Origin of the sequence: Asticcacaulis sp. DW145 (assembly GCF_037101385.1) — a bacterium.
GTDB lineage: Bacteria > Pseudomonadota > Alphaproteobacteria > Caulobacterales > Caulobacteraceae > Asticcacaulis > Asticcacaulis currens.
On record NZ_AP029025.1, the window covers coordinates 1,224,334 to 1,282,004 of the forward strand.

The following is a 57,671-nucleotide window of genomic DNA, read 5'->3' on the forward strand; positions in this document are numbered from 1 at the left end:
CCTATGACGGTGTCAATGCACGCATGACCTACGCCACCCAGAGGCTGAAACTGGTGTGGGACAAGAGCGCGTTTTCGACGCGCGCCAATGATCTGGCCGCCGCCGTCGAGGCGCTGGGCTTTTCCGTCGCCCCCTTCGACGTCTCGAAATCCAGCGAAGGGGCGAAGGCCGAAGAGAGCCTGCTGCTGCGTTGTCTGGCCGTGGCCGGGTTTGCCACCACCTTTGTCATGCTGTTTGCCGACGCCCTGTGGTTCAGCCCTGACGCCTCGCTCAACGGGGCGACGCGCGACCTGATGCACTGGGCTATGGCGCTGGTCGCCCTGCCGACCACCCTCTATGCGGGTCGCCCCTTCTTCCGCAGCGCCATCGCTGCCCTCAGGCACGGACGCAGCCATATGGACGTGCCGATCAGCGTCGCCGTGCTGCTGACGGCGGGGATGAGCCTGTTCGAGACGATGCGCCACGGGCCGCACGTCTATTTCGACGCCTCGGTCATGCTGCTGTTCTTCCTGCTGATCGGGCGCTATCTCGACCTCAAGGCGCGCGGCAAGGCGCGGGAAGCCGCCGAAGGGCTGCTGGCCATGCTCGACGGCACGGCCAGTGTGCGCGAGGGCGGTCAGGTGCGATCCTGCAAGATCAGCGACCTGCGCCCCGGTATGACGCTTGTGGTGGCCGCAGGTGAGAAGATTGCCGCCGACGCCACCCTGACGCGCGGCACGACCGAGGTCGATACCAGCCTGCTGACCGGTGAGACCCTACCGCGCGCCGTCAGCCCCGGCGAGACGGTCTATGCCGGCACGATCAATGTCGCCGCCCCTCTGGAGGCCGTCGTCACGGCGGCCTCCGAGAACAGCCTGTTGTCGCGCACCGTGGCCCTGATGGAGACGGCCGAGCAGGGTCAGGCGCGCTTTGTGCACATTGCCGACCGCGTGGCGGCCATCTATGCACCCGTGGTGCATATCGTCGCCGCCCTGACCTTTGCCGGGTGGGCCCTGTGGGGGCATGGCGGGTGGCAGGACGCGCTGCTGAAGGCCATGGCCGTGCTGATCGTCACCTGCCCCTGTGCGCTGGGTCTGGCCGTGCCGGTGGCGCAGGTTCTGGCGTCGGGGCAATTGTTCCGGCGCGGCATCCTGCTGAAATCGGCGCGCGGGCTGGAACGTCTGGCCGCCGCCGATACGGTCATTTTTGACAAGACCGGCACCCTGACGCGGGGTCAGCCAACCTGGATGAACCCGCAGGCGCTCAATGAATACGAGACGCGGCTGGCTGTGGCGCTGGCGGCACAAAGCCGTCACCCCCTGTCGCGCGCTCTGGTGCAGGCGCGGCCCGACCTGCCCGTCGCGCCCGCCACGGTCGAGGATGTGCCCGGCTGCGGCCTGCGCGGCGAGGTGGAGGGGGAGCCGGTATGGCTGGGCAAGGCGACGTGGTTAGGGATAGAGTCCGCCGGCGACAGCGCCCCGGAACTGTGGTTCCGGCGGGGGAGCCATACACCTGTGCGTCTGGTGTTCGAGGACACGCTGCGGCTCGATGCGCGGCTGACCATCGACGCGCTGAAGGCGCGCGGGCTCGACATCTGGCTGCTGTCCGGCGACCGGCGCGTCGCGGCGGAACGGGTGGCGACGGAACTGGGCATCGACACCTGTCACGCTGATCTGTCGCCGCTGGAAAAGCTCGCCACCGTGCAGCGTCTGCAAGCCGAAGGGCGTAAGGTGCTAATGGTCGGCGACGGGCTGAACGACGCGGCGGCCCTGTCGGCCGCCAGCGTCTCTATCTCCCCCGCTTCGGGCATGGACATCACCCAGAACGCCGCCGACCTCGTGTTTCGCGGCGACAGCCTGTGGCCCGTGGCCGAGGCGCTGCGTGTGGCCGAACGCACCGGGCGCATCGTCACGCAGAACTTCGTCCTGTCGTTTGGTTATAATCTGATCGCCGTGCCGCTGGCCGTGGGGGGCGGGGTGACACCGCTGATCGCCGCCATCGCCATGTCGGCTTCGTCGCTGGTCGTGGTGGCCAATGCGTTTCGGCTCAAACTACCGGGACGCATCGCATAGCACAAAGCCGCCCGTTGGGGGCGGCTTCGACCTACGCTTTACGCCTACGCCACGCTTACGCCACTAAGGCTTCGACACTCTCCTTCACCTCTTCCGAGGCCTGGGTCACCTCATTGAAGGTGGCGCTGAGATGGCCGAGTTTCTGGTCGATTTCGTGCACGGCGGTCACCGCCGCCTGCATATTGCCCGATATTTCGGCGCTGACCGCGTTTTGCTGTTCGATGGCCGATGCCACGCCCGACACATTGTCGAGCACCGCGGTCATGCTGGAGGTAATGATGCCCAGCGCGCCCACCACCTCGGTTGTCACCGTCTGCATATTGGCGATTTCCTTCGAGATGGTCTCGGTTGAGCGCGCCGCCTGATTGGCCAGAGACTTGACCTCCGACGCCACGACGGCGAAGCCGCGGCCCGCCTCGCCCGCGCGCGCCGACTCGATGGTGGCATTGAGCGCCAGAAGATTGATCTGGCTGGCGATTTCGCGGATCATCTCGACCACATTGTTCATCGAGGCCGCCGAGTCGTTGAGCGCTCCGGCGGACCTGCCCGCCCCTTCGGCGTGACGGAAGATGCCTTCGACGCTTTCGCGCGCCTGCCCCATATTGCCGGCGATTTCCTTGACGCTGGCGCTCAGTTCTTCCGACGCCGCCGCCACCGCATTGACCACCGAGCCGGTTTCCGTCGAGGCCGTCGAGGCGACCGCCGCCATCTGGGTCGCGTCGGTCATCTGCTTTACCACCGCATTGAGCTGACGATCCACATCGCGGCTCAGTTCCTCATTGCGGATACGCCGCTTGACGGCCTCGGTGGTGTCGGTGGCGAACTTGACCACCTTGATGACCGCGCCGGTGTCGTCAAAGACGGGATTGTAGGAGGCCTGAATATAGACCGCCTTGCCACCCTTCCCCAGACGGCGGTATTCGGCCGCCTGAAACTCGCCGCGTTGCAGCCGCTCCCAGAACTGCCGGTAGTCTGCGGACTGCGCGTATTGCGGTTCGCAGAAGATACGGTGATGCTGACCGACGATCTCCTTGAGGCTATAGCCCAGCGTCGTAAGGAAGTTGTCGTTGGCGGTCAGAATCTCACCCTGTGGCGTGAATTCGATCACCGCCTGCGCGCGGGAAATGGCCTCGACCTTGCCCGCATGATCGAGTGATTTCGCCTTGGCCTCAGTGATATCGGAGGCGATCTTCAGCACCCGAACGACCTTGCCGCTCTTGTCTTTTACGGGATTATAGCTGGCCTGAAGCCAGACGATCTTGCCATGATTGCCGATGCGCTTGAATTCGCCCGCCTGAAAGCGTCCGGCGGCCAGATCGCTCCAGAACTGGCGATAGGCCTCGGAATTCACGTAATCGGGCAGGCAGAAGAGTCTGTGATGCTGGCCAACGACCTCGCGTTCGCTGTAACCCACCGCCGCCAGAAAATTCGCATTGGCCGAAATGATCCTGCCGTCCGGGGTGAACTGGATGATCGCCTGCGACGTGTCCAGAGCGTTGAAGATAGCCTTATCCAGGCTGCTGTTTGAACCAAAGAACACTTTGAACCGCCCTATTCTCTTGCGGACCCGATGGCATCCGCCCAGCCTCAATTTACCGCCGCTTCAAGGCGCTTCCGGCCTTTTAATTGCATCATAGGGGGTAATTTTGGGGCACAAATCTTAACGGCCCGATAACACCATTATAGTTAGCAGGGTCTTATGTGCGCCTTTGCGAGCCCTCTTCAGGCGATCAGCTTGCGACGTAGGGCTTCGGCCACCGCATGGGTGCGTCCGCGCACGCCCATTTTTCTGGCGGCAGACTTGGCATAGCCGTAGATGGTGTCGGTGGTATAGCCCGTCACCTGATGAATGGCGGGGACTTCAAGGCCATCGGCAAAGTGTTTGAGGCAGGCCAGTTCGCCCTCCGACAGGCCCAGATGCTGGTTCATGGCGCTGAGAAGCTGATCCGACAGTTCGGCGTGCACCACGCGCGTCGTCATTTCGAGGATGAATTTTTCGTCGTCGCTAAACGGAGTCGCCCGGCAGAAGGTCACGCCGCCAAAGCGCTGTTCGCCCTTGAAAAAGCCGATGGCGCTGCGCGTCGTAATGCCGAACTGCTGTTCCAGTTGCCGGATGCGCTCGACACCGGGTCCGGTCAGCACCTCCGGCCCCAGATCGTGCCAGCTCCCCCAGTGCTGTTCCGCGGTCATCAGGTAGGACATGGGGTCCTGATGATAGAGGTTTTCGCTGAGGAACTGGCGGATAAACGCTTCCGGCATGTCGGTGGCCAGCATGACGCCGCGCCCGACGCCCAGCCCGAAAAAGGCCATGCCCGACATGGCAAAGCTGTCGAAGGGCACGATCTGGCGCAGGGCGGCCATCATCGGGTGCGTCGCGTGCGCGCGCCCGAAACGGTTAGCGATGACCTCCATAGCCGCCTGCCGGGCCGGGTCCGCAACGCGCTTTGCAATATAGCTGGGCATGTCCCGTCCGATTCGATGAAAAACCCGTACGGTTACACTTATACGGGGAACGCGCGTTTGCAATCGTCTGCGCCCGCCAAATGCCCAAACTATCGCCCTGCGGCGTTATTTATCCGACGTCTGAGCTTATTTCCGGGTCAGTGCAAACAGCGTCGCCGACTCCGTCTGCGCCTTTTGCGCCGCAGGAACGTAGGCCGTGGTTTGCAGGAAGGCGTGGATCAGGCTGGGGTAGTGCAGGCGTTTGACCGTCACCCCCGCCCCGCTCAGCTTATCGGCAAAGGCGCGCTGCGAGTCTTTCAACGGATCAAAGCCCGCCGTGACGATCACCGTGGCGGGCAGGCCTTTCAGATCGGCCTGCATGGGTGAGGCGTCCTCAGCGGGCGGCGTCGTGCCGGCAGGATAAACCTGCGCCGCCAGGTACTCCAGATTGTCGGCATCGAGGCCGTAACCGCTGCCCAGCTCCGTCATCGACGGATAGTTGTTCACGCGATCCACCCCCGGGTAGTAGAGCAGAAGCCCCGCCGGAGGGGTTGCGGCCTTTTTCTGTTTCAGCGCCACCGACAGGGCCAGGGTGCCCCCGGCACTGTCGCCACCGAGGCTCAGGCGTTTGGCATCGCCGCCGAACTCCGCCGCGTGCGCCGCCACCCACGCCCAGGCGTCTGCGGCGTCCTGATGCGCCGCCGGGTACGGGTGTTCGGGGGCCAGACGGTAACCGGGGGCGACCACGATCATCTTCAGGTCGCGCGCCAGCGCCCGCAGGCTGGGGTCAAAGGCGTCGAGGCTGCCGAACATGAAGCCGCCGCCGTGATAATAGACCAGAACCGGCGCAGATTTTACGCCCTGCAAGGCTGCCGGGACGAAGATGCGCAAGGGCAAGTCGCCGCCGCGCGTCGGGATGCTGCGGTCGGTGGCCAGCACCCCTTCGACGGGTGCGGTGCGCGTCGCCCAGTAGCGGTCGAGCGCGGCGCGCGTGGCGGTACGCCCGGCCTCGCTGGCATAGACGGCGCGCATCTGCGCCTTGACCGCCGGGGTGGCCGCCGGACGCGTCACATTTTCCAGCACATATTGCAGACGCGGATCGAGCGTGTGGCCCTCAGACACTTCGCGCGGGCCTTTGAGGTGGGCGACAAACCACGCCTCGTCCTGCTGCATGAAGGCCACGGCCTGCGCCTCCGCCGGCGTCGGTACGATGGGCTCAGCCGCCAGCGGCGTGGTCATAAGGCAGGCTCCGACAGTCAGGACAGGCAGCAGGCGTTTCATGTGGCGTCTCCCGGTTGTGTTTTGCCGGAGAATGACCGCATCCCCCGCCGGGCGCAATGAGAAATTCAACAGATGTAGAATCAGACCTTGGCGACTGCCGCCGTAGGGCGAGATGCCCTAAATGGAAGCCTCATCCCGCTCTGGATTTTTGTATGATCGCGATATTTTTGTCGAAAACCGCTCACACTTTTCGACATATCGCTCTCGCGCGGTCTTCCATGGCCTGAAACGCCCCCAGATGAAAGCTGATCAGGTGCTCATAGGCGTCTTCGGCGTCGTCCGAGCGGCACAGGCCGTTCGACAGGTGGTCGATGCGCCCGGTCGAGGCCATGGTCAGGGTCAAAGCCCCCGACAGGCAGTGATAGCCCCAGTACAGCTCGCGGTCAGCCACGTGCGGCAGGACGCGGCGCAGGGCGTCGATGAATTTGAGGATCAGGCGGTCGAAATGCGTGGTCATCATCGGGGCCAGCACGCCCGACGAATTGACCTGCGCCACCAGCCGGCAATAGTTGCGAAAGCCCGGATCGGCGGCGGCGTGCATGGTCTGCACCGGCACGATAAAGGCGCGCAGGATCGACTCCAGAGTGGGCGCATCTTCGCTGTCCATCACCCGCCGCAAGGCCGCCTCGCGCCGGTCGTTGAGCACCAGCGCCCGCCGCCCGAAGACCGCATCATAAAGGCCTTGCTTGGATTCGAAATAATAGTTGGGCAGGGCCACATCGACGCCCGCCGCCTGCGCCACCTGACGCACCGTCACCCCGTCAAAGCCATGCCGTGAAAAAAGCGCCTCGGCGGCATCCAGCACCAGATCGCGGCGCGACGGCGCATCCGACACCTTGCGGCGGCCCTTGGGGCTTTTGACGATCGGTTCAGGGGCAGAGTCGGGCGGCATGTATCCACGGAATGAGATTCGATGATCCACCCGTCTAACACAGGCGCGCAGACGGCGAAAAGGAAAACGTTTTTCCTCCGTTCGTCTGCGAATACAGGGTGCGCCGATTTGGCCACAGCAAGGTTAATTTCAACGGCAATTTGAATTTACCAGCTTGACATTCAACGGGTGTTGAAAAATGCTCTGGTTACCGGTTCGCTCAAAGAAACCGGATGCACACGGGAAAAACAGCACAGGACGCAATGCCCATGCCGGCAGAGCCCAGCTACCACGACGTGACCTATCTGAGCGGAGCCGATTCGCTGGGCAGCGGACGCCTGCGCCTCTATGCCCGCGACTATAACCCGACGGCGGAGCGCGTGGTGATCTGCCTGCACGGCCTGACGCGCAACAGCGCCGATTTCGAGCCGCTGATGGCTCGCCTTCCCGCCGATCATCGCTTTATCATCCCGGATCAGCGCGGGCGCGGGCGCTCCGACTATGACAGCGAAGCGGCAAACTATGCGCTGGGCGTCTATGTGCAGGACATGCTGGCTCTGATGGCGCACCTGGGGATCGCGCGCGCTACCTTTATCGGCACCTCGATGGGCGGGCTGATCTCGATGCTGCTGGCGGCCACCGCGCCGCAGTGCGTGCGTGGCATCGTGCTCAATGATGTGGGTCCGAAGCTGTCGCCCGAAGGGCTGGAACGCATCCGCGGCTATGTGGGCAAGGGCAAGCCGGCCACCACCTGGCAGGAGGCCGCCGAGGCTGCCCGCCTGATCAATGCCGAGGCCTTTCCCGATTTCGGCCCGGCGGACTGGATGGCCTTTGCGCGCCGCACCTGCGTCGAGGTCGAAGGCCGCCCGGTCGCCGCCTACGATCCGGCCATAGCGGCGGGCATGGCCCCCGGCAGTCAGGCCGTCGCCCCGCCCGAACTCTGGGACCTGTGGGCCAGCCTGAAAGACATCCCCGTCCTCGCCCTGCGCGGCGCTCTGTCCGACCTTCTGTCGGCGGAGACCCTGCAACGTATGGGCGACACCCACCCGCGCACCATAGCCGTTACCGTGCCCGACCGCGGTCATGCGCCCCTGCTGGACGAACCCGTGGCCCTGACGGCCATCGAAGCCTTTTTACGGGAACAGGCCCTGCGCCCCTGATCCGGGTGTCGGCGCCGTGTTCTCCAAGTACGCGTTTCAACTATAATTTTTACAGGGAAACTCCATGAAACAGACCTTTAAACCCTTGCTGATGGCCTCCGTGGCCAGCCTCGGCACCCTTCTGGCCGCCGCCGCGCCGCAGGCCTTTGCCCAAACCGCACCACAACCCGCCGCCTCGTCCGATGAGGTGACCGACGTTGTCGTCACCGCCCGCCGCCGCGCCGAAACCCTGAAGGACGTGCCGATCGCCGTCTCCACCTTCTCGTCGGCCAAGCTTGACCAGACCGGCGCGCAGGACATCACCGCGCTTCAGCAGCAAGCCCCCAACATGACGCTTCAGGTGGCGCGCGGCTCCAACTCGACCCTGATCGCCTTTATCCGCGGCGTCGGTCAGCAGGACCCGCTGTGGGGCTTTGAACCGGGCGTCGGCCTCTATGTCGATGACGTCTATGTGGCGCGTCCGCAAGGCGCCGTGCTCGACATCTATGATGTGCAGCGCGTCGAAGTGCTGCGCGGCCCGCAAGGCACCCTCTATGGCCGCAACACCATCGGCGGCGCGATCAAATACGTCACCAAGCCGCTGGACATGACCTCGCCCACCTTCATGGCGCGCGGCTCGCTGGGCAGCTATAATCAGCGCGATCTCGTCCTGACCGGCTCCGTGCCCCTGTCGGATCAGTTCGCCGTCGGCGCGGCGATTGCCAAATATAACCGCGACGGCTTCGGCAAAAACCTGTTCACCGGAGCTGAGCATTACAACAAGGACGTCACCGCCGTCCGCCTGAGTGCCGAATATAACCCGACGGACAAGCTTTCGCTGCGCCTCGCCTATGACCGCACGCAGGACGATTCCAACGCCCGTCACGGTCACCGCGAAACCCCTGCCCTCAATTCGCTGGGCGGCCCGCTCTATACGGGCGCGCAGGCGGCCTGGAACACCCCTCCGGCGGACCCTTACGACACCTATGCGGGTCTGGGCGACAAGAACAAGGTCGAAACCGACGGCGTGTCGCTGACGGCGGAATACAAGGTCTCGGACAAGCTGACCTTCAAGTCGATCTCGGCCGTGCGTTCGGGCGAAACGGCGACCAAGATCGACTTCGACAACACGCCGGGCGGCTTCATGGACGTGCCGGCCAAGTACGAAGACACGCAGGCCACGCAGGAGTTCCAGTTCACCTATGGCGGCGAGCGCTGGTCGTGGGTGGCGGGCGTCTTCTATCTGAACAGCACGGCAGCGGGCGCGTTCGACACCACCATACTCGGCAATCTGGCCACCACCCTGACCCAGGGCAAGGTGCGTACCAACTCGGTCGCCGCCTTTGCCGACTTTAACTACAAGCTGACGGACAAGTGGTCGCTGTCGTTCGGGGGGCGCTACACCAAGGATAACAAGCGCGGCACCGTCTATCGGGCCAACTATGCCGGCGCCCCCTCGCCCGTCTTCGGCGGCGCGGGTGCGCGCACGCTGCTGCGGTCGGACTATACCAATGACAAGTCGTTCGACAAGTTTACGCCGCGCGTCTCGCTGTCCTATGCCTTCACCCCGGCCCTGACCGGCTATGCAGCCGTCTCCGAAGGCTTCAAATCGGGCGGCTTCGACATGCGCGGCGACGTCATCCTGACGCCTTCGACCGTCAATGGCTACAACCCGGAAACCGTGCTCAGCAAGGAAATCGGCCTGAAAGGCACCACCTTTGACGGCCTGCTGAACTTCACCTTCGCCGTCTTCGATTCGAAGTACGACGACATGCAGATCACCCGTCAGACCCCCGTGGGTGCGACGGTCGCCTCTCAGGTCGAAAACGCCGGTAAGGCTTCGATCCGCGGCGCGGAATTTGAAGGCACGCTGCGCTTCTCGGACAAGCTGACCGGCAATTTCGCCCTCGGCTATACGGACGCCAAGTTCGACGAATTCATCAGCTACAACGTGCTGACCGCGTCTTACGTCAATCTGGCCGGGGTCTATAAGTTCCAGATGACGCCGGAATGGACCAACAATTTCGGCCTCACCTATAAGACCGACGCCTTCGGCGGTTCGCTGGTCGTGTCACCGCAGGCCAGCTACCGCTCCGACATGCAGATGTTCGAAGCGGCCAATGCGGCCCTCGATCAGAAGGCCTACTGGCTCTATGATATGGGCGTCACCTGGACCGCGCCTGGTGCGAAGTACAAGGTCGGCCTCTATGGCCGCAACCTCAGCGATGAGCGCTACCGCACGGGCGGCTATAACTTCCCCAGCAGCGTCTCGCCGCTGTTCGGCAACTCGGTGTCGGCCTTCTACGGCGCGCCGCGCACCGTGACCCTCACTCTGGAATATCGTTACTAAGTAACGAATTAAGGTCTGTATCCTGACCTCTTCTCCGTAGGTTTTCTACGGAGAAGAGGTTCTTATTTCTGAGGCCACTTCATGTCCAGCCCCATCCCCGACGCGGCCCCGATCAAGGGGCGTTATCTGGCGCTGTTTGCCCTGATCGTCGTCTATACGTTCAACTTCCTCGACCGGCAGATCATCTCGATCCTGAAAGACCCCATCGCGCAGGAACTGGGCCTCAGCGATACGCAACTGGGGCTGATGGGCGGGCTGGCCTTTGCGCTGCTCTATACGACCCTCGCCATCCCGGTGGCGTGGCTGGCCGACCGCACCTCGCGTGTGTGGATCATGACCACGGCTCTGGCCGTCTGGTCCGGCTTTACCGCCCTGTGCGGTCTGGCGCACAACTTCACCCATCTGTTTATCGCCCGCATGGGCGTCGGCGTCGGCGAAGCGGGTGGCGTCGCCCCGGCCTACAGCCTGATTGCCGACTATTTCCCGCCGAAACAGCGGGCCAAGGCCCTGGCCATCTATTCGTTTGGGATTCCCGTGGGCTCCGCCGCTGGTGTGCTGTTCGGCGGGCTTCTGGCGGCGAAGGTGGACTGGCGTTTTGCCTTCATCGCCATAGGCTGTGCGGGCATTCTGATCGCGCCGCTGTTCCGCCTGATGGTCAAGGACCCGCCGCGCGGACGCTATGACGCCTCCGCAGGCAAGCCGCTGGGCTTTATCGCCGCGTGCAGGCTGGCCTTCGCCAAACCGACCTTCTGGCTCCTGTCGTTCGGGGCCGCCTGTTCGTCCATGGTCTCCTATGGTTTCATGTACTGGCTGCCGACCTTCCTGTCGCGCTCCCTGCACCTCGACCTCGTGTCGCGCTCATGGTTTTTGGCGGCGTTACTGTTTGTCGGCGGCGTGGCGGGTATGGCGCTGGGCGGTGTGCTGGGCGACAAGCTGGGGCAGAAGTCCAAGCGCGCCTATCCGCTGATCCCCTGCGTGGCCTTTATTATCTCGGTGCCGCTCTACGCGCTGGGCGTGCTGGCCACCACGCCGGAGACGGCCTTTGCCCTGTTTCTGCTACCGCAGGCGCTGGGCCTGATGTGGCTGGGGCCGGTGCTGACGGCGGTTCAGCATCTGGGGCCGGGCCATTCGCGCACCATGATCTCGTCCCTGTTCCTGCTGATCAACAACCTGATCGGCATTGCGGTGGGGACGTGGTTCTTCGGCGCGGCGTCGGATTATCTGAAGCCCCTCTATGGCGACGCCTCGATCAAATATGCGTTTCTGGCGGGCCTGAGCTTCTATGTGCTGGCGGCGATCCTGCTGTTCTTCGCCTCGCTGCGCATCCGCCGCGACTGGGTGGATTAGATCATCATGTTTAGCCCCTCGCCGGGTGCGGGCTTCGCCACCTTGGCCGCCGCCTCAATGGCGGCTTGAGCGGAATGATTTTAGAAATCATCCCGCTCTGACATTTTGTTTTGTCGCGCATTTGATTCCGAAACGGAGTTCGGCGAAGCCAAAACCGTTGCACACTTTTTTCGGAATGCGCTCTGATAGTTTACTGCGCGGTCCATCCCCCGTCGATGGGGATGGCCGTGCCGGTCACATTGTGGGCCAGAGGTGAAGACAGCCACAGGGCCAGCGCCGCGATTTCGTCCGGCGCGCTCATGCGCTGCGACGGCTGTTTTTCGGCCAGAAGCGCCGCGATCCCCGCCTGACGATCGCCCCCGGCGGCCGCAGCGCGCGCCTGAATCTGCGGCTCGATCAGGGCCGTCTCGGTCCAGCCGGGGCACAGGCAGTTGATGGTTACGCCGGTGCGCGCATATTCGAGCGCCGCCACCTTCGACAGGCCGACCAGCCCGAATTTTGAGGCCACATAGGGCCCCTTCTCGACCGAGGCGACAAGGCCGTGCACCGAGGCGATATTGATGACGCGTCCGAATCCGCGCGCCGCCATGCGCGGCAGGGCATAGCGCAGGGTGGCCATCGCCGCCGTCAGATTGACCGATAACACCGCATCCCAGGTGGCATCATCTATCTGGGCAAAAGGCAGGGTCTTCTGCACCCCGGCATTGTTGATCAGTATGTCGATGCCGCCGCCCCAGTTCCACACAGCCTCCATCAGGCCGTCAATGGCCGCCCGGTCGCGCAGATCGCCGTCGAAAAAGCGCACCTGCGCCCCCAGACGGCGGATATGATCGGTGGCGGCATCGACCTGTTGCGGCGTGGCCAGCCCGTGCAGGGCAATATTGGCCCCGGCCCTGGCAAAGGCTTCGGCGATGGCCAGACCTATGCCCTGAACAGAACCGGTGATCAGCGCGGTCCGCCCGCGAAGAGAAGCGTCGGTCATGGTGTGTGTCCCTGTTTTGGCCCTTCTGTGCACGGTGGCGGGGCTTCGGGGGTAACTATCGGCGGGCCGTCACAGGGGGTCAATGAAAAATTCAACAAATGCTGAATTTTTTGCTCGCAAGGGGATGACAAACCGTGCCGGAGTGCGTAGGAATGAGCAAAAATATACGGGAGAGACCGATGCCGTCGAAGATATATGCGGACGCGAAGAGTGCGCTGGAGGGGCTGACGTTTGACGGGATGACGGTGATGGCCGGGGGCTTTGGCCTGTGCGGTATCCCGGAGAACCTGATCGCCGCCCTGCGCGACTCAGGCGTGACCGGCATTACCGCCATTTCCAACAATGCCGGGGTCGATGGCTTCGGGCTGGGGATGCTGCTCAACACCCGTCAGATCAAGAAGATGATCTCGTCCTATGTCGGCGAAAACAAGGAGTTCGAGCGGCAGTATCTGGCGGGCGAGCTGGAGCTGGAGTTCAATCCGCAGGGCACCCTGGCCGAACGCATTCGCGCCGGCGGGGCCGGGATTCCGGGCTTTTACACCGCCACCGGCGTCGGCACGCTGGTGGCCGAGGGCAAGGAACTCAAGGACTTCAACGGCAAGACCTACGTTCTTGAGACGGGTCTGGTCGCCGACCTTTCCATCGTCAAGGCGTGGAAGGCCGATGAGCGCGGCAATCTGATCTTCCGCAGGACGGCGCGCAATTTCAACCCGATGATGGCCACCGCCGGCAAGGTCTGCGTCGCCGAGGTCGAGGAGATCGTGCGGGTGGGCTCGCTTGATCCCGACGCCATCCACACGCCCGGCATCTATGTCGATCGCCTGATCGAGGGCACGTTCGAGAAACGCATCGAACAGCGCACTGTCAGACAGCGCAGTGAGATAAACGCCTGATAACCTAAGCCCCTCCCCTAAAATTAGGGGAGGTGACTTTGCGGTTACACCCGCAAAGTCGGTGGGGTTTTCAACGCCCCCTAACCCCCCTCCGGCTTTCAGCCGGTATCCCCCCTGAGATCAGGGGGGAGGCTGTTTTGAAAGGACAAGTCATGCCCTGGACCCGTGACCAACTCGCTGAGCGCGCCGCCAAGGAATTGCAGGACGGTTTCTACGTCAATCTGGGCATCGGCATCCCGACTCTGGTGGCCAACCACATCCCACAGGGCATGACCGTCACCTTTCAGTCGGAAAACGGTATGCTGGGCATGGGGCCCTTCCCCTATGAGGACGAGGTCGATCCCGACCTGATCAATGCGGGCAAGCAGACCATCACCGAACTGCCGGAAACGAGCTATTTTTCGTCATCGGACTCGTTCGCCATGATCCGCGGCGGCCATATCGACCTGACCATACTGGGGGCGATGGAGGTGGCCGAAAACGGCGACATCGCCAACTGGATGATACCGGGCAAGCTGGTCAAGGGCATGGGCGGGGCGATGGACCTCGTCGCCGGAGTTCAGAGGGTGGTGGTCGTTATGGAACACGCCAACAAGCACGGCGAGTCCAAGGTGCTGAAACGCTGCGACCTGCCCCTGACCGGGGCGGGCGTGGTCGATCTGATCATCTCGACCCTGGGCGTCTTCGAGGTGAAGCCCGACGGCTCAGGCCTCGTGCTGGTCGAACTGGCCCCCGATGTCACCCTCGACGACATCGCCGCCCAGACACAGGCCACCTATGAGGTCGCGCTGCGGGTGTAAGGTTGGAAGATTAGCCACGAACAACACGAAAAGCACGAACGGCGACGTTCATCCTTCGGCGCGAAGCGCCAAGCGTATCTCTGGGCGGCTCAATAATGGCCCTTCGGGCAAGATCAATACCGCAGCCTTTCGTGCTTTTCGTGTTTTTCGTGGCCAAAATCCTTAGACACCCGACTTGCTGGCAAAGCCACCGCCCGGCGAGTGGCTAAACAAATAATGATCCAGCCAAAAAGCGAACTTAAATTTACGGAAGCCGCCCGCTCAGGCATCATAGTATCGGGAGGCCCGAATGGAGTCCGCGCCGGATCACATCATCCACTGGGTGGCTTCGCAGATCCTGCCTCATGAGGCGGATGTGCGGGCGTGGCTGATGCGTGCCCGGTTGGGGCGCGACGACGCCGAGGATATTCTTCAGGAATCCTATTGCCGCATGGCGGAACTGACGGCCATTGAGCACATCACGTCGCCGCGCGCCTACTTCTTCACAGTGGCGCGCAATATCGCCCTGATGCGGTTGCGTCGGGCGCGCATCGTGCGCATCGAAAGCGTGGACGAGATCGACCGGCTGGAGGTCATGAGCGACCTGCCCTCGCCGGAACAGGTCAGCGTGGCGCGCTCGGATCTGGCGCGTCTGAAGCGGGTGATCGCCACCCTGCCCGCGCGCTGCCGTCAGGTGTTCGAAATGCGCAAGATCGAGGGCCTGCCCCAGAAAGAAATCGCCCGCCGTATGGGCCTGAGCGAACATATGGTGGAAAATGACGCGGCCAAGGCGCTGCGTCTGATCATGAAGGCCATGGCCGAAGACGAACCCCGTCTCCAGCCCCGAAAGGAGTTTATGCGTGGTACCGACGCCGGTCGAAACTAGCGAGCAGATTGCGCACGCGGCCAGCCTGTGGGCGGTCAAGCCACGTCCGCTCTCGCCGGAGGACGCGGCGGCGCTGAACGCATGGCTGGCCGGTGACCCGCGTCGGCGCGGCGCATTGCTGCGGGCGGAGGCGGGCTGGCACGGCCTGTCGCGCGCGCAGGCGCTCGGCCCCTCCGCGACGTGGCAGGATTCCGCCCCCGGCCTGTGGCAGACCCTGTCGCGCCGACGCCTTCTGACGGCGGCCACTGCCGGTGGGGGCCTGATCGCCGCCAGTCTTCTGGCCGTTTTTGCTTTGCGTCAGGACGAGGCCGTGACGCGCATGGGCGAAATCCGCCGCCTGCCCATGAGCGACGGCTCGATCGCCACGCTGAATACCGATAGCCGCCTGCGCATCGACATGGCCGAAAGCGAGCGACGCATCGAACTGATCGAGGGCGAGGCGTGGTTCAAGGTGGCGCATAACCGCCAGCGTCCGTTTATCGTCAGCGCCGGGCCCAGCCGCATCAGGGCCGTCGGCACGGCCTTTTCGGTCAAGAAACGTCCCGACGGTGTCGAGGTTCAGGTGACCGAGGGCACGGTGCAGGCCTGGTCGGTCGGGGATGCCCGCGAAGCCGTCCTGCTGCACGCAGGGGAACGCACCGTTCTACGCGAGCATCAGCCGGTCCGGATCAGCCACGCCCCCGACGCCATCGACAGCGATCTGGCGTGGCGCGAAGGGCAGATTGCCCTGAACGGCAAGACCCTGACGCAGGTGGCGGCAGAGTTTAATCGCTATAACCGCATCCAGATCGTCATCGAGGATGAGGCCCTGGGGCGCGAGCGCCTGATCGGGCGGCTGAGCGCCAATGATCCGGAAGCCTTTTCGGGGGCCGTGGTCGAAGCCTTTGGCGCAGACATCCATAAGACCGACAAGGCCATAGTGATCGGCATAAAAAAATAAATGTCCCGCATACGGAAGTCCGTTTGCCAGGCATCGTAACTGAGGAAGGCCCAAATTTTATAATAATCGGGACCTTCAATAATAATAATGCGCACCACGGGGCGCTCCTACAGGGAATAATCTGATGACGAATGCATTTATGCGCGCGTTTAATGGCCCGTTGCTGCTCGCGGGCGGCACGTTGCTTATGGTCTCCGCCGTACCGGCTGTGGCACAGGAGGGGGTTAAATCGTTCAACGTCCCGGCTCAGGCGGCCGAACGCGGCATTCCGCAGTTCGCCCAGCAGGCCAATATCCAGCTTATGGCGCCGGAAAAGGTCGTGAAGGGCAAGCAGACCGCCGCCGTTCAGGGCAATATGCCGGTGCGCGAAGGCCTGTCGCGCCTGTTGGCAGGCACGAATTTGACACCGGTTACCCGCTCCAATGGCATTATTGTTCTGGCTGAGCAGATCCCGGCGGCGCGCGACAACGCCATCCCCATCACCCGCACCGCCTATGCGGCCGACACCACCGCCTCTGACGAGCCCGCCGCTGCGCCCGAAGAAACCGTGGTCGTGGTCAAGGGTATCCGCGGTTCGCTGAGCAAGGCCCGCTCTATCAAGCGCCGCGCCGCCAATGCGGTGGAAAGCATCGTCGCCGAAGATATCGGCAAGATGCCGGACCTCAACCTCGCCGAATCCATCCAGCGCGTGCCGGGCGTGGCTATGTCGCGCGAAGGCGGCGAAGGCCGCAATATCACCTTGCGCGGCTTCGGTCCGGACTTTACGCGCACCACCCTGAACGGCATGGAAGTCCCGGCCAGCAGCGACGGCCTCGACAGCGGCGGCGTCACCCTCAATGCGGGCCGCGCCTTCGATTTCCACCTGTTCGCCTCGGAACTGTTCAACCGTATCGACATCGAAAAGTCGCAAAAGGCCTCGACCGAAGAAGGCGGCATTGCCGGGACGGTCAACCTCTATTCGGCGCGCCCCTTCGATTTCCGTGAGGACTTCACCGTCTCCGCCTCGGCGCAGGCCAATTACAACACCCTCAATCAAAAGGCCGATCCGCGCGTCGCCCTGCTGGTCAGCAAGACGTTTGCGGACGGTAAGTTCGGGGCGCTTCTGTCGGTGGCGGCCTCCAACCGCACCGTGCATCAGGAAGGCTATTCCAGCGTGCGCTGGACCTCGCCCTACGCCAATGGCGATTCGTGGGCCAAGACCAACCCGACCGTGACCGGGACGCCGAAAGCCTGCGGGGCCAGCGATCCGCTCGATTGCCTGTGGGCTCCGCGCCTGCCGCGCGCCGACTATTTCGGCAATGATCAGAAGCGCATCGGCGTCACCGGCTCGCTGCAATACAAGCCCTCGGAAAACGCCCTGATCACGCTGGACGTCCTGCATTCGGAACTGACCAATGACCGCGACAGCTATAATTCGATGGAATGGCTGCTGACGCACGGCACCGCCGGTAACTTTACCGGTCAGACGCCGCTGTCGTTCAAGATCGGCGGCGATGGCAAGACCCTTGTCGCCGCCGCGTTTAACGACGTCACCTCGTGGTACGAAAGCCGCCGTCAGGATTCGCAATCGACCTTTGATCAGGTCGTCCTGTCTGGCCGCTTCAAGGTCAATGAGCGCCTGACGCTCGACGCCATGGCCGGGTCAGCGGTGGACGATGCCGACCGCACGGAACTGCGCTTCTACTACCGCTCGGTGCCGCACTATTACGCCTATGACTACAGCGGCAATGCCTATGTGCCGAGCATCAGCTTCGGCAGCTATGATCCGAACAAGGCCAGCAACTATATCAACGCCCTGACGGCTTCGAACCGCATCAATACGGTGAAGAAGGAAAACTTCACCTCGCGCTTCGACGCCACCTACAATGCCGACAACGTGTCGCTGAAGGCCGGTCTCAGCTATAATGATCGCAAGGTAAGCTATGGCGAGGGCCTCGGTGCGACGCCCAGCTTCAATCCGTCCAGCTATACCCGTCCCTTCCCCGTCTCCAACTTCGGCAAGGGGCTGGACGGTCCGGGCCTGTTGCCCTTCCGCGTCGCCGATTTCGACGCCATTGCCGCGGCGGGCGTCATCCCGGCGGGCTATACCAACAATGCCGGGGCCGGCTGGACCGTCGGCGAAGAAACCCTTGGGGCCTATGGCGAGCTGAACGCCGAATACGACATCGCCGGTATGCGCCTGCGCACCAATGCCGGTCTGCGCTACGTCAAGACCAAGGTCAGCTCGAAGGCGCAGGTCAGCGGTACGCCGGTCGAGGTCAATGTCGATTACGACAACTATCTGCCGTCGATCAATGCGGCGCTGGACGTGCGCAGCGACCTTGTGGTGCGCGCCTCCTATGGCCGCAGCATGACCCGTCCGGGCCTCAGTTCGCTGAACATTGCCGGCCCCGTCTTCGGCTACACCACACGCACGGTCGGCAATGTCGGCAACCCGTCGCTGAAGCCCTACGAGTCGAACGATCTGGACCTGGGCGTCGAATGGTATTTCGGTGACGAAGGGCTTCTGGCCTTCACCGTCTTCCATAAGGACATTGTGCGCTCGCTGAAGACCGATGTGGTCAAGCAGATGATCGACCCGTCCTTCTGGCCGGCCATCTACGCCGACCCGCTGTACGACACCTCCTACAATGCCGACCCGGCCAAGGTGCCCTACACCTTCACCATCCCGGTTAACAGCGACAAGGGCAACAGCGTCAAGGGCTTCGAACTGACCTATAATCAGCCCTTCACCTTCCTGCCGGGGCCGTGGTCAAAGCTGGGCATCGCGTCGAACTACACCCACGTCTCGGCCGAAGACTCCACCGGCCTGTCGCCCAACTCCTATAACCTGACCGTCTATTACGACACCGAGACCTTCGGGGCGCGTCTGTCGGTCAACAAGCGGGACGACTATCTGCTCAGCGAACCGGGAGGCAATGGTCACGTGCAGGAGCGCAAATACGGCCCCACCCATGTGGACTTCGCCTCCTTCTACAACGTCACGCCGCGCTTGACCCTGACCTTCGAAGGCATCAACATCACCGACGAAGTGGAGCGCATCTACGGCACCGGTGACACCGGCGACATGGATCTGACGCGCGAATACACCCACACCGGGGCGCAGTGGATTCTGGGCCTGCGGTACAAATACTAATAAATAAGCGGCCATCGGCACCCGCCGGTGGCCGCCTTTACAGGAGTAAACCATGCGGCTTTTGCCCGCTCTTACCGCCGGTGTGCTGGGTCTGGGGCTCCTGACCCCCGCTCTCGCCGCCGACCTGATCCCGGTGGACGACAGCTACACCATCTCGCAGCGGTTTGAGCGCTATAAGGATCAGTATGCGGGCATAAGCTGGCCGGTGGCCGAGTTCCAGAGCGGACAAAAGGTGCTGTTCGATCGCCGTTACAAGAGCATCGGCGCGCGCGAACTGCATATCGACGTCTTCCTGCCCGTTGCCGGGCGCGCCAGTGGCAAGGGTATCCTGCTGGTGCACGGCGGTGGCTGGCGGTCGGGCAACAAGTCGCATTTCTACGCTCTGGCCACCCGGCTGGCGCAGCGCGGCTATGCCGTCTTCCTGCCGGAGTTTCGCCTGTCGCCCGAAGCCCCCTATCCGGCGGGTCTGATCGACGTCAATGACGCCCTTGTCTGGGTGAAGGGGCAGGCGCAGACCTTTGGCATCGACCCCCAGCGGCTGGCCATAGGCGGCGCCTCATCCGGCGGGCAGATGGCCGCGCTTCTGGCCTATACGGCGGACACCCCGCTCTACAAAAGCCGTGCCGGTGACGACACGCGGGTCAGCGCCCTGATCGACATTGACGGCGTGCTCGACTTCACCACGCCGCTGGCCCTGCAATATGAAAACGCCGCCGGGGACAACTCGGCCGCCGGTCTGTGGCTGGGCGGTGCCATGGAAAAGGTGCCCGACCGCTGGCGCGAAGCCAGTGCCGCCCGGCACGTCAGCGCCGCCGCCCCGCCGACCTTGGTGATCAGCAGCGGCCTGACACGCTTTACCGCCGGTCACGAAGACGTCGAGGCCAGGCTGAAAGCGCAGGGCATTGCCTATCGCTATACCACATTTGACAACGCCCCCCACGACATCTGGCTGTTCGATCCGTGGTTCAGCCGCATTGTCGATCTGATTGACGGTTTTCTGTCGGAACCCTGAGCTCATGTCTGTACGCCCCACCCTGCTCGCCAGCGCCGTCGCCTGTCTGACCCTTGCCGCGCTGAGCCTCCCCGCCGAGGCCGCCACCCGTCTCAAAGTGCGCCCCGACTGCGGCGCGCAAAAAGCCTGTTTCACAAAGGTGCAGGCCGCGCTCGACGCCGCGCAGGCGGACACCAGCGACACCTGGGTCGCAATCGACGTGGCGGCGGGCGACTATTATGAAAAAGTGACGGTCAGCCGCCCCAAGGTGCGTCTCAAAGGCGCGGGTGCGAAACGCACGCGCCTGCACTTTGACGCCGTGGCCGAAACGGCGGGCAAGTATCACCGCCGCAAGTGGGGCACGCCCGGCTCGGCGACCCTGACGATCAATGCCGATCAGGTGACGGTGGAGGGTCTGACCGTCGAAAACACCTTCGACTACCTCAGCAACGACGCACGGCCGGCGGGCGACCCGCAGAAGATTGGCAATTCGCAGGCCGTCGCCGTGCTGCTCGATATTGACAGCGACCGCGTGCTGTTCCGCAAGACGGCGATGCTTGGCTATCAGGACACGCTGTTTGCCAATGGCAGGCGGGCGGTGATCCGCGACAGCCTGATCGCCGGCAATATCGACTTCATCTTCGGCAATGGGCAGCTTCTGATCGAAGACAGCGAATTGCGCACCCGCAATCGCGGCGCGCCCACCCCGCCGGGGGAGTTCCATTCCTTCCTGCTGGCCCCCTCCACGCCCCTGAGCCAGCCCATCGGCCTCGTCGTCTATCGCTCGCGCCTGACGCGCGAAGCCGGTGTGCCCGACGGCGCGGTGGCGCTGGCCCGGCCCTGGCACCCGACCACCACCTTCCCGGACGGGCGCTATGCCGATCCCAACGCCGTGGGGCAGGCCCTGTTTATCGACTGCGTGATGGACGCCCATATCCACCCCGACCACTGGACCAGCATGGGCGGCACGGCGCGCGATGGCAGCAAGACAGCGGTCTTTCATCCGCAGGACTCGCGCTTCTTTGAAAGCGGCTCGACCGGACCGGGGGCGGCGCACCGCGACATCGGCATCCGCTGGAAAGACGCCCCGGACATCGCGACCGTGCGCCGTCAGCTCTCCGACGGCTGGCCTCATACCAAGAGTCATTGAAAATGACTCTTGGTATTCCTTTCGAGAATTTCTCATGTCGCTGATACAAATGAGAAATTCTCGTTTCTTCAACGGCCGGATGCGGTCAGCATCTTCGGCCGTTGGCATCAGGTGAAATAAGCCTTCCTGACGCTTCGGCTCCCCGTTGATGCGTCTCACTGGCCGCCCCTCACCGGGCGGCTTTTTTTTACGCCGCCTTCAGGTGCCGCTTGCGGCGGCGGATAAGGAGCCACGCCCCCAGCAGCACGACGATCACCCCGACACTGTAGCCCGCCGTCGCTGCCGGAGAATGGCCAACCAGCGGCTCCAGCACGTATTTGATCAGGTTGATGATGTAGTAGGACAGGGCAAAGACGGACAGCCCTTCGACCAGTTCGGACAGCTTGACCTGAAGCTCGGCGCGCGCGTTCATGTTTTGCAGCAGCAACTGGTTCTGCGTCTCCAGCGAGATCGACACCCGCGCGCGCAGCAGGTCGCCGATGCGACCGATGCGGCTGGAAATGTCCCCCAGCCGCGCCGAGGCCGCTTCGCAGGTGCGCATGGCCGGCTGAAGCCGCCGCTCGATAAATTCGCGCATGGTGGAAAACCCCTCAACGCGGCGTTCGCGCAAGGAGGTCAGGCGATCCTCGACAAGCCGCGCATAGGCCTCGGTTGCCCCCAGCCGGAACCCCACCTCATTGACACGCTGTTCGACATCCGACGACAGGGCCGTCAGGCGCTCATAGATGACCTCCTGCGAGGTGCGCCCCTCATTGAGCTGCCGCGTAATGTCCACCAGAGTCCGTTCGGCCCCCTTGAGCCAGGTCAGAACGGCGCGCGCCTCACCGAAGCCCAGCAGGGCCAGCTTGCGGTAGTGGCCAATCTCGATCAGGGTCTGCAACAGGCGCGACAGCTCGTCGTTCTGAAGCCCGCGATCGTGAATGAAGATACGCCCCGCCCCGGTGTCGTGGCCGCGAAAATCGGTCCACAGACGCGCGCGTCCGTCAAACACCTCGCAGCTCACGCAGGTGGACAGGGACAGACAGGCACTCAATCGCGCCGGGTCCGGGGCCTCGGTCATCACCGAGATTTCGACGCTGCGGAACACGCGCCCCGGTGCCCCGCTCAGCCAGTCGAACCCCTCGGCGCGGATCACGCCAAAGCCCAGCCGCTCTGAGGCCGCCGTCAGCGCCGCCGCCTCCGTCGTATAGCCGAGCCAAGTCGAAAACTCGCCGTGGCGTTCCCAGATGCGGCCGCCTTTGGCCCCGATCTGCGCCAGACGGCCGTCTTCGGGCGAGGCCTCGCTCAGCCCTTCGACCCACGCCGCCTCGGCCGCGCGTTCGGCATCGTCCACCAGCAGAACCCAGCTACGCAAGGCGACGGGCGCCGACAGAACCGGCAGGGCGCGTTCGTGCATGAGGTCGCTTAAGGTCTGACGTAGGGGGTGGTCGGCAATCGAGGTCATGGCGTGGTCCGTCGGCCAGAGCGGGATGATTTCAAACGGAAGCCTAATCCGGCTCTAAATTTCTGTTTTGTCGCGATATTTTTGTCGAAAACCGCTTACACTTTTCGACACATCGCTACAGGTACCCTCACATAGTGAGAGATTTGGCCGGATGACGCAACGGAAACGCCTATTTGTCAGACATAAGGTCGGACACTTTCGGCAACAGATTATAATAGCCGCCACACAATTGTTTACGATTAAATCTCTATTTCATATTTGACACCCACACGGGCGCGCTGTAGCTACACCCCTGTAGTCACCACGAGGGTTCCCCATGGATACGGTCATCTGCGAAAGTCCCGGCAAGCTGGTGCGCATTCAGCGCGACAAACCGGTGCGACAGGCCGGTGAAGTGCTGGTTCGCGTGCGTCGCGTCGGCATCTGCGGCACGGACATGCACATTTTTCGCGGCACCCAGCCCTATCTCAGCTATCCGCGCGTCATGGGCCACGAACTCTCCGGCGAAGTGGCCGAGGCCCCGGAAGGCTCGGCGCTCAATAGCGGCGATGTGGTGTACATCATGCCCTATCTGTCGTGCGGCACCTGCGCCGCCTGCCGCAAGGGCCGTCCCAACTGCTGCATGAAGATTCAGGTGCTGGGCGTGCACCGCGACGGCGGCATGACCGAATATCTCAGCGTCCCCGAAGCCTTCGTCTTCCCGGCCACGGGTATCGGGCTGGACGAAGCCGCCATGCTGGAATTTCTCGCCATCGGCTGCCACAGCGTGCGTCGCGCGCAGGTGCAGCCCGGTCAGCGCGTGCTGGTGACCGGGGTTGGCCCCATTGGCATGGCCACGGCCCTCTTCGCCAAGCTGAAAGGCGCAGAAGTGACTGTGCTGGACGGACAGGGTACGCGCGTCGAGGTCTGCCTGAAGACGCTCGGCATGGACCATGGGGTCGTGCTGTCACCCACCACGCGCGATGAGCTGTCGGCCCTGACCGATGGCGACTTCTATGACGCGGTGTTCGACGCCACGGGCTCGCCCAAGGCCATCGAGGCCGGGTTCGGCTATGTCGGGCATGGCGGCACCTATGTGCTGATTTCGGTCGTCTCTGCCGACATCACCTTCAACGATCCGGAGTTCCACAAGCGCGAAACCACCCTGCTGGGCAGCCGTAACGCCACGGTGGAAGACTTTGAAGAGGTACTGAGTGCTATCCGCGCCGGCCTGATCCCCACGGCGGCGCTCAATACGCACCGCACGACGCTCAACGACCTGCCCGACGTCCTGCCCGGCTGGACCGCCCCCGAAGCCGGGGTGATCAAGGCCTTGGTGGAGGTGTAACCCCTCACAGACTTTTTGTGATTTGTAACTGAACTTGACACAGTCTCGCCTTGCAATTGCCGCATCGCAGCATATATGATGATTGTGTTCGATGCCTTGCATCGATTGCCCTTCCTGGGCGTTTCCTCCCTGTAAACTGGCCGCGCCGAGTGCGCGGCTTTTTTTTGCCTGCGACCAAAGGTCCGCGGAGCCCTTTTGACGCCTCCGTGCGAAACGGCTATCACGGTGTGATAAACCGATGGAATCGTAATGTCCGAACCGACCTACAGCGCCCCTGCCCTCGAAAAGGGTATTGAGATTCTTGAGTTTCTGGCCGGACGGCCGGGCGCGCTGAGCATCGGAGACATCTGCGCCGGTGTCGGGCGTTCCAAGGCCGAAATCTACCGCATGATCCTGACTCTGGAGGCCAGAGGCTATCTACGGCGCGATGTGGCCGGGCGCTACACCATGACCAGCCGCCTGTTCGATTTCGGCATGCTCTACCCGCCGCGCCAGAGCCTGATCGAAACGGCCCTGCCGCATATGCGCGCCCTGGCCCGCGACAGCGAGCAGTCGTGCCACATGACCGTCCTGTCGCGCGAACACATCGTCGCCATCGCCCGTGCCGAAAGCGAGAGCATGACCGCCTTCGGGGTTAAGGTCGGCTTCCGTGCCCCGGCGGCCACCGCCACGTCCGGGCGGCTGATCTTCGGCTTCCTGCCCCTGCGCGATCAGCTCAACTGGTATCACACCATGCGCGGCCGCCTTGATCGCCCCGTCCTGCGCGCCTTCCTCGATGAGGCGCGCGAAGCGAAGCGTCAGGGCTATCTGGTGCGCGACAGCGCCTATACGCTGGGCATTGTCGATCTGGCCGTGCCGATCTTCGCCGCCCGCTCACACCACGCCGTCGCCGCCCTGATCGTGCCCTTCATGACGCACGTAGTCTGCCATATGGACAAGCCGCAGGTGCTGGAGCGCCTGCGCCAGACGGCACAGGCCATTTCCAGCGAGCTTTATTAGAGCGGAATGATTTCTTAGTAATCCTTCCGCTCAAGCCGCCATTGAGGCGGCGGCCAAGGTGGCAAAGCCACCGCCCAGCGAGGGGCTAAACAAAATCTAGATATTATGTTTCTATCAAAAATCATAATGATCTAGAGCGCTCTGTATCGAAAGTGGTGGAAGCGCGCCTCGCCTTGCCCGGCCGCATAGAAGCCCGGCTTGAGCATCAGGAAGCCCCCGCGCACATTGTGGTGATAGCCCGACACCTCCATGCCGCGGTCAAAGCGCCGCCAGGTCTGACCGTCCGCCGAGGTGTCGAAGGTCACGATATGCCGGTCGTTACGCAAGCGCATCCGCATCCGACGGCCATAGTCATGGGCCGGACGTCCCCGCTCGATGCCGTACTGATGCGTGACGAAGTTTTGGGCGTCAAACCCCAGACCGCAATAGAGCTTGGTGTCATAGAACAGCAGCAGTCCGGCGCGCACGCCCGCATCGACCTCGATCTCCATTTCGATCTCATAGGCCGGATCACCGACTATGGTGATCAGCGGCGCACCGGAGCTTGGGGCCTCGCCCGACGCCGTGAGGTGCAGCACGCCGTTTTCGCGGCGGATACGGCTTTTCTCGTCCGGCGACGGGTTAAAGAAGTTCCACTGAATGCCGTACTTGTCGGTCGTGAAATCGTCAGACAAGGCCTGTCCGTGCACCGGCTGAAAGCCATGCGGTTTGCCGCCTTTGGGCTTCTTTATGGGCTCCGACAGGTCACCGCCGCCGAAATCAAACCAGCCGTCCTTTGACCACGTTACCGGGGCCAGAAGCGTCTGCCGCCCCAGCGTCCAGAAGCCGTTTTCATAGCCGTGATACACGCCCCACCAGTCGCCAGAAGGCCCTTCGACCAGCGTGGCGTGGCCGCGCGACCACCACTTTTCTCCCGCGGACGTCGTGCGTACCAGCGGATTGCGCGGATGGTGCTCCCACGGCCCGTTTATAGACTTCGACCGCGCCGCAATGACCATATGCCCCGTCGGCGGGCCTGCCGTGCCGCCGACCGCCAGGATCATGTAGTAGTATTGACCGTGGCGCGTGATCTTCGGGCCCTCGGGCGAAAAGCCTTCGACCACCCAGTCGGACGGATAGCGCCACGGATCATAGACGTGCTCGACCTCACCCGCCTTCGACAGACCGTTGTCCGACAGGCGCACCCGGTCACCGCCCGACAGGAACAGCCAGCGCGATCCGTCTTCGCCCACCGCATGGCCGGGGTCGATATGGCGCGGCAGGTCGAGGTCGATGGGCTCGGACCACGGACCTTCGATACGGTCGGCCCAGATCACCCATGAGGTGGTCTTTGAACCCGGTGCCGAGGTCTTCTTGGTCGGGATGTAGAGGTAGTAGCGGCCCTTGTGCTGACACAGTTCCGGGGCCCAGACCGAGCCGATATTGCGGGTCAGGGCCGGACCGATGGGCCGCCAGTTGACGAGGTCCTTCGACTGCCAGATCACCAGACCCGGATAGGCGTCGAAGGTCGAAAACGTCATGTAATAGTTGTCGCCGTCCTTCAGGATCGACGGATCGGGATGGTCCCCGGCCATGATCGGGTTGAGGAAGGTGCCGTTCCCCAGATCCGGCTGGCGCTGACCCTCTATCCCCTTGCGCCACGTGGCGGGGCCGTTTTTAGCGGGGGCGGCCCCGGCGGGCGCGCCGAACAGAAACGCCCCCAGCCCCAGACCTGTGAGCGCGTGACGCCGGTTCGTGGTCATGGCACCTGTCCTTCCCCGTATTTGTTAATTGCGCGCATCTTCATTCATTTGCGCGCAATCCGTCAACCGGAAAGACCCCGCGTTCAGGCGGTCCGGACAAGCCCTCCCGCCCGCAGGCCAAAGGTCGCCGACTGGCCCTTTTTCAGCGCCAGCGGCAGGCGATCATCGCCCAGCACCAGCGTCGCCTTTTCGCCAAAGGCGCTGCGGATCGTCACCCGCTCCAGCGTCATGTCGGCCCAGTGGAGGTCCACCGTAAAGCCGCCGCGCGCCTTCAGGCCCGTGACGTGTCCCTTCGGCCAGGCGGTCGGCAGGGCGGGCAACAGGATGATCTGATCGTCATAGGACTGCATCAGCATCTCGGTCATGCCCGACGTGCCCCCGAAATTGCCGTCGATCTGGAACGGCGGGTGGGCGTCGAACATGTTGGGATAGGTGCGCTCCGGCCCCAGCAGCAGCTTGAGAATACTGTGCGTGCGCTCCCCCTCGCCCAGCCGCGCCCACAGGTTGATGCGCCAGCCGATGGCCCAGCCGGTGGACATGTCGCCGCGCAGCTCCAGCGACTTTTTGGCCGCCGCCGCCAGTTCCGGCGTCTTGCGTGTGGTGATCTGGTGCGACGGGAACAGGCCGTAGAGGTGAGAGACGTGGCGATGGTGCAGGTCCGGTGCCTCCATATCCCAGTCGTCCTTCCACTCCTGAAGCTGACCCGCCTTGCCGATCTGGTTGGGCACCAGCCTGTCGCGCATGGCCAGGACCTCAGCGCGGAAGCCCGGATCGGTTTTGAGGATGTCCGCCGACCGTGCCGTATTGGCGAACAGGTCGCGCAGGATCTGCATGTCCATGGTCGGCCCGGCGCAGATCGAGGTGCCGAACCTGTGTTCGTTTTCCGGCGAAATCGACGGCGCCGTGACCATGTAACCGGACGCGGGGTCCTTCACCAGCGTGTCGAGGAAGAACTGCGATGCCCCTTTGAGCAGCGGATAGATGTCTTTCAGATAGGCCGTGTCGCGGCCATAGTCGTAGCGATCCCACAGGTGCAGGCACAGCCACGCGCCGCCCATCGGCCAGGTGCCGTAGAAGGCGGCGTCAATAGGTGCCGTGGCCCGCCACAGATCGGTATTGTGGTGCGCCACCCAGCCGCGCGCCCCGTACATGATTCTGGCCGTTTCGGCCCCGGTCACCGAAATCTCCTTCACCAGTCGCACCAAAGGCTCGGTCAGTTCCGGCAGGGCCGTGGGCTCGGACGGCCAGTAGTTCATCTCGGTATTGATATTGATGGTGTACTTGCCGCCCCACGGGGCGTTCAGCTTCTCGTTCCACAGGCCTTGCAGATTGGCGGGCTGCGTGCCCGGTCGCGAACACGATATCAGCAGATAGCGGCCGTACTGGTAATAAAGCGCCGCCAGCGCCGGATCGTTCTGGAATTGTGAGCGGGCAATGCGTTGCCCTGTCGGCTGATCGGCGGCTTCGGTACGGCCGAAATCGACACTGACACGCTCAAACAGCGCGCTGTGCGCCTTCAGATGCGCCGCATAGAGGTCGTCGAACGAACGCGTCGCGGCCCTGGCCATCTGGTCTTGGGTGATGGCGGTCGGGTCGCCCGACACGTCGCGGAAGGCTTTGAAGCTGGTAGCCGCCGCCATGAAGACCATTGCGCTGTCGGCCCCCTTCACGACCAGCTCATCCGTACCGGTGCTCTGCTGACCGCCGCTGGCCACCACGCGCACGCGGCTTTCGAAGCGCAACGCCCCGTCCTTGCCATTGTGGCCGCCATTGCGCCCGGACAGCACGATCTCCTGCGGACTTTCGATGGCCACGGTCGCCACCTGCGGCGTTTCAAACCCCAGTTGAAAGCTGATCTTCCCCGGTGTGTCGGCGCTCAGGCGCATCACCAGCACCTGATCGACCGGACTGATGAAGGTTTCGCGGGTATAGGTCACGCCGTCCTGACGATAGGTGACGGTAGAAAGCGCCTTCGTCAGATCCAGCTCACGGCGATACCCGCTGGCATTCGACGACGGCCCGAAGGTCAGGGTCAGTTCGCCGATCGTCTGATAGGAAACCTGACTGACCGGATTGCCCATGAAGTGCGCGTCAATACGCTTTTGCGCCTCGACATATTTACCCTCGAAGATCAGCTTGCGTATTTCCGGCAGAGCCGCCGGGCCGTCGGGATTGGCCGGCTGATACGGCGCCCCGGCATACAGCGTATCTTCGTTCAGTTGCAGCCGGTCGCGCGCCACACCGCCAAACACCATGGCCCCCAGCCGCCCGTTGCCCAGCGGCAGGGCCTCGGTCCATTCATTGGCCGGTTCGCGGTACCATAGGCGCAGATCATGGCCCGCCGGCTTCGTGGATTGCGCTTCGGCAATGGGTGGCAGCAGGGCCAGCAGGGACAGACCTGCGGACATACGGAGCGTTTCACGACGGCTGATGGTCATTTTGGGGTTCCCTCTCTGTATTGTGTTTTACGGGACAATAGCCGTTTCACGGGCGAGCGAAAGCGCGGCGTTTCAAAAAAGCGTCAGCGCGATGTTTTTCCCGCACCGGCTGTGGGTATCGGGCCGCCCGATATAAAGGTAGCTATCGGATATCCACCGTCTCATCCAACGGGTCAGGCCCTTGTCCCGACAGGTGCGCAATCGTTTTTATTTCCCCAACGGACGTTTTGCCCCTTTTCATACCGGCAAAGGTCGGCATAGGTTGCGCCACCGGTGTCACAGACACCCCAAAACAATCAAAAGCCTCTTGGCGCGCATTTCTGAAAACGGTGCAACGGTTTTCGGACAATGCGCGACAAAACAAAAGCTAGCAATGCCGTACAGAGAAAAGGAAACGTCAGCATGAACCAAAGGCCGGACCTCGTCTATTCCACAAAGGGAATCGGACGCTATCGGTGGGTGATCTGCGCCCTGTTGTTCATCGCTATCGGTATCAACTATATCGACCGGCAGATGATCGGCATTCTGAAGCCGACGCTTCAGGATGAGCTGAAGTGGACCGAGATCGACTATGCCCACATCGTGTTCTGGTTTCAGTGCTTCTATGCGGTGGGCTTTCTGACCTTCGGGCGCATTATCGACGCGGTGGGCGTGCGCATCGGCTACGCGGTAGCCTTCACCATCTGGACCGTCGCCTCCATCGGCCACGGCCTGATCCATTCGGTGACGCAGTTTGCCATTGCCCGCTCCGTTCTGGGCTTCGGTGAGTCGGGCTCCTTCCCCGCTTCGCTCAAGGCCGTGTCGGAATGGTTCCCGCAAAAGGAGCGCGCTCAGGCCGTCGGCATCTTCAATGCCGGGACGGCGCTGGGGCCGATCGTCACCCCTCTGGTCGTGCCGGCCATTACGCTGGCCTTCGGGTGGCGCGCCGCCTTCATCTCCATCGGCATTATCACCGCCCTGTGGCTGATCGCGTGGATGATCATCTATCGCCGCCCGCAGGAACACCCGCGCGTCTCGCCCGCCGAGCTGGCGCATATCCAGTCGGACGACACGACCGCCACCGAAACCACCACGCCCGCGGCCAAAATTTCGTGGTTCAAGCTGCTGACCTTCCCTCAGACCTGGGCCTATGCGCTGGGCAAGTTCCTGACCGATCCCATCTGGTGGCTCTATCTGTTCTGGCTGCCCGACTTTCTGCACAAACGTCATGGCCTTGACCTTAAAACCTTCGGGCCGCCGCTGATCGCCATCTATATTCTGGCCGACGTCGGCTCGATCTTCGGCGGCTGGGCCTCGTCAAAGCAGTTGCAGGCCGGGCGCACCCCCAATGCGGCGCGCAAATCGACCATGCTGATGTGCGCGCTTCTGGTCACCCCCATCGTCGCGGCGCAGTTCGTCGGCAATCTGTGGGGGGCCGTGGCCATTATCGGGCTGGCCGCCGCCTCGCATCAGGCGTGGTCGGCCAATCTTATGACCCTGCCGTCGGACCTCTTCCCGAAGCAGGCCGTGGCCTCGGTCATCGGTATCGGCGGTATGGCCGGAGCCATCGGCGGTATGCTGATGACGACCTATAACGGCTATATTCTGGAGCTGTTCAAATCCTACCAGCCCATCTTCATTGTCGCAGGCTCGGCCTATCTGATCGCCATTTTGGTCATCCATACGCTTGCCCCCCGGCTCGAAAAAGTGCCGGAAGAGAAGATTTTGAAGAACTAAAAAAAACAAGGCCCGCTCCTGTAGGGAGCGGGCCTTTCTTCTTACTGATGCCTGATCTTCTTACTGATGCCTGAGCGCCTTGCCCGGTTCGGTCGAGGCGCTGCTGAGCGCCAGCCCCCCCACCGTCCCCAGTGCGATGGCCAGAGCCGCCGCCGTGGCGATAAGGAAGAACAGCGGGCTGATGCCGATGGCGTCGTCAAACTGCGACAGCCACTGCCCCAGAGCCAGCCAAGCCAGAGGCCAGGCGATGACGCTGGCGATCAGCACCGGGCGCAGGAATTGCAGCGTCAGAAGCCGCACCACCTGACCGCGCGACGCCCCCAGCACCTTGCGCAGGCCGATTTCACGGGCCCGGCGTGAGGTATTGAACGCTGCCATACCGTAGAGCCCGATACAGCCGATCAGCGCCGCCACCCCGGCCCCAACCCCGAACAGGTTGGAGCGGTCGCGTTCGGGCTTATAATACTTGTCGAGGTTCTCATAGGCCGACGTGACTTCGAACGGCACGTCCGGGGCCACCTGACGCCACACCTTGCGCAGACGCTCACGCATCACGCTTTCGCTGACGCCGGCATAGCGGACAAAGCCTACGGCCGCGTAGGCGACGTGGGCATCGAACATATACAGCTTGGCCGGAATGGGCTCCGACGGATGATAGAAGCGCGCGTCTTCGACCACACCGACGATACGCACCGTATGATCAGAGAAGCGCGCGGTCTGCCCCACAGCGGCCTGTGGTGTCTTGAAGCCCAGACGCTGTACCGTCAGGCGGCTGACGACGACATTGGTCACCCGGCCCGGCTCGGCCTTGTCACCCACCCACGTCTGATCCTCGGCAAAGCGCGGATCAAAATAGCGCCCGGCCAGCAGTTTGATGCCGATCAGATCGAAATAGCCCGGACCGACCACCGACCAGTTGACCGTCGGCGATTCGGTCAGCTTGTCGCGCTGTCCCGGCAAAACGATATTGGAGTTGTTGACCGTGTTCTGATCGCCCGGAATGGCATTGGCGATACTGACCGCCGTGACATTGGGCAGGGCCCGCACGGCCGCCTGAAAGCCCTCGCGCTGTGCGGCATTGATATTGACGTCGCGGATCGAATTGACCAGCAGCAGGCCGTCGCGCTTGAAGCCGAGATCGGCCGACTGGATATGCTCGATCTGTTTGATGAAGCCGAGCATCAGGGTGAAGGCCATCACCACCGCCGCGAATTGCAGAATGACGAGGCCTTCGCGCAGGCGCATCCCCAGACGGCCGCCCGCCGGGGTGCGGCTCGACGCCAGCACCTGTGCCGGTTTGAAGGCCGACAGGGCAAAGGCCGGATAGAGGGCCGCGACCAGACCGGCCAACAGCACCACCCCCAGAAGCCCGGCCAGCCATATCCCGTCTTTCGTGTAATCGAGCGCCAGAGACAGGCCCCCGGCGGCATTGATCAGCGGCAGGGTCAGTTCAACAAGAGACAGGCCTACGATAAAGGCCAGCAGCAGGGTCAGCAGGGCCTCCCCCAGAAATTGCAGCCGCAAGGCCGAAGGACGCGCCCCCAGTGTCTTGCGCACCGCCACTTCACGCGCCCGCAGGCCCGCCCGTGCCGTGGCCAGATTGACGTAGTTGATCAGGGCCAGCACCAGCGCCACCACGCCGACCAGACCCAGTGTGACGATGGCCGCCTTCTGCTTGGGGTCGATCAGGTGAACATCGGCCAGCGGCACCAGCACCAGCTTCATCAGGCTGCTGCCCTTGACACCGGGGCCGAAATTATTGCCCACCTGACGGTCGGTAAAGGCGTCCAACTGGGCCTGTAAGGCGTGCGCCTGCGCCGGCGTATCGAATTTAAGGAAGGCCCAAAGCTGCACCGAGCCCCAGTGATGCCAGGTGTCGGTCTCCATCGCCGTGCGCTGCGGCGTGAGGCGCCGCAACAGCCCCGATTTGAGATCGCTGTTTTCCGGCAGATCGCGAATAACGGCGCTGACCACATAGGGTTTGCGCCCCTCGGCATCGCTGAGCGTCAGGGTCTTGCCCACCGCATCCACCGTGCCAAAATACTTACGCGCCTTTTCCTCGCTGATGACCACGCTACCGGGATCATTCAGCGCCGTAGCCGCGTCTCCGGCGCGCATGGGCATGCCGAAAAAGGTCAGGAACTCCGGATCGACCAGCTCGATCTGCTCGGAATAGACCTCCGACCCCTTGTGCACCGTGACCGGGTTCGACCAGTCGCGCACCGTGACCAGTTGCGGATAGCTGGCCTTCAGTTCTTCGGTCAGGCCACCCATGCCCCCGATACGCACCTCATCGGTCATGCCGGGGAAGAAATAGCGGGTGCCGACGGTATAGATTTTGGCGCGTTCGGGGCTCCAGGTCTCATAGCCGGTTTCAAAGCGCACCAGCAGGCTGAGCGCGATAAAGACGGCGATGCCGAGACTGAGGCCCAGAAGGTTGAGGCCGCCATAGAGGGGATGTCGGGTGAAGGAGCGCCAGAAGGCGATCAGGACAGAGCGTAACATATCAGGCCTCACAACATCTGGGCGACAGAGGCCACCAGTTGCCCGTCGAGAATATCGACGCGGCGGCTGGCCTGATCGGCGTGGCTGGGCGAGTGGGTGACCATGATGATGGTCGCCCCAGAGGCGTTCAAACCTTTAAGGATGTCCATGACCTGCGCGCCGTTTTCGGTATCGAGATTGCCCGTCGGTTCGTCGGCCAGGATCAGGTCGGGATTGCCGACAATGGCGCGCGCAATGGCGGCGCGCTGCTGCTGACCGCCCGACAACTGATGCGGGAAGTGGCGCGCCCGGTGGGCGATGCCCACGCGGTCCATGGCCGTTTCAATCGCCTGACGGCGCGACCCCTTCTGCCCCTGACGATAGAGCAGGCCCAGCTCGATATTCTCATAGATGGTCAGGTCATCGACCAGATTGAAGCTCTGAAAAATGAAGCCGAGATGGCGGGCGCGATGCTGCGCCAGCTTCGCTTCACTCAGTTTGGCCAGATCGACCCCGTTGAACAGATAGGCTCCGGAGGTCGGGCGGTCGATGGTGCCCAGCGTGTTGAGCAGGGTCGATTTTCCGCAGCCCGACGGCCCCATAATGGCGACGAATTCACCCTGACGGATGGTCAGGTTGATATTGTGCAGGGCCGTGGTTTCGATCTCATCGGACCGGTACAGGCGGGAGACGTTTTGAAGCTCAATCATGAATTCGGGTCCGACTTGATGTGGAGATATTGCGCATTGCGCAGGTTGGAGACTCCGGCAGTAACGATGCGTTCGCCGGGTTTGAGGCCGCTGAGGATTTCGACCTGTTCGGGGTTGCGGCGGCCCACCGTGACGGCGCGGCGGCTGGCCTGATCGCCCTTGGCGTTGAGCACAAACACCCACGCCCCGCCCGATTCCGTCAGCCAGCTCCCCGACGGGGCCAGAATGGCCGGCGTCGTCTGACCCAGTCTCAGGCGGATATCGACGGTTTCGCCGCGTTTGAGATCGGCGGGCGGCGGCGTGACAAACTGCAATTCGGCCACCACGCGGCCATTGGTCACCTGCGGGAAGACTTTCGAAACGGCGACGCTGACCGTCTGACCGTGCAGGCTGGCCTCGGCTTTCTGGCCTTCGGACAGGCGTTGCAGGTAGAATTCATCGACCTCGGCGCGCAGCTTGTAGCTGCCTTCGGAATCGACCTGCGCCACCGCGTCGCCCTCCTTGACCGCCTGCCCCGGCTTGAGGCTGAAGGCGGTCAGGCGGCCCGCCGCCGGGGCGGTCAGGGTCAGGGCGTCGAGGCCGCGACGCACCTCCCCCAGATTGCGACGCAGATCCTGCGCATTGTCCTGCACCTGACGGCGCTGACCGGCATAGAATTGCGCGTCCGGCGTCTGGGCGGTCTTGAGCGCCGCCACGCGCTGACGCTGATAGGCGACCTCATCGGCATAGGGTTTGACCGCCGCCGCATTGATGAAGCCCTTGTCGAGCAGGGTCTGGCGCTTCTGATACTCCTGCTCGGCGCGGCTGAGGGCATAGGCGGCATCGGCCAGCGCCTGTTCGCGGCTTTCCTGCGCGGTTTTCAGCGCCATCAACTGGTTGGAATTGTCGGTGAGACGCGCCGAAATATCGGCTTCGCGCGCCGACACATCCAGCGTCAGGGCGGGGTTGACCAGATAGACCAGCGCCTGTCCCTTGGTGACGCGATCGCCGTCGCTCACCGCCACGGCCTGCACGCGACCGGCGGTCGCCGCCGTGATATAGACCGTGTCGAGCGGCACGGCTTCGGCGCGCAGCGGCACGTAGTCCTGATAGGGGGCGCGCACCACCTCCCCGGATTCGAGGGTACGGGCCTCGACCGTTACCGTACCCGACTTGGGCAGGGTCAGGTAAAAGGCGAGGCCCGCCGTGGCGATGACGACGGCGGCAGCGGTGATCTGAAACGGACGGCGGCGATACCAGGGTTTGGCGCGCTTGCGGTCCATGGTGGTGGAGGATGAGAGGACGTTATCGGGCATGTTAAAACGCTAACACAGCCTTTTCAATTCATATAAATAATTCATTTTGCTTGCTTTTTGTCGATTTTTGCCCTCAAATCAGGATTGAAATCGCCCCGCAGGTGTCCGAATCCGAACATGCCCTCCGAAGCCGAAACACCCCCTCTGACGCGCGCCGTCTTTCTCGACGACGACCCCGACATTCTGGCGGCGGCCGAGCTGGTCCTGACGCGGCAGGGCTTCACCCTGCGGACGGCGCAGTCGCCGGATGAGGCGCGCGCTTTGCTGGAGTCTGAGACGCCGGACGTGCTGCTGCTCGATCTCAATTACCGGCGCGGCGATACGTCAGGCGAAGCGGGTCTGGCCTTCCTGCAAGAGCAGCTCAATAAGACCCCGCACCTGCCGGTCGTCGTCGTCACCGGCCATTCGGGCATGAGCATCGCCATTCAGGCCATGCGGCTGGGGGCGCAGGATTTCGTGGTCAAGCCGTGGAACAATGAACGGCTGGTGGCCGCCCTGCGCGCCGCCATTGAGACGCCGCCGCGCGTCCCCGCCGACCTGCCGCCGCAGGACCTCAATCTGGAGCGCTCGGAGCGTGAGCTGATCAAGGCGGCGCTCAGCCGGCATCAGTTCAATATCTCGCACGCCGCCAAAGACCTTGGCCTGACACGCGCGGCGCTGTACCGGCGCATGGAAAAGCACGGTCTGTGACGCATGGGGGCTCATCGCATCTGGCTCAGCATCATCGCGCAGGTGGGCGTCTTCGCCCTGGGGGTCGGGCTGTGGCTGGCCCTCAGTCAGGGCTATTACGCCACGGCGCTGGTCTGCGGGCTGGCCGCCGTCGGACTGGCCGTGGCGGGCGTCAACAGCCCGGCCTTCCATCTGGCGCGTGAACGCCTGCGCGCCCGGCTAAGCCCCGCGCCGATCTTTACGGCGGAGCTGGGGCGGCGACGGCTTCAGATGCTGCTCGATCAGGCCCCCTCGCCGCTTTTGCTGCAAACCGATGATGGTCAGATCATTGCCGTCAACCGCGCGGCACGGCAACTGTTCGGCGTCGCCTACGCCCTGCCTCTGGCCGTGCGCCGCACGCTTGTCGGTGATGGTGGCGACCTGTTTGCGCCGGGGCAGCAGATCGTCTGGGAAGGCCGCACCTTTGCCGTTCAGCACAACGAGCTGATCGAGGATGAGCGGACCTCGCAACTGGCCATCCTGACCGATATTTCCGCCGATGTGCGCGCCGCCGAAGCCACGGCGCTGCGTGACCTGCTGCGGGTGCTCAATCACGAACTGATGAACGCCCTGACGCCCGTGGCTTCGATGAGCAAGAGCGCGCTCGACCTGCTCACCGACGATACACCGCAATCGCGCGCACTGGCCATCAAGGCCCTGGAGCGGGTGGTAGCGCGCACCGAAGGCCTGCACGACTTCATCAATGCCTATCGCGCCCTGACCCGTCTGCCGCCGCCCAGCCTGCAACCGGTGCGCCTGTCGGAATGGCTGGAGGTGCTGCACGAGAGTTTCACCGCTCAGTGGAGCGACAAGGGGGTCAGGCTTTTGTGGGAGGTGCCGCCCGAGGAGGTGAGGGTCCGCATGGACGAGGATCAGATGTGGCTGTGCGCCGGGAACCTGCTCAACAATGCGGCACAGGCGGCGCTCGAAAAGGGCGGCGACCCCAGGGTCCGCCTGCGCGCCGCTGCGGGGGAAAGTGACCTGACCATACTGATCGAGGATTCCGGCCCCGGCATCCCGGCCGAACATGGCCGTCAGGTCTTCATGCCCTTCTTCACCACCAAGGCCACCGGTACGGGCGTGGGCCTCAGTCTGGCCCGGCAGATCGTACAGGGCCACGGCTCGGACCTCAGCCTGTTGCCGCTCAGTCCCGGCGATCCGGACGCCTTGGGCGGCGCCCGTTTCGCCTTTAGTCTTTCTAAAATCTAGAGCGATGTGCGGAAGAGTGTGAGCGGTTTTCCGCAAAAACATCGCGACAAAACAAAAATTTAGAGCGAAATGGCGCTTCCACCTAAAGTCATTTCGCTCTAGAATTTCTTCGACAGGGTGATGAAGGTGGACTCGCCGTACTTGTCGCCCAGATCGCCCTTGTCGGTCGTGGTGAAGGTCAGGCTGGCCATAAATTTTGGCGTCACCGCATAGCTCACCCCGGCCAGATAGCTGGTGTAATCGACGCTGTGCCGGTTGTGACGGAAGCCATTGGCCACCTGAAACGACAGTTTGGGCGTGACCTTATAGTCGAGACCCAGGTCCGTGTAGGTCGCCGTCTTTGCCTTGCCGTAATTGTCGTCGGCATAGGCGAAGTTCAGCTTGCCGCTCAGCCTTTTCGTCAGCTTGCGCGTGGCGGTAAATTCGTACTCCATCCACTCATTATCAATGCCGGCTTTGGTGCCGTTATACTGCTTGTAGATAGCGCGGGCCACGATGTCATTGCCTGCGAGATTGGTCTTGTAACCGAGGATGGCCTGGGTCTGGTTATCGACGCCCGTGGTGCGGTCGCGCATCGACTTGTACAGGACACCGGCAAAGAACTTACCGTAAGCGGCCTGCCCACCCACAATGTATTGCGGGCGGCCCTCGGTCTGGCTGACGCCGCGATAGATGCCGTCGCTCAGCAGTTTGACCTCAGCGGAATATTTGATCGTTTCAGGCCTGGCGGCCGGGGCGGCCTGCGCGGCCTGAGACAGAGTTAGGGGAAGGGCCACAAGCAGGGCCGCCGACAAACGGATAGTGTTCGCAGACATGAGGGTCTCCGTTTGCGAAACCGCAAGGCAGTCTCGCATGAATTTGAGAAGAAAGGGTTTAGGGGAAAAATACCCGTGCCGGAGGCTCGAACCGATACACCGGCACGGGTCAGTCAGGATGGAACCACGTCGGGGGGACACGGCCGGGGGATGGCCGGAAGGTTCCATCCTTAAAAGGTTAGTCCGCGCTCTTTTCGCCCAGTTGCAGACCCGCCGGAGCCCCGTGGATGGCCATGACCGGTTCGGCCTCGACCACAGGCTTGCCACTCAGCGCCGCGCGGAAGGTGTGCATGTCGATCGACTTTTCCCAGCGGCTGACTACGACGGTGGCGACCGCATTGCCGATGAAGTTGGTGATCGAGCGGCATTCCGACATGAAGCGGTCCACGCCCAGAATGATGGCCATACCGGCGATGGGCACGCTCGGCACCACCGACAGGGTGGCGGCCAGGGTGATGAAGCCCGCGCCCGTCACCCCGGCTGCGCCCTTGGACGACAGCATGGCGACCGACAGAAGCAGCAGTTGCTGCTCAAGCGACAGGTGGGTGTTGGTGGCCTGAGCGATAAACAGGGCGGCCAGCGTCATGTAGATATTGGTGCCATCGAGGTTGAACGAATAGCCGGTCGGCACGACAAGGCCCACGACCGAACGCTTGCAGCCTGCGGCCTCCATCTTTTCCATCAGGCTCGGCAGGGCCGACTCCGACGACGAGGTGCCGAGCACCAGCAGCAGCTCCGCCTTCAGATAGCTGATCAGCTTGAAGATCGAGAAGCCGTTGGCCGCACAGACGGCGCCCAGAATGACGATCACGAACAGGGCCGAGGTGGCGTAGAAGGTGCCGACCAGTGCCGCCAGATTGATGATGGAGGCGATGCCGTACTTGCCGATGGTGAAGGCAAAGGCGCCAAAGGCCCCGATGGGCGCGGCCTTCATCAGGATCGACACCATTTTGAAGATACCGGCGCTGACCAGTTCGAGCAGGCTGACGAGCGGTTTGGCGCGCTCACCGACAAAGATCAGCGAGATGCCGAACAGGATGGCGATAAACAGCACCTGAAGGATGTTGCCTTCGACAAAGGCCGAGGTGAAGGTCGTCGGAATGATGTCCATCACGAAGCCGATCAGGGTCGTTTCGTGCGCCTTGGCGGCGTATTCCGTCACCTTCTCATTGTGCAGGGTGGCCGGGTCGATATTCATGCCGTGACCGGGCTGAACCACATTGGCGACGATCAGGCCGACGATCAGGGCCAGGGTCGAGAAGGTCAGGAAGTAGGCAAACGCCTTGCCCGTGACCGAGCCGACGCCTTTCAGCGAGCCCATACCGGCAATACCGGTGACGATGGTAAGGAAGATGACCGGGGAAATGATCATCTTGACCAGCTTGATAAAGCCGTCACCCAGCGGTTTCAGCGCCTCGCCGGTCTGCGGGTAAAAGTGCCCGATAGCCGCGCCCAAAGCGATGGCGACCAGCACCTGAAAATAGAGATGAGTGTAGAAAGGACGCTTGCGCGGCGCGGCCGCGGTCAGCGTGTCCGTTGGGGTATGCATCTGCATGGGTGTTCCTCGACCCTTTGGTGGTTTTTGTTAACGCACCATAATCCGGCACCACCCCTGTGCCCACACTTCGGCCTGTTTTCATTAATCCATTGAAATTTAGAAATTTATAGCAAAGACAGGCCCCTATTTTGTGTGGAATTTCACACATGTAACCCGGACATTGTGCGAAAATTCGCAAAGGCTTATAAGGGAGATATGCCCCCTGTACCGCGCCAGATTCGACGGCCTCTGCTGATCCTCGCCGGCCTCGCTTGCGTGGCCGGTCTGGGGCTGGTCCTGTGGGGCGTCTGTAGCCTGAGCTATACCAGCGCCCTGCGCAGCGTCTCCGAAGACGTCGAAACGCGGGCCCGCTTGCGCGCCGCCGTCCTGCAAAGCGAGATGGAGCGGCAGGCGACGGTGGCGCTGGTCCTCAGCGACGACAGCGACGTGACCGCCGCGCTGCTCGGCAACCGGCCCGCGCTCTATAGCGGTGTCTCGAAAAAGCTGGATCGACTGCGCACCCAGACGCGCAGTTCGGTCATCTATATCATTCAGGCCTCCGGCCAGACGGTGGCGGCCAGCAACTGGGCCCTGCCCGTCTCCTTCGTCGGCAGCAATTACAGCTTCCGGCCCTATTTCCGCGAAGCCATGACGAACGGCACGGCGACACAGTTCGCGCTGGGCACGGTCAGCCGCAAGCCCGGCCTGTTTTTTGCCCGCGCCGTCACCGCCTCCGGGCGCCGGCTGGGCGTGGTGGTGGTGAAGATGGAGTTCGACCCCATCGAGGCCACCTGGGGTGGGCTGGGTGAAGACACCTACGTCACCGGCCCCACGGGTGAGGTCTTCCTGACGGCGCACCCGGAGCGACGCTTCAAGCCCCTCCCCGCCCTGTCGGCGCGTCAGATCGACACGGTGATTGATCTGCCGGGCGTCGGCTGGAAGCTGCACGTCATCAGCAGCGATCAGGCGGCGCGCGATACGGCCATCGCCGCCACCCTGACCGCCGCTCTGGCCTTTGGCCTGCTGGGGACGCTGAGCGCCTGGCAATGGCGCAGACTGCGGCAAAGGCGGCTGTCGGCGGCGCGCGAAGCCGAATACCGCGAACGGCTGGAGCGCGATGTCGCCACCCGCACCGAGGCCCTGAGCGCCACCAATGACCGCCTGTCGAAGGAGATCCGCGAACGCCGCACCGCCCAGCGACGCCTCAGTCGCCTTCAGGCCGATCTGGTGCAGGCCAACAAGCTGGCCAGTCTGGGGCAGATCACCGCCGGTGTGGCCCACGAAATCAATCAGCCGGTCGCCACCATCCGCGTACTGGCCGAAACCGCCGCCAGCCAGACACCGTCAGCGCGCGGGGCGAAGGCGATCATTGCTGAAAACCTCAGCGCCATTATCCGCATGTGCGACCGCCTCGGTCACATCACCGGCGAATTGCGCACCTTTTCGCGCAAGGCCTCCAGCGAGGTTGAGCCCGTGCCGCTGAAAGAGGCGGTGGCCTCGTCCATCCTGCTCAATGAAAGCCGCCTGCGCGACCATCGCGTCAGCCTCCGTTGCGACCCCATCGACCCGCAATTGCGGGTCATGGCCAGCCGCGTGCGGCTGGAGCAGGTGCTGGTCAATCTGCTGCAAAACGCCTTCGAGGCGCTGGAAGGGGTGCCCGACGCGCAGGTGCGCCTCAGCCTCAGCGCCGACGGCGATCAGGTGCGCCTGCACGTCGCCGATAACGGGCCGGGCCTGCCGCCGCAGGTACAGGCGCAGCTTTTCACCCCCTTCGTCACCACCAAGCCCAAGGGGCTGGGCCTCGGCCTCGTCATCGCTCACGACATTCTGCGCGATTTCGGCGGCGCGCTCAGCGCGGAAAGCTCTGAGACCGGTGCCACCTTCATTCTGACCCTGCGTAAAGCCTCATGACCCCGCACATGACCCCTGTGACCGCGCCCCTGATCCTGATTGACGACGATGCCGACCTGCTGGCGGCGCAAAGTCAGGCCCTGCGCCTCGACGGCTTTAGCGTGCAGGCCTTTGCCAGCGGGGCCGAGGCGCTCAAGGCCCTTGATGGGACCTTCCCCGGCGTGGTGATCACCGATGTGCGGATGCCGGTCATGGACGGCCTTGAGGTCTTTGCGCGTATCCGCGCTCTCGACCCTGACCTGCCGGTGATCCTGATGACCGGGCACGGCGATGTGCCGATGGCCGTGCAGGCGCTGAAGGACGGGGCCTATGACTTCCTGTCCAAGCCCTTTGCGCAGGACGATCTGCGTCAGAGCGTGCGCCGCGCCGTGCAGACGCGCGAACTGGTGCTGGAAAACCGCCGCCTGCGGCAGGCCCATGCCCAACTGGCCGATCAGGACAGCCGCTACCCCCTGCTGGGCGATTCCGCCGTCATGACCCATCTGAAAAGCGTGGTGGTGCGCGTCGCCGAGGCCGAGGTCGATACGCTGATCAGCGGCGATACCGGCGTGGGCAAGGACCGCGTGGCGCGCGCCCTGCACGCGCTCAGTGCCCGCAAGGGCCGGGCCTTTGTGCATATCGGCTGCGCGGCGCTGGACGAGGAGCGCTTTCAGAGCGAGCTGTTCGGCAGTGAACAGGGCCTGCGCCCCGGTGCCCCGCGCCTGATCGGACGCATCGAAAAGGCACATAAGGGGACGCTGTTCCTCGATGAGGTCGAGGGGCTGACGCTCAGCCAGCAAGCGCGGCTGTTGCGCGTGCTGGAAACGCGCGAGGTGTGGCCGGAGGGGGCCGAAAGCCCACGGCAGGTCGATATCCGGGTCATTGCCGCCACGCGCATTGATCTGGTGCAGGCCGTGCGCGACGGGCGGTTTCGCGCCGACCTCTATTACCGGCTGAGCGGCGTGACCCTGCGCGTGCCGCCGCTCAGCGAACGGCGCGAGGATATTCCGCTGCTGTTTCAGCACTTCCTGCTGGCGGCGGCGGCGCGTCTGGGTCGCCCGGCCCCGCGCCTCAGCCTTCAGGCCCAGAGCCATCTGCGCCAGCACGACTGGCCCGGCAATGTGCGTGAACTGGAGCAATATGCCGAACGCTATGCGCTGGGCATAGACGACAGTCTGCCGGGTGCGGAAAACGATGCGCCGGGTCTGGCCGAACAGGTGGCGCGCTACGAAGAGGCCCTGCTGCGCGAAACCCTGGAGCGCCACGAAGGACAGGTGCGCAGCGTGATGGAGGTGCTGAAACTGCCGCGCAAGACCTTCTATGACAAGGTCAATCGTTACGGCATCGACCTGAATGTCTATCGGGGACGTTAGGCTAAAACCACGGATTTCACAGATTACACAGATCAAAGCGCGGTCATGCGGCGTGGTCTGGACGACCTCGGGCAACTCATCTGTGTAATCTGTGAAATCTGTGGTTACCTCTATCAGGGTACACAGAAAGGGCGAGGTGTACCCCGCCCTTTCGCGTTTGACTGTAAGGCCGCCTACGCGCCCTTTTTCAGGCGGCTGTGCCACTTGCCGTAGGAGAAATAGACGACCAGCCCAATCGCCATCCAGATCAGGGTAAAGAGCTGGCTCTGGATCGGCAGGCTGTAGAAGATGAAGGCGCAGCCCGCGATCGCCGCAAGGCCGACCAGCAGGTAGGCCGGGGTTTTGAAGGTGCGCGGCAGGTCCGGGAAGCGGCGGCGCAGGATGATCATCGACAGGGCCACGGCGATAAAGGCGATCAGAGTCCCGGCGTTCGACAGGGCAGCGATTTCTTTCAGCGGCACAAAACCGGCGAAGATGGCCACGAAGATGCCGGTGATCAGGGTGATCAGGGCCGGCGAGCCCTTCTTGTTGACCTTGGCCACCGCCTGCGGCAGCAGGCCGTCGCGCGCCATGACGAAGAAGATGCGGCTCTGACCGTACATCATGACCAGAATGACCGACGGCAGGGCGACAATGGCGGCGAGGCCGACCAGACCGGCCACCACCGGATAACCGATCTCACGCAGAATATGCGGCAAAGGCTCGGCACTGTTGGCGATTTCCTGAAACGGCGCGACGCCGACGGCCACACCGGCGACCAGCATGTAGATCAGGGTCGAAACGGCCATGGAGCCGAGGATGCCGATGGTCAGGTCGCGGCCCGGCTTCTTGGCCTCCTCGGCCGAGGTCGAGACGGCGTCGAAGCCGAAGAAGGCGAAGAAGACGATGGCGGCGGCGGCCATGATGCCGACCTTTTCGCCGCCGATCTGCTGACCGATAAAGCCATAGGGGGCGAACGGATCGTAGTTCCCGGCCTGAATGGCGGGCAGGCCGAGGACGATAAAGGCCCCCAGCGCGACGATTTTGATGATAACCAAGAGGATGTTCAGCGTGGCGCTTTCACGCGCGCCGATCATCAACAGGCCCATCACCGCCAGCGACACCAGCACCGCCGGCAGGTTGACGAGGCCGCCCGCGTGCGGCGCATTGAGCAGGAAGGCCGGCAATTGCAGGCCCATCCCCTCATTCAGCCAGCCGACAAGGTGCGCCGACCAGCCGACCGCCACGCTGGAACAGGCCAGCGAATATTCGAGGATCAGCGCCCAGCCGACGACCCAGCCCGCCACCTCACCGATGGCCGAATAGGTATAGGTATAGGCCGAACCGGCGGCGGGGATCAGGGTAGACATTTCGGTGTAGCACAGCGCCGCGCAGGCGCAGACCAGACCGCAAAGGGCAAAGGAGACCAGCACCCCCGGCCCGGCCAGCCCCGCCCCCACCCCGGTCAGGGTGTAGATGCCAGTGCCGATAATGCCGCCGATACCCAGCGCCATCAGATGCGGCCAGCTCAGCGTCTTGGCCAGCGCCTTGCCGTCTTCTCCCGCCCGATGCAGCGGTTTTAGCGGTCCAAACAGTCCCATGAAAAGTCCCTTAAACAAGACGCCGCGGCGTCGATCCCCGTTTCGTATACGATTTGTGTCGCTTTTATTGCGCCTGTCAACCATCCAACTGTCAACTGCCCATTTGACGGTCGCGCGCCACTCGTATCAAACGCAACTTTTACGCCTTGCGCAAGCGGGCTTGCACGCGAAGAGGCGTGTTTTGAGGCCGGATCACCACATCTTCGCCCTCGACGACCGCTTTTTTGCCGTTCACCGTGACCGAGGCCAGCCGCATCTCTTTCGGCGCCCGCAGGCGCAGACGCACCTCTGAGGGCCGGGTCGCGCCGCCAAGGCGAACCTCGCCGTTGAGCATAAGACCCTGTCTTTGCAGGTGCAGATCGACCGGCCCCCAGCGCGTCGGCGCGCCGGTGATGGCGATGGGCTGTTCGGAGGCGAGCCATTGACGCGGAACGGCGCGGCCCAGCCACAGGGTGTCTGCGTCCGAGGCCTCAAACACCAGCGCCCAGCGCACCAGCTTGGGGATGGTCAGTTGCGCCGGGATGCAGAACAGCGGCAGGCCGCCGGTGATGCCCGTAACCTCCCCCGCCACCCAAGTGCCCGGCGTATGCGAATGGTAGCGGTGCGAGTGCAGGAACAGCAGGTATTCCTCGATGCGGTCCGAGCGCAGCAACTGCTGGGCATAGCCGTAGGAGATAAAGCCCAACTGGTCGCGGCTGTCGTCGCTGGGCGGGCCGAAATTGGCCAGTACGCCGATGGCCGTGCCGCCATGCCCGCGCACGGCGTCGATGACCGTCTGCGCCAGATCGTCGGGCAGGACGTCGGCGTGCAGCAGTTCGGCATAGGCGCGGTGCGCCCAGCCCTGTTCATTACCCGTCTGGGTGCGGGCGGATTCGATCATGGCCTGACGATGGGTCCGTGTGGCCCCCGGCAGGATGGCCACATAGGGCGGTGTCAGGTCGTGGCGGATATTGGCGCGCAGGGTCTTGACCAGTTGCGCCTGAAGCGTGTCGGCGCGCCTCTTCCAGTCGGCGGCCAATCCTGCCCGCTCCGTCGCAATGATGGCCCAGACGGCCGCGATGTCGCGCCAGCCGCGCACGGCAAAGGCCGAATTGTTCCAGTAGGGTTTCCACCACACCGAAGGGTCCGGATGCAGGCAGGCGTCGGACTCGCTCCAGCCGTCGAGCAGGCCGAAACCGGCGTCCCCGACGGGCTTTTTCAGCGCCACGTCGTGCAGTTCGGTGAGGATGGCCGCCGTGTTTTCGATCTTGCCGGCAAAGCGTTTCAGCGTCGCCGTATCGCCCGTATAGCGCAGATAGCGCGCCAGCAGGCTGAGCGTCAGGCCGAACTGCGCCACCTCCGGCCCGCGCATATTGATCTGCCCGTCGGCGAAGACGAAGTCCTCGAAATAGTTGATCAGGACGGCCCTGGCCTGATCGAAGCGCCCCCACTCCAGATTGGCGTAGAGCGATGAGGTGAAGGTGTCCTGAAACCCGTCATATTCCGAACCGAAATAGTCGCGATCGACCACGCCATATTTGGGATAGACGCCTTGCGGGCGCACCATCAGCTCCTTGGCAAAGGCGTGGCTGACCATGTCCGACAGGGCGGTATCGGGGATACTTAGCTTCGCCTGATCCTTCAGGCGCGCCTGCCAGTCACCGGCAAAGGTCAGGAGCCCCTCGTAAAAGGCCTCGGCGGTCGGCTCGACGCGGCGCGGCGGGAACGGGGCGTAGGAATGGCCGAACGCCGTCTTTACCGGCTTTCCGTGGTCGTACTGGATGGTGCGATGCCAGGTCTGCACCACCAGTTTGTCGGTCGCCGTCACATCGGCAAAGACCAGCAGGTCGTAGTGTCGCGTCGGCGAGATTTCGATGATCTTGTGAACCGCGGGCAGCCAGCCGCCCAGCAGCCCCTCCCAGCGGCGGGAGACCTTATCGTCACCGCTCAGTTCGGGAAAGACGTGCTCTGGACGAAAGGTCCGGGTGCGCCCGTTGGGAAAGACGGGCATGGTATCGCCTTGCTGCGTCGTGCCGACAAAGGTCGTCCACGGCATCCGCCACCACAGCGACTCACGAGTGAAGTTCCAGCCGGCCGGCGGGGCCGCGCGGCGCACCTCATCCGGGTCCGGATCGTCGCCGTGCGCCAGCAGCTTGTCGGCCAGCAGATCAGCATCGGCCTGACAGATATCTTTGAGCGCCAGCCCCAGATAGGCGGGCGTGATGTCGTCGAACACCGTCTCCGGGCGCTTCGACAGGGAAAAGGCACCCTTGTCACAGGTGAAGACGATCGGGCCGTCGCGACGCGTCTGATCCTCATGCGCGGTCCATGACGTGCCATGAGCGGTGAACTGCGCCAATGGGGTCAGGCCGTCGGTTTTTACCGTGCTCAGGGCCTCCAGGGCGGGCAACAGGGGCGCAGCCGACGCCGAAGCGGCGCCCAGGCCCGCCGTCCCGGCGAGCGATCCCTGCAAAAAGGCGCGACGATGAAATCCGGGGGTCATGGACGTCTCCCGAGCGCTTTCAGAAACACGCTCTGACAAAAAAATGGCGGCAAACCGTCAGGGACAGAGGTTTGCCGCCCAGGGGGGATATCCCCGGCGCGGGAGGAATGACGCCGGAAGGGAGGAGAGTGAGAAACGCTTACGCTACTACCGATACCGCCGGTGTCATTTGTGAAACGACACCGGCCGAGTGGGCTCAGAACTTCGCCGAGAGGCCGACGAACAACATCCGACCCAATGGATCATAGGTACTGGGGAAGGTGTTGCCGTTACCGTTTTCGACCAGCAGACCGCTCATGATGGCCGGCGGGTCTTTGTCGAACAGGTTGTTGATACCGGCGCGCAGCACCAACCCGTGCGGCAGGTCCTTGGTCACGGCAAGATCGAAATAATCATAGTTGCCGATGCGAGCATTTATCGTCGATTTGGTGCCGGTCAGATACTGATCATTGGTATTGGTGGCGAGTTCCGTGCCACCAAAATGACGCCAGTTGAGCGAGACGCTGGTCGGTACATAGAAGCGATCCGCCCACGGCACCGTCCAGGTGGCGCGCAGATTATGACGCCACTTCGGAGACGGCTGACCGCAGGTGCCACCGTACAGACCCTTGCAGTCATAAGACCCCAGACCCGGCAGCACCTCGGTTTCCAAGGCATTGAGCAGAGTGCCGACAAAGCCAAAGTTCACATCACCGTAGCCGGTTGCCAGACGATAGTTGGCCGTAATGTCGATTCCCTTGGTTTCTAGATAACCAGTGTTAACATTAGTGGAAATTACATAACCGCCCTTCTTGTCGGAACCGTAAAGCGCACCAGTGATGGGATCACGATGGATCAGGCCGCAATAGAAGGCGCTACCGGTTTCGATACATTGAGATACGGCCGTCTGAGCCGGAACCGACCCAATATAGTCCTCAATCCGGATCTTGTAATAATCGACGCTGAGCACAAGATTGGACACGAAGCGCGGTGTCAGAACGAATCCAAAGGTGGTCGTCTTGGCCCTTTCGGGGCTCAGATCGGGATTGCCGCCACCCAGTGCTGTACCCACATCGGCAGGTGTATCGGGAATAGTGCTGCGCTTGATGGGGGGCGTTGTCGTTCCATACTGCGCAGCCGTTACGCCTGTACGCTGACACTGTTCCAGACTGGCGACGCGATTGTTTTCCGAACAGGGATCAATCAGGGCCACATTGCCCACGCCCTGAGCCGCGAACAGCTCGGTAATATTGGCCGCTCGCATGGCTTGGTTATAGCTGGCGCGCAGGAGAATATCGGTCGTGGGTGCGTAACGAACCTCGAACTTGGAGGTTTCGGTCTTCTTTTCCGACCCGACGGAGGTAGAGGAGGATGTATTATAAGTCGATTTGCGGTAACCAAGAGCTAGGTTCAGCGAGTGGATCAGCGGCTTGTCCGCTACCACCGGTATATCGAATTCTGTGAACCATTCATCCACCGATACCTTGCCATCAGCATTGGTGGCGTAAGAAAGCTGAGTTTCGTCCAGCTTTACATCAAGCGTTTCCGTGCGGTGTTCAAGACCAGCCACCACGGCCACGCCGTCATTGGCCCAAGGCGACTTGACACCATACTGGCCGAGATCGCCGCTGACATAAGCGTTATAGACGTCAATCGTCTGTTCGTTACGGGTAAAAGTCGGGGCATAGATAAAGGCATAGCCTTCGGATGAAGGGCCCTTGGCGCTGAACACGTCAATGGGCTTACAGTTGTTGGAACTGTCCTTACACACGACCTGTCCATTGACCAGAACCGCCTGAAGCGCCTGCGCCGCCTTATCCTGATTGATGTCGTTCTGATAGTTGAACTGACCTACGGTTATCGCGTGCATATAGTTGGCATCGTAGCGCCAGCCATCGATAATTTCGCCTTTCAGACCCGCCGTAAAGCGATAGTTGGTATGGCGCATGTCATTGCGGCGTGGCTCACCGGTGGCGGCCCGGAACGATACCCAGCTTTTTACAGTGGTGCTGCTGCCTGCTGCCGACCCACAGAGCATAGAAGCCTGCGACGTACTGAGGAACGGGTTATTACAATTGATGTCAAACGCCCGGCCCGACCAGATGGCCGACGGCGCGACCTGACTGATCGAATGATCATCCATGAACATGAAGCTGCCATAGGCTTCAGCGTGGGGATTGAAGGTATAGTTAAGGAACCCACCGGCCTGATAGCGTTCAGAATTACGCAACGTATAATTATCTGGGGCGTAATTATAGGCGAAGCTGGAATCGTTGGGCACCCATGTCTTCGAGCCATCCTTGGCATTGGCCCAGTTCTGGTTCTTGTTAACCCCGGCAAGATCGTCCAGAGGGCGGAACCAGCCGTAGGCATGGTTGCCCGAGCCGCCGCAAGCGAAAGATGACCCCTTGTCGTCGGCGAAGTTCAGCGCGCAGTTCGAATAGTCCCGCGCGTCCTGCCGCACAGCTTCCATCTTGCGATAGCCGAAATAACCGAGGATGTTGCCTTTGCCCTCGTTGATGCGGCCGCCAGCGGCGATATTGAAGTCGTACTTCTTGCCATCCCAGACATTTTTATCGGCCAGCTTAAAGCCTCGGGCCGCCTGAATGCCGCGCAAATAGTCGTTATCGTTTTTGTGGTTATAAATGCTGTACTGAGCATCGACGATGACGCCGTCCAGACGCTTTTTCATAATGAAGTTGACGACGCCCGACATGGCATCCGAGCCATAGACCGATGAGGCCCCACCGGTCAGCACATCGGTGCGCTCAACCAGAACCGACGGCACAAAGTTGAGATCCACACCGAGAGATGGCAGGAAGCGCTGACCGTCGATCAGGACCAGCGCGCGGTTGCCACCGAGGCTGCGCAGGTTGACGCCCGCCGTACCGTCGGAATTGTTCGACTGGTTTTCGTTATTCCCGGCCTCGATCTGCGGCAGCTTGGCAAGATAGCTGTCCACGCCTGTTGAGCCCTGAAGCTTCACTTCGGCGGCATCGACCGTGGTGATGGGCGACGCGCTCTTGAGGTTCGGACGGCGGATGCGGGTACCGGTGACCACCACCTCCTCGACGGCCGGACTGGCACCGTCCGCCTGCGCCATGGCGGGGGCCGCCACCCAGCCGCTAAAGATGGCGGAGGCCGCCACGCTGCTCATGATTAACGACCGCGTCGTAAGCTTTTTCATGCTGATCCCCTTGACTGGCCGGACAGCGCGGTTCAGCCACGCCATTCGGAAACAATTCTGACATATGCAAAGCTAAACATCGTTCTGCGAAGGCGTCAAATATATTTTATACGATTTAGTCACATAAAGTATACAATACGCACGCGCAGGCTTTTTTCACTGCCCCCTTGCCTTTACGTTGCAGGAGTTCGCCATGTCCCACGATGCTTCGCTTGCCCGGTATAACCGCCCGGATCGCACCGTGTTCGCGCAGCATATCCGCCCGGCGTGCAAGCCGGCGGTGCTCGAAGGCGTGGTGGCGGACTGGCCCGCCGTGCAGTTGGGCCGGACGTCGGATGAGGCGCTGGCCGACTATCTGCTAAGCCACGACAGCGGAGCCCAGGCGGGGGTCTATGTGGCACCCCCGCAGGCCAGGGGCACGTTTTTCTACGGCTTCGACACCCACGTCTCCAATTTCAGCCACGGCCCGGCGACCGTGCCGGAGGTGCTGGAACGCTTGCTGGGCGAACGCGACAAGGCCGACCCTCTGGCCATCAGCCTGCAATCGACGCCCATCGCGTCGCAGATGCCGGGCTTTGCCGCCGAGAACCGCCTTGACCTGCTGCCCGATGTCGCCCCGCGCATCTGGATCGGCAATGCAGTGGTGACACGCACCCATTACGATCTGAACGACAATATCGCCTGCGTCGTGGCCGGGCGGCGACGCTTCAGCCTGTTCCCGCCGGAGCAACTCCCCAACCTCTATCCCGGACCCTATGAACGCACCATCGGCGGCGTGCCGGTCAGCATGGTCGATATCGACCGCCCGGACCTCAGCCGCTACCCGCGCTATGCCAAGGCGCAGGCCGTGCGTGTCGATATCGAGCTTGAGGCCGGGGACGCCCTCTATATCCCCTACGGCTGGTGGCATCAGGTGCGCTCGCTGTCGCCGTTCAACGTGCTGGTCAACTACTGGTGGGAGGCCGCACCTGTGCCTGACGCCGCGCCGTCTGAGGCCTTTTTGCACGCCCTGCTGGCCATACGCGACCTGCCTGAGCCCGAACGCAGCGTGTGGCGTAACCTGTTCGCCCACTATGTGTTTGGTGAGAATGGCGACCCGGTGGCGCACCTCACCCCGCGCGACAAAGGCCTGTACGGCCCGCTGGATGCCCCCATGCGTCGCAGGTTGAAACGCCAGATTGTGAAAGCGCTGCAAGATTAAGATGTCACCACGGATAAACTAAACCGTCAGCGCCACGATATCCGCATAGAGCTGAGCGGGGATGCTCACCCTCCCCGTGGCCGCCGTGCGCGCGCGGGCCTCGTAGCGGCGTTGCGACGGCAGGCGCGCCCCCTGCCCCACTATGGCGTCAAACAGCGCCTCGGCCCGGCCCGCATGGTGGGCGTAAGCCCCGCCCATAAAGGTCTCGGGGTCGATGGCCAGCAGCAGCTCGCCGTGATAGGGCGTCGCCCCCTGCCCCGCATCGTAGGCGTAGGATTCCAGACTGAGGAAATCCCCGATCAGCGGCCCGGCCATCAGCTCGATCATGGCCGACAGGGCCGAGCCCTTATGCCCGCCAAAGGTCAGCATGGCCCCGGACATAGCCGCTTCGGCGTCGGTCGTGGGCTGGCCGTCGCTATCGAGCGCCCAGCCTTCGGGGATAGGCTTGCCCGCCCGGCGGTGCAGTTCAATCTCACCGCGCGCCGCGGCACTGGTGGCAAAGTCAAACACAAACGGCTCACCTTCCGGACGCGGCCAGGCAAAGGCCAGCGGATTGGTGCCGAACACGCCCTTTGTGCCGCCATGCGGCGCGACCCAGGCGTGGCTGGGCGTCATGGCCAGTCCTACCAGACCTTGGGCGGCAATGGCTTCGACCTCCGGCCACAGGGCCGAAAAGTGGTAGCAGTGCGTGATGGCCAGCGCGGCAATCCCCTGCGTGCGCGCCTTGTGCGCCAGAAGCGGCAGGCCGCGCGCCAGAGCCAGCAGCGAATAGGCTCCCTGCGCGTCCGCCCGCACCAGCCCCGGTGCCGCGTCGCTGATCAGCGGTTCGGCATTCGACACCTTGCCCGCCCGGCGCGTCGCCACGCACACCAGCAGGCGGTATAGGCCGTGCGAATGGCATTCGTCGCGCTGCCCGGCCAGAATGGTGGCGGTGATCGCCTCGGCATGGGCTTCGGAAAAGCCGTTACCGATCAGGGTGCGCAGACTAAGCGCACGGGCGTCGTCGAGGGTCAGGCTTACGGTCTCGGTCATCTTGTCACTTCGTTTTCGGCAGGGTGTCAGGGCGCGCATTCCACGCCGGAGTCGCTTCGCCTTGCAGGTGGCGGATGAAGAAGTCGTACTGACGGCGCAGGCCGTAATTGACATCGCCCGTATTGCGCAAGGCACCGTGGCCTTCGTTCGGCGCCACGATCAGGTCGAAATCCTTGCGCGATTTGATCAGGGCATTGACCACCTGAAGCGTGGAAGCCGGATCGACATTCATGTCCAGTTCGCCGACGACCAGCAGCAGGTCGCCCTTCAGCTTATGGGCGTTTTCGACCCCCGAAGCGCGGGCATAGCTGGCATCGACGGGCCAGCCCATCCACGCCTCATTCCAGTCGATCTTGTCCATGCGGTTATCGTAACAGCCGGCATAGGCGACCCCGGCCTTGTAGAAGTCAGGATATTCCTCAAGGGCGCTCAGCGTGTTCTGCCCGCCCGCCGAGCCGCCATAGATGCCGACCCGGCTGATGTCGTAATAAGGGTAACGGGCGGCCACCGCCCTGTGCCAGGCGATGCGATCGGGGAAACCCGCATCCTGAAGGTTTTTCCACGCCACATCATGAAAGGCCTTGGAACGGTTCAGCGTCCCCATGCCGTCGATCTGCACCACAATGAAGCCCATATTGGCCAGAGACTGCATGCCGATCACCTTGTCGCCGCTGGAGTGCGGGCCGAAGGGCCAGAAGGTCTTGGGCACAAAGGACGAATGCGGCCCCGCATAGATGTTTTCAATGACCGGGTATTTTGTGTTCGGATCGAAATTGGTCGGGCGCACGATGACGCCCCAGATATCGGTTTTGCCGTCACGACCTTTCGCCGTAAACACCTCCGGCGGTTTGAAGCCCGCCGCCGTCAGGCGCGAAATATCGCCATTTTCGACCGTGGTGACAAGGCTGCGGTCCGCCACCCGGCGCAGCTCCATCACATTGGGCAGGTCCACCCGCGAATAGGTGTCGGTATAGTACTGCATGTCCGACGAGACGCTGACATCGTGATAAGCCGGGGCCGTGGTCAGCGGTGTCAGATTTCTGCCGTCGAAATCCACGCGGTAATAGTGCTGGAAGTACGGGTCTTCGCCCTTACGCCTGCCGTTGGCGGCGAAATAGATCTGGCGCGCCTTGTCATCGACCTTCAGCACCTGACGCACCACATATTCACCCTTCGTGATCTGCGTCTTCACCTGGCCGGTCATGGCGTCGTACAGATAGAGGTGGTTCCAGCCGTCGCGCTCCGACATCCAGATCAGCTCGCGCCCCTCACCCCCCACATCGTAGCTGAAGCGTCGGCTGTAGCTGTTGATGAAGGTGTCCGAGCGGTCCTCGGCCACGACGCGCGTCCGGCCCGTCGCCGCATCGGCCTCGATCAAGCGATAGATCTGATGGCCGCGCTGATCATACTCAAAGCGCAGGCCGCGACTGTCCTTGCGCCAGCTCAGATGGCTCAGCGACAGGGGATTGGGGAAGAGATCGGTGGCAATCTCGATCTGACGGCGCGTCCTGACCTCGAACAGCACGGGCCGGTCGATGTCGATAGGGTCGCCGGGTTTCACATAGAGCTGGGTATCGACCTTGGGCTGCACCTGATCGGGGGGCGAGGAGATGACCCGCACCACTTCGCGGCGAAAGCCCGGCTGGACGCGATAGGCGACGATCTTTTGCGAATCCGGCGACCACTGGATCGATTCCGGATCGTAGAACTGCCCCTGCGACCCGTCGGTGGACAGGCGGATCGTCTCGCCCCCGGCGCCGGGACGGATGACGAGGTTGAAGCCTTCGACAAAGGCCAGCCACTGACCGTCCGGTGAGGGTTTGGGCGTATTGTCAGCCGGTGATCTGAGGTCGCGCACCACGCCGGAAAAGCCGCGATCCTGCCGCCGGTCCACGGTCTTTTCACATAGATAGGCCACGAGATCGCAAGACCACATCGCCTCATCCCAGCGGATAGCGACCTTTTGGCCGCCATCGCTGAACTGCGTCATCGAAAAGGGCGGCGTGAACGGCAGGGTCAGGCCGCTGAACGCCGTGCCCGCCGCCGCATTGAAGGCCGCGGCCAGCCGGTCGTGGTCGAAGGCCACCTGCTTCTGCCCCGTCGCCGCGTCCATACGGATGAACTGAAACCCGCCTGCGACCGTCTTGCGGTAGATGAAGGTCTGCGTGCCATCCAGCCATTGCGCCGGTTCGGCTATATCGCGCGTCAGACCGGACCACGCTTCGCGCAGGCCGATGGCTTTTTCGTAGGCGGTCACGCTGGGGGCAGCCTTGGCGGCCAGTGTCTGCGCCACCGCCCCGGTGGGCATCAGGGCCGTGCTGTTCAGAAGGCTCAGGGCCACAAGGGCCGAAATCCGGACGCAACGCTTCATGACCCTCTGCCCCTTCGCATCACCACAAAAGGGCATTTTGTATATTATATACAAATAAGTCAACCTATCGTGTGGCCCCGGCGTTTTGCCGGAAGCCACCATAAGAAAAGCCGGTCCGGGGGGAGCCGGACCGGCGCAGGCGCGTCGCCAGGAAACCATCAGTTTCCGGCGAGTCGCTGCCCTTTCACATCGAAGGTCGCCTCCGGCAGCGTCACCTCGACCTTCGGGCCGAGAGCATCTGCCGCCGACCCAACCGCCACCGTGTAGGTACCGGCCCTGATCCGCCACAGGCGGCCCGCCGGATCGTAGGTGGCGAGGGTGCGCGGATCGACCGGCACGGTCACGGTGCGGCTCTGCCCCGGTTTCAGCGCCACCTTGTCCCAGCCCGCCAGACGCTTGGGCGCTTCCCAGCCCGCCGCCTGCGGGGCCGCCACATAGATTTGCGGCACATCGGCAGCGGCCCGCTTGCCGGTATTGGCGACCGTGAGGCTGACCGACAGGGTACCGTCGCGCAGATCGGCCTTCAGGCCCTTATAGGCGAATCGCGAATAGGTCAGGCCGTGGCCGAAGGCGAACAGGGGTTTGAGGTTTTGCCGGTCGAACCATTTATAACCCACAGCGGCCCCTTCGATCTCGTAATTGATCTGGGTCACGGGCTTGTCCGGCTGGCCCAGCCCGTCGAGCACCGGTCGCGGCAACTGATCCAGCGACACCGGGAAGGTGAGAGGCAGGCGGCCCGACGGCGACACCGCCCCGATCAGGACGCGGGCAATGGCCGTCCCGCCCTGCGTTCCCGGATACCAGGCCTCCAGCACGGCGCGTGTCTTCGACAGCCACGGCATCAGCACCGGTCCGCCAGTTTGCAGCACGACGATGGTGTTGGGATTGGCCGCAGCCGCGGCCTCGATCAGGGCGTCGCCGTTCTGATCGAGTTTCAGTGCCGCGTCTATCGCCTCGGCGGTCCATTGGGTGCCGAAAACGATGACCACATCGGCGCTGCGGGCCAGTTCGGCAGCCGCCTTGAGGTCCTTGCCGTCGTCATAGACCACCTCGGCCCTGGTGAGACGCTTGAGCGCGGCCACCGGCGCATCCGGATAATAGGTCACCGGGCCGGGGAAGAATTTGGGCCCCAGGTTGAGATCGGCCACCGGATTGCCGCCGTGGCCATAGACCTGAGACGAACCGCCGCCCGACAGCACGCCACGATCCGCATAGCCACCCAGCACGACGATCTTTCTGGCACTGGCAGCCAGCGGCAGGACGCCCTCGTTTTTCAGCAGCACCATGCCCGCTTCGGCGTCGGCCTGCGACACCTTGCCGTGCGCGGCAAAGTCGATCTCGGCCTCCTTCACCTCGACGGCCTTGTCGAAGGCCCCGGTCGAGAACAGGGCCCACAGGACACGCCGCGCCATGTCATCGAGGCGCGCCTCCGGCACCTGACCGCTGTTGACCGCATCGGCCAGCGCGCCCGCGAAATAGGGGGCCTTGTCGAACGGATAGCCCGATTGCTGATCGAGGCCGGCATTGGCAGCGGGAATGGTCGAATGAGTCGCGCCCCAGTCCGACATGACGAAGCCGCTGAAGCCCCAGTCCTTTTTCAGCACCGTATTGAGCAGGTAATCGTTCTCGCAGGCATAGACGCCATTGACGCGGTTATAGGCGCACATCACGGCCCCCGGCTTGCCGACTTCCAGCGCGTACTGAAAGGCCAGCAGGTCGGATTCGCGCCCCGCCTTGTCCGAAATATTGGCCGAGGCCGAGTTGCGGTGCGTTTCCTGATCGTTGAAGGCAAAGTGTTTGAGCGTCGAAATGATCTGGTTCGACTGGATGCCGCGAATCTGCTCACCCACCATGACCCCGGCCAGCAGCGGGTCTTCGCCGCCATACTCGAAATTGCGGCCATTGCGCGGTTCGCGGGCCAGATTGACGCTGCCCGCCAGTAACACATTGAAGCCCGACAGGCGCGCTTCGCGGCCGATCATCGCCCCGCCGGCAAAGGCCATCTGACGGTCCCAGGTGGCGGCGGTGGCCAACCCCGACGGCAGGGCGGTACGCAGGCGCGGCGCCGGCCCGGCCTGAGAGGCGACACCGATACCGGCATCGGCCTGCCACTGGTTCGGGATGCCCAGACGCGGCACACCGAAGACGAAACCGGCCGATTGCGGACGGGCCTCCGCCGGCATCTTCCACCCCAGACCCGGAATATCGCCGCGCAGGTTCATCCATTCGGCATTGGTGCCGAAATGCCCCATCAGCAGGGCCAGTTTCTCGGTCTGCGTCATCTCCTTCAGCAGGAGCTCGGCGCGCGTATGGGCATCGAGCGCCGTGTTTGTCCACGGCGTTGCCTTGGGCGGCGGCGGGGGCGGCGGCGGGCCGAACTGCGCCAGAGCGGGAGCCGCGGACACAAGCATGGCGCCAAGGGCGACCGTGGCAATGAGAGAGCGCTTCACGAACGTCATCCTGAATTCCCTGTCGATAGGATTATGAGGTCTGGCGAGCCCCCGCTGCCGGGCGCGCGCCAGACGGTCCTTTTTTTTTGGCTTATTTTTTGGCCGGAAGGGCCGCCAGATCACCGTCGATCTTCGCCAGAAGGGCGTCGGTCAGGCTGGGGATATAGGCCTGAAGCGCCAGCAGGGTCAGGCCCCGCGCCATACCGATCTGCGGGCTGTTCACCACGTCGGGAATATGTTTGCTCAGCACGGCCTTGGCCGCGGCATCGTCGAGCATATCCCCCAGCGGCGACACCTTGCTGCCGAAATGGCCATCGGCGGTACGCGTCGGCGGCGGCGGCGCGGGCGGCAGGGACGCCGCCGCGGCCGTGACCTCCATGCGCGCCTTCCACGGATCGACCTGACTGACCGGCACGCCTTCGGCGGTGAACAGCATCAGCTCGTCCTTCGCCGCGTCATAGGCC

39 protein-coding genes (2 of these 39 only partly in view) are annotated in these 57,671 nt (G+C 63.1%); 19 read left to right on the forward strand and 20 right to left on the reverse strand.

Features of this window, described 5'->3' with window-relative positions; translation table 11 throughout:
- Positions 1–2,051, forward strand: the 3' portion of a protein-coding gene (locus AACH73_RS16850) for a heavy metal translocating P-type ATPase (protein ID WP_338735936.1). The gene continues 130 nt to the left of window position 1, outside the view; 2,051 of the gene's 2,181 nt are visible here — the last part of the coding sequence; its start codon lies off the left edge, out of view; the stop codon is at positions 2,049–2,051.
- 55 nt (positions 2,052–2,106) lie between these two features.
- On the opposite strand, the gene AACH73_RS16855 is transcribed toward AACH73_RS16850, so the two are convergent.
- The 4 genes from AACH73_RS16855 to AACH73_RS16870 form a co-directional block, all read right to left on the reverse strand.
- Positions 2,107–3,591, reverse strand: coding sequence for a PAS domain-containing methyl-accepting chemotaxis protein (locus AACH73_RS16855; RefSeq protein WP_272741762.1), 1,485 nt, complete (start codon positions 3,589–3,591; stop codon positions 2,107–2,109).
- A gap of 182 nt (positions 3,592–3,773) precedes the next feature.
- Positions 3,774–4,514, reverse strand: coding sequence for an autoinducer binding domain-containing protein (locus tag AACH73_RS16860; RefSeq protein WP_338735937.1), 741 nt, complete (start codon positions 4,512–4,514; stop codon positions 3,774–3,776).
- Positions 4,515–4,640: 126 nt separating this feature from the next.
- Positions 4,641–5,774 (reverse strand): alpha/beta hydrolase, encoded by a 1,134-nt coding sequence (locus AACH73_RS16865; RefSeq protein WP_338735938.1) that lies wholly within the window; start codon positions 5,772–5,774, stop codon positions 4,641–4,643.
- A gap of 181 nt (positions 5,775–5,955) precedes the next feature.
- Positions 5,956–6,666 carry a TetR/AcrR family transcriptional regulator gene (locus tag AACH73_RS16870; protein ID WP_272741759.1) on the reverse strand — a complete coding sequence of 237 codons (711 nt, stop codon included), beginning with the start codon at positions 6,664–6,666 and terminating at the stop codon, positions 5,956–5,958.
- A 248-nt stretch (positions 6,667–6,914) separates the two neighbouring features.
- Between AACH73_RS16870 and AACH73_RS16875 the strand changes: the two genes are divergently transcribed.
- The 3 genes from AACH73_RS16875 (at position 6,915) to AACH73_RS16885 (ending at position 11,481) form a co-directional block, all read left to right on the forward strand.
- Positions 6,915–7,805, forward strand: a complete 891-nt coding sequence (locus AACH73_RS16875) for an alpha/beta hydrolase (RefSeq protein ID WP_338735940.1) — start codon at positions 6,915–6,917, stop codon at positions 7,803–7,805.
- 64 nt (positions 7,806–7,869) lie between these two features.
- A complete protein-coding gene (locus AACH73_RS16880) occupies positions 7,870–10,134 on the forward strand; it encodes a TonB-dependent receptor (RefSeq protein ID WP_338735941.1) in 2,265 nt (754 codons plus the stop codon).
- 81 nt (positions 10,135–10,215) lie between these two features.
- Positions 10,216–11,481: an MFS transporter gene (locus AACH73_RS16885; protein ID WP_272741756.1), complete on the forward strand. Its 1,266-nt coding sequence runs from the start codon at positions 10,216–10,218 to the stop codon at positions 11,479–11,481.
- A 190-nt stretch (positions 11,482–11,671) separates the two neighbouring features.
- Here the strand turns inward: AACH73_RS16885 and AACH73_RS16890 are convergent, their stop codons facing one another.
- Positions 11,672–12,463: a 3-hydroxybutyrate dehydrogenase gene (locus AACH73_RS16890; protein WP_338735942.1), complete on the reverse strand. Its 792-nt coding sequence runs from the start codon at positions 12,461–12,463 to the stop codon at positions 11,672–11,674.
- Between the two features lie 179 nt (positions 12,464–12,642).
- Between AACH73_RS16890 and AACH73_RS16895 the strand changes: the two genes are divergently transcribed.
- The 7 genes from AACH73_RS16895 to AACH73_RS16925 all read left to right on the forward strand — a co-directional run bounded on the left by AACH73_RS16895 (position 12,643) and on the right by AACH73_RS16925 (position 21,238).
- Positions 12,643–13,356, forward strand: a complete 714-nt coding sequence (locus AACH73_RS16895; RefSeq protein ID WP_338735943.1) for a CoA transferase subunit A — start codon at positions 12,643–12,645, stop codon at positions 13,354–13,356.
- 152 nt (positions 13,357–13,508) lie between these two features.
- Entirely contained in the window at positions 13,509–14,156 is a 648-nt protein-coding gene (locus AACH73_RS16900) for a 3-oxoacid CoA-transferase subunit B (protein WP_338735944.1), read from the forward strand.
- A gap of 289 nt (positions 14,157–14,445) precedes the next feature.
- A complete protein-coding gene (locus tag AACH73_RS16905) occupies positions 14,446–15,021 on the forward strand; it encodes a sigma-70 family RNA polymerase sigma factor (RefSeq protein ID WP_272742347.1) in 576 nt (191 codons plus the stop codon).
- Complete coding sequence (locus tag AACH73_RS16910) at positions 14,996–15,961, forward strand: FecR domain-containing protein (protein WP_272742348.1); 966 nt, start codon at positions 14,996–14,998, stop codon at positions 15,959–15,961. Before AACH73_RS16905 ends, AACH73_RS16910 begins: the two co-directional genes overlap by 26 nt.
- Positions 15,962–16,085: 124 nt before the next feature.
- A complete protein-coding gene (locus AACH73_RS16915) occupies positions 16,086–19,097 on the forward strand; it encodes a TonB-dependent receptor (RefSeq protein ID WP_338735945.1) in 3,012 nt (1,003 codons plus the stop codon).
- A gap of 52 nt (positions 19,098–19,149) precedes the next feature.
- Entirely contained in the window at positions 19,150–20,109 is a 960-nt protein-coding gene (locus AACH73_RS16920; protein ID WP_272742350.1) for an alpha/beta hydrolase, read from the forward strand.
- Between the two features lie 4 nt (positions 20,110–20,113).
- On the forward strand, positions 20,114–21,238 hold the full coding sequence (locus AACH73_RS16925) for a pectinesterase family protein (protein WP_338735946.1): 1,125 nt from the start codon (positions 20,114–20,116) through the stop codon (positions 21,236–21,238).
- Positions 21,239–21,425: 187 nt separating this feature from the next.
- Here the strand turns inward: AACH73_RS16925 and AACH73_RS16930 are convergent, their stop codons facing one another.
- Positions 21,426–22,682 carry a DUF3422 domain-containing protein gene (locus AACH73_RS16930; protein WP_338735947.1) on the reverse strand — a complete coding sequence of 419 codons (1,257 nt, stop codon included), beginning with the start codon at positions 22,680–22,682 and terminating at the stop codon, positions 21,426–21,428.
- Between the two features lie 316 nt (positions 22,683–22,998).
- On the opposite strand from AACH73_RS16930, the gene AACH73_RS16935 reads away from it, so the two are divergent.
- Together AACH73_RS16935 and AACH73_RS16940 are read left to right on the forward strand one after the other, a co-directional pair.
- Positions 22,999–24,009, forward strand: coding sequence for a zinc-binding alcohol dehydrogenase family protein (locus tag AACH73_RS16935; protein ID WP_338735948.1), 1,011 nt, complete (start codon positions 22,999–23,001; stop codon positions 24,007–24,009).
- Positions 24,010–24,258: 249 nt separating this feature from the next.
- Positions 24,259–25,008 carry an IclR family transcriptional regulator gene (locus AACH73_RS16940; RefSeq protein WP_272742354.1) on the forward strand — a complete coding sequence of 250 codons (750 nt, stop codon included), beginning with the start codon at positions 24,259–24,261 and terminating at the stop codon, positions 25,006–25,008.
- Between the two features lie 131 nt (positions 25,009–25,139).
- Here the strand turns inward: AACH73_RS16940 and AACH73_RS16945 are convergent, their stop codons facing one another.
- Together AACH73_RS16945 and AACH73_RS16950 are read right to left on the reverse strand one after the other, a co-directional pair.
- On the reverse strand, positions 25,140–26,750 hold the full coding sequence (locus AACH73_RS16945) for a family 43 glycosylhydrolase (protein WP_338735949.1): 1,611 nt from the start codon (positions 26,748–26,750) through the stop codon (positions 25,140–25,142).
- A gap of 83 nt (positions 26,751–26,833) precedes the next feature.
- Entirely contained in the window at positions 26,834–29,188 is a 2,355-nt protein-coding gene (locus AACH73_RS16950; RefSeq protein ID WP_338735950.1) for a glycoside hydrolase family 95 protein, read from the reverse strand.
- Between the two features lie 402 nt (positions 29,189–29,590).
- Between AACH73_RS16950 and AACH73_RS16955 the strand changes: the two genes are divergently transcribed.
- A complete protein-coding gene (locus AACH73_RS16955; RefSeq protein WP_272742357.1) occupies positions 29,591–30,904 on the forward strand; it encodes an MFS transporter in 1,314 nt (437 codons plus the stop codon).
- A gap of 60 nt (positions 30,905–30,964) precedes the next feature.
- Here AACH73_RS16955 and AACH73_RS16960 read toward each other — a convergent pair whose 3' ends face one another.
- Genes AACH73_RS16960 through AACH73_RS16970 form a run of 3 tightly spaced genes read right to left on the reverse strand, consistent with a single transcriptional unit; the run spans position 30,965 to position 35,393 of the window.
- Complete coding sequence (locus AACH73_RS16960; protein WP_272742358.1) at positions 30,965–33,409, reverse strand: ABC transporter permease; 2,445 nt, start codon at positions 33,407–33,409, stop codon at positions 30,965–30,967.
- Between the two features lie 8 nt (positions 33,410–33,417).
- Positions 33,418–34,098 (reverse strand): ABC transporter ATP-binding protein, encoded by a 681-nt coding sequence (locus AACH73_RS16965; RefSeq protein WP_013480861.1) that lies wholly within the window; start codon positions 34,096–34,098, stop codon positions 33,418–33,420.
- Positions 34,095–35,393 (reverse strand): efflux RND transporter periplasmic adaptor subunit, encoded by a 1,299-nt coding sequence (locus AACH73_RS16970; protein ID WP_272742359.1) that lies wholly within the window; start codon positions 35,391–35,393, stop codon positions 34,095–34,097. The genes AACH73_RS16965 and AACH73_RS16970 overlap by 4 nt, the downstream gene beginning before the upstream one ends.
- A gap of 117 nt (positions 35,394–35,510) precedes the next feature.
- Between AACH73_RS16970 and AACH73_RS16975 the strand changes: the two genes are divergently transcribed.
- Positions 35,511–36,083 (forward strand): response regulator, encoded by a 573-nt coding sequence (locus AACH73_RS16975; RefSeq protein WP_338735952.1) that lies wholly within the window; start codon positions 35,511–35,513, stop codon positions 36,081–36,083.
- 3 nt (positions 36,084–36,086) lie between these two features.
- Positions 36,087–37,310, forward strand: coding sequence for a HAMP domain-containing sensor histidine kinase (locus AACH73_RS16980; RefSeq protein ID WP_338735953.1), 1,224 nt, complete (start codon positions 36,087–36,089; stop codon positions 37,308–37,310).
- Between the two features lie 98 nt (positions 37,311–37,408).
- Here AACH73_RS16980 and AACH73_RS16985 read toward each other — a convergent pair whose 3' ends face one another.
- Together AACH73_RS16985 and AACH73_RS16990 are read right to left on the reverse strand one after the other, a co-directional pair.
- Positions 37,409–38,125: a TorF family putative porin gene (locus tag AACH73_RS16985; protein ID WP_338735954.1), complete on the reverse strand. Its 717-nt coding sequence runs from the start codon at positions 38,123–38,125 to the stop codon at positions 37,409–37,411.
- A 178-nt stretch (positions 38,126–38,303) separates the two neighbouring features.
- Positions 38,304–39,680 (reverse strand): dicarboxylate/amino acid:cation symporter, encoded by a 1,377-nt coding sequence (locus tag AACH73_RS16990; protein ID WP_338735955.1) that lies wholly within the window; start codon positions 39,678–39,680, stop codon positions 38,304–38,306.
- A 198-nt stretch (positions 39,681–39,878) separates the two neighbouring features.
- Between AACH73_RS16990 and AACH73_RS16995 the strand changes: the two genes are divergently transcribed.
- Positions 39,879–41,573 (forward strand): ATP-binding protein, encoded by a 1,695-nt coding sequence (locus tag AACH73_RS16995; protein ID WP_338735956.1) that lies wholly within the window; start codon positions 39,879–39,881, stop codon positions 41,571–41,573.
- Positions 41,574–41,581: 8 nt separating this feature from the next.
- Positions 41,582–42,925: a sigma-54 dependent transcriptional regulator gene (locus AACH73_RS17000; RefSeq protein WP_272742365.1), complete on the forward strand. Its 1,344-nt coding sequence runs from the start codon at positions 41,582–41,584 to the stop codon at positions 42,923–42,925.
- 173 nt (positions 42,926–43,098) lie between these two features.
- On the opposite strand, the gene AACH73_RS17005 is transcribed toward AACH73_RS17000, so the two are convergent.
- The 3 genes from AACH73_RS17005 to AACH73_RS17015 all read right to left on the reverse strand — a co-directional run bounded on the left by AACH73_RS17005 (position 43,099) and on the right by AACH73_RS17015 (position 50,153).
- Positions 43,099–44,505 (reverse strand): amino acid permease, encoded by a 1,407-nt coding sequence (locus AACH73_RS17005; protein ID WP_338735957.1) that lies wholly within the window; start codon positions 44,503–44,505, stop codon positions 43,099–43,101.
- Between the two features lie 139 nt (positions 44,506–44,644).
- Positions 44,645–46,987: a Tat pathway signal protein gene (locus AACH73_RS17010; protein ID WP_338735958.1), complete on the reverse strand. Its 2,343-nt coding sequence runs from the start codon at positions 46,985–46,987 to the stop codon at positions 44,645–44,647.
- A gap of 196 nt (positions 46,988–47,183) precedes the next feature.
- The gene (locus AACH73_RS17015) at positions 47,184–50,153 is read right to left on the reverse strand and encodes a TonB-dependent receptor (RefSeq protein WP_272742367.1); all 2,970 of its coding nucleotides are present in this window, start codon (positions 50,151–50,153) and stop codon (positions 47,184–47,186) included.
- A gap of 193 nt (positions 50,154–50,346) precedes the next feature.
- Here AACH73_RS17015 and AACH73_RS17020 point away from each other — a divergent pair, with 193 nt between their 5' ends.
- A complete protein-coding gene (locus AACH73_RS17020) occupies positions 50,347–51,354 on the forward strand; it encodes a cupin-like domain-containing protein (protein ID WP_272742368.1) in 1,008 nt (335 codons plus the stop codon).
- Positions 51,355–51,372: 18 nt separating this feature from the next.
- Here AACH73_RS17020 and AACH73_RS17025 read toward each other — a convergent pair whose 3' ends face one another.
- The 4 genes from AACH73_RS17025 to AACH73_RS17040 all read right to left on the reverse strand — a co-directional run.
- Positions 51,373–52,386 (reverse strand): Ldh family oxidoreductase, encoded by a 1,014-nt coding sequence (locus AACH73_RS17025; protein ID WP_272742369.1) that lies wholly within the window; start codon positions 52,384–52,386, stop codon positions 51,373–51,375.
- Between the two features lie 4 nt (positions 52,387–52,390).
- Complete coding sequence (locus AACH73_RS17030) at positions 52,391–54,757, reverse strand: DPP IV N-terminal domain-containing protein (protein ID WP_338735959.1); 2,367 nt, start codon at positions 54,755–54,757, stop codon at positions 52,391–52,393.
- A 158-nt stretch (positions 54,758–54,915) separates the two neighbouring features.
- Positions 54,916–57,216, reverse strand: a complete 2,301-nt coding sequence (locus AACH73_RS17035; protein ID WP_338735960.1) for a glycoside hydrolase family 3 C-terminal domain-containing protein — start codon at positions 57,214–57,216, stop codon at positions 54,916–54,918.
- Between the two features lie 82 nt (positions 57,217–57,298).
- Positions 57,299–57,671, reverse strand: the 3' end of a protein-coding gene (locus AACH73_RS17040; protein ID WP_338735961.1) for a carboxylesterase family protein. It continues 1,475 nt past the right edge of the window; only the last 373 of its 1,848 coding nucleotides appear in the window; its start codon lies beyond the right edge, outside the window; the stop codon is at positions 57,299–57,301.

Coding starts and splice junctions, on each gene's coding strand:
- AACH73_RS16950 (WP_338735950.1), bottom strand. CDS start 29,188: ATGACCATCAGCCGTCGTGAAACGCTCCGTATGTCCGCAGGTCTGTCC.
- AACH73_RS16865 (WP_338735938.1), bottom strand. CDS start 5,774: ATGAAACGCCTGCTGCCTGTCCTGACTGTCGGAGCCTGCCTTATGACC.
- AACH73_RS17015 (WP_272742367.1), bottom strand. CDS start 50,153: ATGAAAAAGCTTACGACGCGGTCGTTAATCATGAGCAGCGTGGCGGCC.
- AACH73_RS17020 (WP_272742368.1), top strand. CDS start 50,347: ATGTCCCACGATGCTTCGCTTGCCCGGTATAACCGCCCGGATCGCACC.
- AACH73_RS16895 (WP_338735943.1), top strand. CDS start 12,643: ATGCCGTCGAAGATATATGCGGACGCGAAGAGTGCGCTGGAGGGGCTG.
- AACH73_RS16965 (WP_013480861.1), bottom strand. CDS start 34,098: ATGATTGAGCTTCAAAACGTCTCCCGCCTGTACCGGTCCGATGAGATC.
- AACH73_RS17025 (WP_272742369.1), bottom strand. CDS start 52,386: ATGACCGAGACCGTAAGCCTGACCCTCGACGACGCCCGTGCGCTTAGT.
- AACH73_RS17030 (WP_338735959.1), bottom strand. CDS start 54,757: ATGAAGCGTTGCGTCCGGATTTCGGCCCTTGTGGCCCTGAGCCTTCTG.
- AACH73_RS16995 (WP_338735956.1), top strand. CDS start 39,879: ATGCCCCCTGTACCGCGCCAGATTCGACGGCCTCTGCTGATCCTCGCC.
- AACH73_RS16980 (WP_338735953.1), top strand. CDS start 36,087: ATGGGGGCTCATCGCATCTGGCTCAGCATCATCGCGCAGGTGGGCGTC.
- AACH73_RS17005 (WP_338735957.1), bottom strand. CDS start 44,505: ATGGGACTGTTTGGACCGCTAAAACCGCTGCATCGGGCGGGAGAAGAC.
- AACH73_RS17010 (WP_338735958.1), bottom strand. CDS start 46,987: ATGACCCCCGGATTTCATCGTCGCGCCTTTTTGCAGGGATCGCTCGCC.
- AACH73_RS16975 (WP_338735952.1), top strand. CDS start 35,511: ATGCCCTCCGAAGCCGAAACACCCCCTCTGACGCGCGCCGTCTTTCTC.
- AACH73_RS16905 (WP_272742347.1), top strand. CDS start 14,446: ATGGAGTCCGCGCCGGATCACATCATCCACTGGGTGGCTTCGCAGATC.
- AACH73_RS16960 (WP_272742358.1), bottom strand. CDS start 33,409: ATGTTACGCTCTGTCCTGATCGCCTTCTGGCGCTCCTTCACCCGACAT.
- AACH73_RS17000 (WP_272742365.1), top strand. CDS start 41,582: ATGACCCCTGTGACCGCGCCCCTGATCCTGATTGACGACGATGCCGAC.
- AACH73_RS16985 (WP_338735954.1), bottom strand. CDS start 38,125: ATGTCTGCGAACACTATCCGTTTGTCGGCGGCCCTGCTTGTGGCCCTT.
- AACH73_RS16945 (WP_338735949.1), bottom strand. CDS start 26,750: ATGACCACGAACCGGCGTCACGCGCTCACAGGTCTGGGGCTGGGGGCG.
- AACH73_RS16925 (WP_338735946.1), top strand. CDS start 20,114: ATGTCTGTACGCCCCACCCTGCTCGCCAGCGCCGTCGCCTGTCTGACC.
- AACH73_RS16870 (WP_272741759.1), bottom strand. CDS start 6,666: ATGCCGCCCGACTCTGCCCCTGAACCGATCGTCAAAAGCCCCAAGGGC.
- AACH73_RS16875 (WP_338735940.1), top strand. CDS start 6,915: ATGCCGGCAGAGCCCAGCTACCACGACGTGACCTATCTGAGCGGAGCC.
- AACH73_RS16885 (WP_272741756.1), top strand. CDS start 10,216: ATGTCCAGCCCCATCCCCGACGCGGCCCCGATCAAGGGGCGTTATCTG.
- AACH73_RS16970 (WP_272742359.1), bottom strand. CDS start 35,393: ATGCCCGATAACGTCCTCTCATCCTCCACCACCATGGACCGCAAGCGC.
- AACH73_RS17035 (WP_338735960.1), bottom strand. CDS start 57,216: ATGACGTTCGTGAAGCGCTCTCTCATTGCCACGGTCGCCCTTGGCGCC.
- AACH73_RS16935 (WP_338735948.1), top strand. CDS start 22,999: ATGGATACGGTCATCTGCGAAAGTCCCGGCAAGCTGGTGCGCATTCAG.
- AACH73_RS16990 (WP_338735955.1), bottom strand. CDS start 39,680: ATGCAGATGCATACCCCAACGGACACGCTGACCGCGGCCGCGCCGCGC.
- AACH73_RS16955 (WP_272742357.1), top strand. CDS start 29,591: ATGAACCAAAGGCCGGACCTCGTCTATTCCACAAAGGGAATCGGACGC.
- AACH73_RS16880 (WP_338735941.1), top strand. CDS start 7,870: ATGAAACAGACCTTTAAACCCTTGCTGATGGCCTCCGTGGCCAGCCTC.
- AACH73_RS16915 (WP_338735945.1), top strand. CDS start 16,086: ATGACGAATGCATTTATGCGCGCGTTTAATGGCCCGTTGCTGCTCGCG.
- AACH73_RS16890 (WP_338735942.1), bottom strand. CDS start 12,463: ATGACCGACGCTTCTCTTCGCGGGCGGACCGCGCTGATCACCGGTTCT.
- AACH73_RS16860 (WP_338735937.1), bottom strand. CDS start 4,514: ATGCCCAGCTATATTGCAAAGCGCGTTGCGGACCCGGCCCGGCAGGCG.
- AACH73_RS16930 (WP_338735947.1), bottom strand. CDS start 22,682: ATGACCTCGATTGCCGACCACCCCCTACGTCAGACCTTAAGCGACCTC.
- AACH73_RS16940 (WP_272742354.1), top strand. CDS start 24,259: ATGTCCGAACCGACCTACAGCGCCCCTGCCCTCGAAAAGGGTATTGAG.
- AACH73_RS16900 (WP_338735944.1), top strand. CDS start 13,509: ATGCCCTGGACCCGTGACCAACTCGCTGAGCGCGCCGCCAAGGAATTG.
- AACH73_RS16920 (WP_272742350.1), top strand. CDS start 19,150: ATGCGGCTTTTGCCCGCTCTTACCGCCGGTGTGCTGGGTCTGGGGCTC.